Annotated in this window: 48 protein-coding genes (1 of these 48 only partly in view); 25 read left to right on the forward strand and 23 right to left on the reverse strand. The window is 65.3% G+C overall.

Annotated features, from left to right (window positions below; genetic code table 11):
* The 5 genes from R3X27_RS08360 to R3X27_RS08380 all read right to left on the reverse strand — a co-directional run.
* Positions 1-578: the beginning of a glutamate--cysteine ligase gene (locus tag R3X27_RS08360; RefSeq protein WP_317708390.1), read on the reverse strand. Its footprint begins 793 nt before the window's first position; 578 of the gene's 1,371 nt are visible here — the first part of the coding sequence; its start codon is at positions 576-578; its stop codon lies off the left edge, out of view.
* Positions 579-866: 288 nt separating this feature from the next.
* On the reverse strand, positions 867-1,397 hold the full coding sequence (locus R3X27_RS08365) for a hypothetical protein (protein ID WP_317708391.1): 531 nt from the start codon (positions 1,395-1,397) through the stop codon (positions 867-869).
* Complete coding sequence (locus R3X27_RS08370) at positions 1,394-2,176, reverse strand: GNAT family N-acetyltransferase (RefSeq protein WP_317708392.1); 783 nt, start codon at positions 2,174-2,176, stop codon at positions 1,394-1,396. The genes R3X27_RS08365 and R3X27_RS08370 overlap by 4 nt, the downstream gene beginning before the upstream one ends.
* Positions 2,177-2,244: 68 nt before the next feature.
* A complete protein-coding gene (locus tag R3X27_RS08375) occupies positions 2,245-3,105 on the reverse strand; it encodes a GNAT family N-acetyltransferase (protein WP_317708393.1) in 861 nt (286 codons plus the stop codon).
* Positions 3,106-3,819 (reverse strand): 16S rRNA (uracil(1498)-N(3))-methyltransferase, encoded by a 714-nt coding sequence (locus R3X27_RS08380; protein ID WP_317708394.1) that lies wholly within the window; start codon positions 3,817-3,819, stop codon positions 3,106-3,108.
* A gap of 32 nt (positions 3,820-3,851) precedes the next feature.
* Here R3X27_RS08380 and ubiA point away from each other — a divergent pair, with 32 nt between their 5' ends.
* The 3 genes from ubiA to R3X27_RS08395 all read left to right on the forward strand — a co-directional run bounded on the left by ubiA (position 3,852) and on the right by R3X27_RS08395 (position 7,273).
* Positions 3,852-4,838 carry a 4-hydroxybenzoate octaprenyltransferase gene (gene ubiA / locus R3X27_RS08385; RefSeq protein ID WP_317708395.1) on the forward strand — a complete coding sequence of 329 codons (987 nt, stop codon included), beginning with the start codon at positions 3,852-3,854 and terminating at the stop codon, positions 4,836-4,838.
* Between the two features lie 93 nt (positions 4,839-4,931).
* On the forward strand, positions 4,932-6,947 hold the full coding sequence (locus tag R3X27_RS08390; protein WP_317708396.1) for an OmpA family protein: 2,016 nt from the start codon (positions 4,932-4,934) through the stop codon (positions 6,945-6,947).
* Entirely contained in the window at positions 6,944-7,273 is a 330-nt protein-coding gene (locus R3X27_RS08395) for a hypothetical protein (RefSeq protein ID WP_317708397.1), read from the forward strand. The genes R3X27_RS08390 and R3X27_RS08395 overlap by 4 nt, the downstream gene beginning before the upstream one ends.
* Before the next feature lie 138 nt (positions 7,274-7,411).
* Here R3X27_RS08395 and R3X27_RS08400 read toward each other — a convergent pair whose 3' ends face one another.
* The 3 genes from R3X27_RS08400 to R3X27_RS08410 all read right to left on the reverse strand — a co-directional run bounded on the left by R3X27_RS08400 (position 7,412) and on the right by R3X27_RS08410 (position 10,455).
* Positions 7,412-8,668, reverse strand: coding sequence for an MFS transporter (locus R3X27_RS08400; protein ID WP_317708398.1), 1,257 nt, complete (start codon positions 8,666-8,668; stop codon positions 7,412-7,414).
* 156 nt (positions 8,669-8,824) lie between these two features.
* A complete protein-coding gene (gene nanR / locus R3X27_RS08405; protein ID WP_317708399.1) occupies positions 8,825-9,565 on the reverse strand; it encodes a transcriptional regulator NanR in 741 nt (246 codons plus the stop codon).
* A gap of 101 nt (positions 9,566-9,666) precedes the next feature.
* Positions 9,667-10,455 (reverse strand): phosphogluconate dehydrogenase C-terminal domain-containing protein, encoded by a 789-nt coding sequence (locus R3X27_RS08410; protein ID WP_317708400.1) that lies wholly within the window; start codon positions 10,453-10,455, stop codon positions 9,667-9,669.
* A 152-nt stretch (positions 10,456-10,607) separates the two neighbouring features.
* Between R3X27_RS08410 and R3X27_RS08415 the strand changes: the two genes are divergently transcribed.
* Positions 10,608-11,999 carry a four-carbon acid sugar kinase family protein gene (locus R3X27_RS08415; RefSeq protein WP_317708401.1) on the forward strand — a complete coding sequence of 464 codons (1,392 nt, stop codon included), beginning with the start codon at positions 10,608-10,610 and terminating at the stop codon, positions 11,997-11,999.
* Positions 12,000-12,018: 19 nt separating this feature from the next.
* Entirely contained in the window at positions 12,019-13,287 is a 1,269-nt protein-coding gene (oiaX, locus tag R3X27_RS08420; RefSeq protein ID WP_317708402.1) for a 3-oxo-isoapionate-4-phosphate decarboxylase OiaX, read from the forward strand.
* Positions 13,288-13,362: 75 nt separating this feature from the next.
* On the opposite strand, the gene R3X27_RS08425 is transcribed toward oiaX, so the two are convergent.
* Positions 13,363-15,915, reverse strand: a complete 2,553-nt coding sequence (locus R3X27_RS08425) for an ATP-binding protein (protein WP_317708403.1) — start codon at positions 15,913-15,915, stop codon at positions 13,363-13,365.
* A 42-nt stretch (positions 15,916-15,957) separates the two neighbouring features.
* Positions 15,958-16,995 (reverse strand): ABC transporter substrate-binding protein, encoded by a 1,038-nt coding sequence (locus R3X27_RS08430; protein WP_317708404.1) that lies wholly within the window; start codon positions 16,993-16,995, stop codon positions 15,958-15,960.
* A 403-nt stretch (positions 16,996-17,398) separates the two neighbouring features.
* Here R3X27_RS08430 and R3X27_RS08435 point away from each other — a divergent pair, with 403 nt between their 5' ends.
* The 5 genes from R3X27_RS08435 to R3X27_RS08455 all read left to right on the forward strand — a co-directional run bounded on the left by R3X27_RS08435 (position 17,399) and on the right by R3X27_RS08455 (position 23,494).
* Positions 17,399-18,571, forward strand: a complete 1,173-nt coding sequence (locus R3X27_RS08435) for an AraC family transcriptional regulator (RefSeq protein WP_317708405.1) — start codon at positions 17,399-17,401, stop codon at positions 18,569-18,571.
* A 194-nt stretch (positions 18,572-18,765) separates the two neighbouring features.
* Positions 18,766-20,643, forward strand: coding sequence for an FAD-binding protein (locus R3X27_RS08440; RefSeq protein WP_317708406.1), 1,878 nt, complete (start codon positions 18,766-18,768; stop codon positions 20,641-20,643).
* A 12-nt stretch (positions 20,644-20,655) separates the two neighbouring features.
* Positions 20,656-20,871, forward strand: a complete 216-nt coding sequence (locus tag R3X27_RS08445) for a ferredoxin family protein (RefSeq protein ID WP_317708407.1) — start codon at positions 20,656-20,658, stop codon at positions 20,869-20,871.
* A gap of 14 nt (positions 20,872-20,885) precedes the next feature.
* Positions 20,886-22,259 (forward strand): ferredoxin reductase family protein, encoded by a 1,374-nt coding sequence (locus R3X27_RS08450; RefSeq protein ID WP_317708408.1) that lies wholly within the window; start codon positions 20,886-20,888, stop codon positions 22,257-22,259.
* 65 nt (positions 22,260-22,324) lie between these two features.
* Positions 22,325-23,494, forward strand: a complete 1,170-nt coding sequence (locus R3X27_RS08455; RefSeq protein WP_317708409.1) for a multidrug effflux MFS transporter — start codon at positions 22,325-22,327, stop codon at positions 23,492-23,494.
* Between the two features lie 31 nt (positions 23,495-23,525).
* On the opposite strand, the gene R3X27_RS08460 is transcribed toward R3X27_RS08455, so the two are convergent.
* The 4 genes from R3X27_RS08460 to R3X27_RS08475 all read right to left on the reverse strand — a co-directional run bounded on the left by R3X27_RS08460 (position 23,526) and on the right by R3X27_RS08475 (position 28,292).
* Positions 23,526-23,762 (reverse strand): hypothetical protein, encoded by a 237-nt coding sequence (locus R3X27_RS08460; protein ID WP_317708410.1) that lies wholly within the window; start codon positions 23,760-23,762, stop codon positions 23,526-23,528.
* A 255-nt stretch (positions 23,763-24,017) separates the two neighbouring features.
* Positions 24,018-25,799 carry a sodium:solute symporter family transporter gene (locus tag R3X27_RS08465; protein ID WP_317708411.1) on the reverse strand — a complete coding sequence of 594 codons (1,782 nt, stop codon included), beginning with the start codon at positions 25,797-25,799 and terminating at the stop codon, positions 24,018-24,020.
* Positions 25,800-26,280: 481 nt separating this feature from the next.
* Positions 26,281-27,636: an ATP-binding protein gene (locus R3X27_RS08470; RefSeq protein WP_317708412.1), complete on the reverse strand. Its 1,356-nt coding sequence runs from the start codon at positions 27,634-27,636 to the stop codon at positions 26,281-26,283.
* The gene (locus R3X27_RS08475; RefSeq protein ID WP_317708413.1) at positions 27,633-28,292 is read right to left on the reverse strand and encodes a response regulator transcription factor; all 660 of its coding nucleotides are present in this window, start codon (positions 28,290-28,292) and stop codon (positions 27,633-27,635) included. The genes R3X27_RS08470 and R3X27_RS08475 overlap by 4 nt, the downstream gene beginning before the upstream one ends.
* Positions 28,293-28,452: 160 nt before the next feature.
* Here R3X27_RS08475 and R3X27_RS08480 point away from each other — a divergent pair, with 160 nt between their 5' ends.
* From R3X27_RS08480 to R3X27_RS08495, 4 genes are all read left to right on the forward strand, one after another.
* Positions 28,453-29,748 (forward strand): efflux RND transporter periplasmic adaptor subunit, encoded by a 1,296-nt coding sequence (locus tag R3X27_RS08480; RefSeq protein ID WP_317708414.1) that lies wholly within the window; start codon positions 28,453-28,455, stop codon positions 29,746-29,748.
* A 4-nt stretch (positions 29,749-29,752) separates the two neighbouring features.
* On the forward strand, positions 29,753-32,893 hold the full coding sequence (locus R3X27_RS08485) for an efflux RND transporter permease subunit (RefSeq protein ID WP_317708415.1): 3,141 nt from the start codon (positions 29,753-29,755) through the stop codon (positions 32,891-32,893).
* Positions 32,894-33,342: 449 nt separating this feature from the next.
* The gene (locus R3X27_RS08490; protein ID WP_317708416.1) at positions 33,343-36,360 is read left to right on the forward strand and encodes a response regulator; all 3,018 of its coding nucleotides are present in this window, start codon (positions 33,343-33,345) and stop codon (positions 36,358-36,360) included.
* A 311-nt stretch (positions 36,361-36,671) separates the two neighbouring features.
* Positions 36,672-38,453, forward strand: a complete 1,782-nt coding sequence (locus R3X27_RS08495; RefSeq protein WP_317708417.1) for an SLC13 family permease — start codon at positions 36,672-36,674, stop codon at positions 38,451-38,453.
* A 72-nt stretch (positions 38,454-38,525) separates the two neighbouring features.
* Here R3X27_RS08495 and R3X27_RS08500 read toward each other — a convergent pair whose 3' ends face one another.
* Positions 38,526-38,858 carry a DUF2934 domain-containing protein gene (locus R3X27_RS08500; protein WP_317708418.1) on the reverse strand — a complete coding sequence of 111 codons (333 nt, stop codon included), beginning with the start codon at positions 38,856-38,858 and terminating at the stop codon, positions 38,526-38,528.
* Positions 38,859-39,287: 429 nt separating this feature from the next.
* On the opposite strand from R3X27_RS08500, the gene R3X27_RS08505 reads away from it, so the two are divergent.
* Positions 39,288-40,055 (forward strand): hypothetical protein, encoded by a 768-nt coding sequence (locus R3X27_RS08505; RefSeq protein WP_317708419.1) that lies wholly within the window; start codon positions 39,288-39,290, stop codon positions 40,053-40,055.
* Positions 40,056-40,085: 30 nt separating this feature from the next.
* Here R3X27_RS08505 and R3X27_RS08510 read toward each other — a convergent pair whose 3' ends face one another.
* Both R3X27_RS08510 and R3X27_RS08515 read right to left on the reverse strand, forming a co-directional pair.
* Entirely contained in the window at positions 40,086-40,751 is a 666-nt protein-coding gene (locus R3X27_RS08510) for an SOS response-associated peptidase (protein WP_317708420.1), read from the reverse strand.
* Positions 40,752-40,793: 42 nt separating this feature from the next.
* Positions 40,794-41,375: a L,D-transpeptidase gene (locus tag R3X27_RS08515; RefSeq protein WP_317708421.1), complete on the reverse strand. Its 582-nt coding sequence runs from the start codon at positions 41,373-41,375 to the stop codon at positions 40,794-40,796.
* Between the two features lie 437 nt (positions 41,376-41,812).
* Between R3X27_RS08515 and R3X27_RS08520 the strand changes: the two genes are divergently transcribed.
* Positions 41,813-42,649 (forward strand): hypothetical protein, encoded by an 837-nt coding sequence (locus R3X27_RS08520; protein ID WP_317708422.1) that lies wholly within the window; start codon positions 41,813-41,815, stop codon positions 42,647-42,649.
* Positions 42,650-42,736: 87 nt separating this feature from the next.
* Here the strand turns inward: R3X27_RS08520 and R3X27_RS08525 are convergent, their stop codons facing one another.
* The 3 genes from R3X27_RS08525 to R3X27_RS08535 all read right to left on the reverse strand — a co-directional run bounded on the left by R3X27_RS08525 (position 42,737) and on the right by R3X27_RS08535 (position 45,088).
* Positions 42,737-43,423 carry a DUF2161 domain-containing phosphodiesterase gene (locus R3X27_RS08525; RefSeq protein ID WP_317708423.1) on the reverse strand — a complete coding sequence of 229 codons (687 nt, stop codon included), beginning with the start codon at positions 43,421-43,423 and terminating at the stop codon, positions 42,737-42,739.
* 16 nt (positions 43,424-43,439) lie between these two features.
* Positions 43,440-43,877, reverse strand: a complete 438-nt coding sequence (locus R3X27_RS08530; protein ID WP_317708424.1) for a hypothetical protein — start codon at positions 43,875-43,877, stop codon at positions 43,440-43,442.
* 77 nt (positions 43,878-43,954) lie between these two features.
* Positions 43,955-45,088: a carboxylate-amine ligase gene (locus R3X27_RS08535; protein ID WP_317708425.1), complete on the reverse strand. Its 1,134-nt coding sequence runs from the start codon at positions 45,086-45,088 to the stop codon at positions 43,955-43,957.
* Between the two features lie 130 nt (positions 45,089-45,218).
* Here R3X27_RS08535 and R3X27_RS08540 point away from each other — a divergent pair, with 130 nt between their 5' ends.
* Positions 45,219-46,157, forward strand: a complete 939-nt coding sequence (locus R3X27_RS08540; RefSeq protein WP_317708426.1) for a glycosyltransferase family 2 protein — start codon at positions 45,219-45,221, stop codon at positions 46,155-46,157.
* A gap of 10 nt (positions 46,158-46,167) precedes the next feature.
* Here the strand turns inward: R3X27_RS08540 and R3X27_RS08545 are convergent, their stop codons facing one another.
* The 3 genes from R3X27_RS08545 to pcaD form a co-directional block, all read right to left on the reverse strand.
* On the reverse strand, positions 46,168-46,434 hold the full coding sequence (locus tag R3X27_RS08545; protein ID WP_317708427.1) for a hypothetical protein: 267 nt from the start codon (positions 46,432-46,434) through the stop codon (positions 46,168-46,170).
* 217 nt (positions 46,435-46,651) lie between these two features.
* Positions 46,652-47,911: a TCR/Tet family MFS transporter gene (locus tag R3X27_RS08550; RefSeq protein ID WP_317708428.1), complete on the reverse strand. Its 1,260-nt coding sequence runs from the start codon at positions 47,909-47,911 to the stop codon at positions 46,652-46,654.
* Between the two features lie 10 nt (positions 47,912-47,921).
* Complete coding sequence (pcaD, locus tag R3X27_RS08555) at positions 47,922-48,707, reverse strand: 3-oxoadipate enol-lactonase (RefSeq protein ID WP_317708429.1); 786 nt, start codon at positions 48,705-48,707, stop codon at positions 47,922-47,924.
* Positions 48,708-48,812: 105 nt separating this feature from the next.
* Here pcaD and R3X27_RS08560 point away from each other — a divergent pair, with 105 nt between their 5' ends.
* The 8 genes from R3X27_RS08560 (at position 48,813) to R3X27_RS08595 (ending at position 57,547) form a co-directional block, all read left to right on the forward strand.
* Complete coding sequence (locus tag R3X27_RS08560; protein WP_317708430.1) at positions 48,813-49,049, forward strand: hypothetical protein; 237 nt, start codon at positions 48,813-48,815, stop codon at positions 49,047-49,049.
* Positions 49,050-49,234: 185 nt separating this feature from the next.
* Complete coding sequence (locus tag R3X27_RS08565) at positions 49,235-50,125, forward strand: sulfide/dihydroorotate dehydrogenase-like FAD/NAD-binding protein (RefSeq protein WP_317708431.1); 891 nt, start codon at positions 49,235-49,237, stop codon at positions 50,123-50,125.
* A gap of 1 nt (position 50,126) precedes the next feature.
* Complete coding sequence (gltA, locus tag R3X27_RS08570; RefSeq protein WP_317708432.1) at positions 50,127-51,635, forward strand: NADPH-dependent glutamate synthase; 1,509 nt, start codon at positions 50,127-50,129, stop codon at positions 51,633-51,635.
* 15 nt (positions 51,636-51,650) lie between these two features.
* The gene (locus tag R3X27_RS08575; protein WP_317708433.1) at positions 51,651-53,570 is read left to right on the forward strand and encodes a 2-oxoacid:acceptor oxidoreductase subunit alpha; all 1,920 of its coding nucleotides are present in this window, start codon (positions 51,651-51,653) and stop codon (positions 53,568-53,570) included.
* Entirely contained in the window at positions 53,567-54,544 is a 978-nt protein-coding gene (locus tag R3X27_RS08580) for a thiamine pyrophosphate-dependent enzyme (protein WP_317708434.1), read from the forward strand. The genes R3X27_RS08575 and R3X27_RS08580 overlap by 4 nt, the downstream gene beginning before the upstream one ends.
* A gap of 4 nt (positions 54,545-54,548) precedes the next feature.
* Positions 54,549-56,741, forward strand: coding sequence for a ferredoxin (locus tag R3X27_RS08585; RefSeq protein WP_317708435.1), 2,193 nt, complete (start codon positions 54,549-54,551; stop codon positions 56,739-56,741).
* Positions 56,742-56,946: 205 nt separating this feature from the next.
* Complete coding sequence (locus R3X27_RS08590) at positions 56,947-57,174, forward strand: hypothetical protein (RefSeq protein WP_317708436.1); 228 nt, start codon at positions 56,947-56,949, stop codon at positions 57,172-57,174.
* Between the two features lie 166 nt (positions 57,175-57,340).
* Positions 57,341-57,547, forward strand: a complete 207-nt coding sequence (locus R3X27_RS08595) for a cold-shock protein (protein ID WP_317708437.1) — start codon at positions 57,341-57,343, stop codon at positions 57,545-57,547.
* Positions 57,548-57,671 lie beyond the last annotated feature (124 nt).

A 57,671-nucleotide genomic window follows, 5' to 3' on the forward strand; every position in this document is an offset into this window, starting at 1 on the left:
TTTGTCATGTCGGCTTCGCTGGCGAAGTCGAGATTCACCTGCACGGTGCAGGTGCGATACATCATCTGTTTTCCGAGATCGCCGACGCTGTCCATGTAGTCGGTCATCAGCCGGTAACGCCCCTTGGGCATCTGCGGCATGTCCTCATGGAGCCATTGCGGCGCAGCGCCGAGCCCGATGAAGCCGGCACCGATCTCGTCGGCCACGGTCTTGACCTCGCGCAGGTGCTCGTTGACCTCGTCGCAGGTCTCGTGGATCGATTGCAGCGGCGCACCGGACAGCTCGAGCTGCCCGCCCGGTTCCAGCGAGATATTGGCGCCGTTGAGCTCCAGCCCGATGATATTGTCCTGCTCGAGGATCGGCGCCCAGCCATAGCGGTCGCGCAGCCCTTCGAGCATGGCCTTGATCGAGCGCGGGCCGTCATAGGGCAACGGCCGGAGCGTGTCGCGGCAATAGCCGAATTTTTCATGCTCGGTGCCGATGCGCCAATCCGCCTTCGGCTTGCAGCCACTTTCGAGATATTCGACCAGTTGCTCGTAACGCTCGATCGGCCCGCCGCCGGATTGAGGGATGGACATGGGGATTGGTCTCCGGATTGGACGCGCAATCCGGTTTAGGTGCGCTTCCGGATCGCGCAAGTCAAGGGGGCGCCGAGCGAAGCGAAGGCGCCCCCCCGGGTCGTCGCGCGCAGCGCGGCGACAAATGGGTATGAATGGCCTCGCGGGGAACGGATTCGGAAAGCAGAAGGAGCGTCCGTCTGCTGCGGGCAGTGGCACAGCGACCGCGCCCTGATCCGGTGTCCTTCGGCGTGGAGCTTCGATGTCTGCAAACGGCTCGGATCGAACGCCCGGAACACGCCCGGTCACTCAGAGTTCAGCCTCGATCAACTCCGGCTCGAGGTTCCGGTGCCAGATCCGCCGCGCCGGTTTCGCTTCGCCCTCAAGGGCCGACATCAGGGCACGGCTCTCCATGCCCGGCAATGCTGCCAGATGGTCGTAGAGCGCCTCGGCCCCCGCGGCAGCGAGGGGAACGAGCAGCATCTGATTATCCGCCTGGCGCAGGCGCCAGCAGCGGCGGGGCCCGGGCAGGTCGATCACATCGATCTCGACCAGTTCGGCCAGTGCCACCGCCCCCCCGACGATCGGTCCGAGATAGGTGATCCGTCCCTCGTCGATCGAGACGACACCCGGCGCGTCGATCTCGAGCCGGAAACGCTGTCGCCGCCAGGCAAAGACCGCCATCAACAGCCCCATCGCCGTGACCAGTCCGCCCAGGACAAGCATGATCGGCCCCCCGAGCCCGACCAGCCAGAGGCCGAACAACGCAACGGCCAGCGCCACCAATGCTTCACGCCAGCGGGTCAGGGTCCGCGCGAGTTCCGGCCGGATCAGGCTCATGCCGCCTCCACATCCTGGACACCATCGAACATCAGCATGCTGAACGTGCCGATCCGGGTGAATCCGATTGCTTCATAGGCCCGCGCGGCGTGATCGTCGGCCGCCGAAAGGACAGCGCGGCAAACGCCCATGGCGCGCGCCGTCTCAAGGTGCAGAGCCACCGCGCGCCGCGCGTAGCGCCGGCCCCGAAGGTGCGGCGGCGTATAGACATTTCCAACCTGAACGATATCCGGAAGAACCGCGTTGAACGCCGTCATCGAAATCGGCCGTCCGGCGGATTCCAGCACCGCCAGCCGCCCTGCCTCGGTCATCGAAACGACCTGCCGCGCGGCCTGAACCGCCGCCTCCGGTTCCGGCATGTTGAAAACATCACCCAGAAAATCCGCGCGCCAACGGGTCAGGATTTCGGCGTCGGACGACTCCGCAAGGCGCAGATCCGAATTCCCGGGCGGAACGATCAGCGATCCCAGTTCCAACCTGTATTGCGGTTCGGCCACGTCGCGGCGCACCTGCGCGCGGCCCAGCCCCAGCCTCCGACGCGCTGCCATGACACGCTCATGCGGCCCGACGATACCTTCGATCTTTTCGCCCGCGAACAATTGCGCCAAATCCGTCCCGACCTGCCCTGCGTCCAGCGCAACAAAGAGATATCCGGCATTGCTCAGCCCAATCGCACCCACGATCTCGCCCCTTCCCGACTCCTCGATCCAGATCCGCGTTGCCCGGTCGCTCGTGCCGCCACAGGGTCCGTAGAGCCGCAGGTTGTCACGCAGATACATGTTGCCTTCCGGCTGCCGCGACAGAAAGGCGTCGAGTCTCTCGGCATCGTCCGGACATGCGGGTCTCATCAGGCCGCCGCCCCAACCGATTGCGTGTCCGCGAAGAAGAGCAATGTGAAGCGCCCGACCAGTCGGAAGCCGATCGCCTCATAGGCGCGGCTCGCCGCCGGCCCGGAGGCAAAGAGGATCGCCCGTTTCACACCCTCCGCCCGCGCCCGCTCGAGATGCAGCGCCACCGCGCGGCGCGCATGGCCCTGCCCACGCACTTCATCGGGCGTGTAGACATTACCGACCTGCACTGTGTCCGTCAAAATCGCGTTGAAAGAGGTCATGGCGACGGTCTCGCCCGCCGCGTTCTCCAGCAGCATCAGCGTGCCGCGTTCCAGCATCCCCTCGATATCCGCCTCGGCCATGCCCATGGCCTCTTCGGGGGTGAAATGGATTGTCTCGACCAGGTAGGAGGCGCGCCAGTGGAGAAGCAGGTCCGTGTCCGCCTTCGTGGCCGAGCGCAGGGAAACAGACGCCCGCGGCAATACGAGCTCGTCCAGGTCGAGCGCGTAGAGCGGCTCGTCCTCATCAAGCTGGACCGGTGCCCCGTTGAGCCCGAGCGCGCACCGCGCGGCGTGCACCTGCTCCGTCGCTCCGAGTATCGCGTTGATCTCGTCCTCGGCCAGGGTTTCGGCGAACTCTTCGGACGGAAACGTGCCGGGAAGCTGGACCAGCACGAAACCGGCCGTTGTTATTCCGAAGACACCGTCCACCACGCCCGCTGTCTCGCGAAGCCACATCCGCGTTGCGTTTCGATCCTCACCGCCGCAAGGGCCGAACCGCGCAAGGTTGCCCCTCAGGAACATCGATGTGTCGCAATGTCCGACGAGGAAGGCTTCGATCGCCTCCGCGTCGGACACCACCGCCTCTCGAAATCTCATCTACCAATCCCCCAAAACACTCTGCCACAGCGTCAGAGCCGCCACCGCCGCGGTATCGGCCCGCAGGATGCGCGGACCGAGGCTCACGGCCACCGCGGCCTCCATATCACGCAGTCGCCGGCGTTCGGAGTCAGAAAATCCGCCCTCCGGACCAACCAGGATCGCCCACGGGCCCGATGCGCCCGAGAGCGCCTCGCGCGCGCCCACAAGCGCTTCGTCGCAAAACATCAGCCGCCGCTCTGTCGGCCAGTCGGACAGCACCCGGTCAAGCCGCGCCAGCTCGGCCACATCGGGGACATAGGTGCCGCCGCATTGCTCCGCCGCCTCCACCGCATGGGCCTGCAACCGGTCCCGCCGAATGCGCTCGGCATTGGTGAACTCGGTCTGAACCGGACAGATTCGCGCCGCCCCCATCTCGGTCGCCTTCTCGACGATGAAATCGGTCCGCGCCTTCTTGATCGGGGCGAAGAGCAGCCACAGATCGGGCGGCATCTGCAGATCCCGCGTCCGCTCGACGCATTGCAGCACCCCGCCGCGCTTGCCGGCTTCGGCAATCTCGGCCCGGAACTCGCCGGTCTGCCCGTCGAAAACATGCAGATCGTCGCCCATTCCGAGCCGCATCACGCCAAAAAGATAATGCGCCTGCTCCCGCGTCAGTGAAACGCTTTGCCCCTCGGCAAGGCTTTGTTCTACATACAGGCGGACCTTAGACATCGCTTACATTCCCAGTTTCCGGGGCGGACCATATGACCGACACCAGCCAGACGCCAGTCACCACGCAAACCGATACCGTGCCCGGAGCCGTCGCCGATGCGCCCGATGGCAACTGGGTTGACCGGTTTTCACCCGCCCTGATGCGCCCCTATCTGAGGCTCTCGCGGGCCGACCGGCCCATCGGCTTCTACACGCTGATCATCCCCTCCTTCTGGGGCCTCTTCGCCGCCGCGGCCGCCACCGGCTGGCGCGCCTTCGACCTCTGGATCCTGGTCGCCGTCATCCTCGGCTCCATCCTGATGCGCGGCGCCGGCTGCACCTGGAACGACATCACCGACCGCGAAATTGACGCGCTGGTCGAGCGCACCAAGTCGCGCCCACTGCCCTCCGGACAGGTTACGCCGAAGAATGCCATGATCTGGCTCGGCGCGCAGGTCGGCATCGCCTTCCTGATCCTGCTGACCCTCAACTCCACCGCGATCCTGCTCGGTGTGCTCTCGGTCTTCCTCGTCGCGCTCTACCCCTTCGGCAAGCGGTTCACCTGGTGGCCGCAATTCATTCTCGGGCTGAACCTGAACTGGGGCGCCATGCTGGCCTGGGCCGCGCATACCGGCGAGCTCACCCTCGCCCCGGTCTTCTTTTTCTTCGGCGGCGTTGCCTGGACGATCTTCTACGACACGATCTACGCCCATCAGGATATCGAGGACGACACGCTGATCGGGGTGAAATCCACCGCCCGGCTTTTCGGCGACGAGACCCCCGCATGGCTGCGCCTCTTCACCATGGTCACCGTGCTGATGATGACCGTCGGCGTCTTCCTCGCGCTCGGCTCTCTGGGCAGCCCGATGGCACTCATCTTCGGCCTGGCCGGCGCGCTCGGCATGGGCCTGCACATGGCCTGGCTGACCGCGACGGTGGACCTCGACGATCCGATGTCCTGCCTGCGCAGCTTCCAGGCCCTCAAGCTGACAGGCTCGATCCTCGTGATTGGCCTTGTGCTGGCCCTTCTGGTTCTGTGAACTGGCGAAATGGCGCTTGTTGCGCGGCGGGCGATTGATCCCGCCGCCACGCGCCTCTAAGAAACTGCCAACGGGAACAAGAAGAACGAAAACATGCGCCTAGGCCCGAAGATCATCGCAGCCGTCGCCATCCTGCTCGCCGGCCTTGGCAGTTGGCTGACCGCCTCTGTTGCAGCCGGCATCATCGAAGAGCGCTCCGGGCGCGCGGTCAATATCGCGCTGATCGAGGCCGGCCATGAATGGGCCGATGTCTACACGGACGGGCTGCAGGTCCATATCGGCGGCATGGCCCCGACCGAGGCCCGCCGCTTCAACGCCCTGCATATTGCCGGCAAGATGGTCGACGCGACCCGAATCGTCGACGGAACCACCGTCCAGCCGAGCAAGCCGATTGCGCCGCCGCGCTATTCGATCGAGATCCTGCGCAATGACGAGGGCGTGACGCTGATCGGGCTGGTCCCCGACAGTCTCGACCGCCCGACCATGGTCAACGAGATCATGGCGCTGGCGCAGGGCGCCGAGGTGACAGACCTGTTGCAGAACGCGCATTACCCGGCCCCGCCGGGCTGGGAGCCGGCCGTGCATCACGGCATGAACGCGCTGGCGCGCCTGCCGCGGTCGAAAATCTCGATCTCGTCCGGCAAGGTCGACATCACCGCCATCGCCGCCTCGCGTGAGGAGAAGGCCCAGATGGAACAGGCGCTGGAAGGGCTGCTGCGCCGCCGCAGCAACCTGCCCATCGAGGTCAGCTACCGCATCACCGCTCCGCGCCCGGTCATCACGCCCTTCACGCTGCGCTTCCTGATCGACGGCAAGGGACCGCATTTCGACGCCTGTTCCGTCGACACCACCCGCGACCGGGAGCGCATCCAGGCCGCCGCCGAGGCCGCCGGGATGAAGGGGACCGCCGACTGTACGCTGGGGCTCGGGGTGCCAACGACGGAATGGGCCAATGCCGTCATCATGGGGATCGAGGCGCTGGCCGAGATCGGCGGCGGTTCGGTGACTTTCTCGGATGCCGACGTCACCCTCGTCGCACAGGAGACCACACCGCAGGCTGCCTTCGACCGTGTCGTGGGCGAGCTGGAATCGAACCTGCCGGAAGTCTTCTCGCTGCATTCGGTCAAGCCTGAACCCGTCGTGGTCGACGGCACCGGCGAGGGGAACGGACCGCCCGAATTCATCGTCACCCGCAGCCCCGAGGGCCAGGTCCAGCTGCGCGGCCGCCTCAACAACGACATGGTGCGCGACATGGTGGAAAGCTATGCCAAGGCGCGCTTCGGGATCGGCTCTGTCTACACGGCTGCGCGGCTCGACGAGGACCTGCCGAAGGAGTGGCCGGTGCGCGTGCTGGCCGGGCTGCAGGCATTGTCAGAGCTCGAATCCGGGTCGGCCGTCGTTCAGGAGGAATTCATCGCCCTGCGCGGCAAGAGCGGCAATGCCGAGGCCCAGGCGGAGATCGCGCGGCTGCTGGCACAGAAACTTGGCGAGGGTCAGAACTACTCGCTGGACATCGAATATGACGTGAAGCTCGATCCGATCGCCGCGCTGCCGAAACCGTCGGAATGCATTGCCGAGGTCAACGGGCTGCAGTCGGAGACGAAGATCACCTTCGAACCTGGCTCGGCCGATATCTCGGGCGGCGGGATCGAAGTCGTCAACGGGATCGCGGAGGTCCTGAAGGCCTGCCGCGAGGTCGAGATGGAGATCGAGATCGCGGGCTACACCGACAGCCAGGGGCGCGAACAGATGAACCTGGAGCTGTCGCAGGGCCGGGCCGAAGCCGTTCTCGAAGCGCTGACCGCCCGGCGCGTGCTGACATCCTCGATCACCGCGCAAGGCTATGGCGAGGCCGACCCGATCGCCGATAACGAGACAGAGGAAGGCCGTGAGGCCAATCGCCGTATCGAGTTCCGGCTGCTGACCGCCGAGGCAACGGGCACGGAGATCGACACAGCCACGGGCGACGACGCAACCGATGGCGAGGGCACCGCCGCAGACGCCGCCGTAACCGAGGCGGACACGTCGAAACTCGACGCCACGACAGGCGCGGCCGAGGCGCAAACCAGTAGTACAGAATCCGCCGAAGGCGGGGAGGAAAGCCAGTGAACCGCACCGAATTCATCGTCGCCACCGCCGCGGTCCTGTTCGTAGCCTTCCTGCTGGGATGGTTCGCCTCGTGGATCATCCACCGCGTGACGCGGGTGACGCAGTCGGAAATGGGTGAGCTGGACCAGATGGCGCAGTCGCTGCATGAGGCCGAGGAGACCCGCGACCAGGCGATCACCTATCTGCAACAGCGCGAAGCCGAGCTGACCAACCAGCTCAGCCAGACTGAAGCCGAGCTTCAGGCCGCCATGGACGGGCTGCGCGATGCCCGCGAGGAAGCAGAGCAGTTGCGCTCCTATATCGAGCGCGAGATGGCCGAAAGCTGAACCACAGGCCGATCTGGCCCCCGATGGTCGGGAAGACGGCCCAGTGCCGCTATCCCGCCGTCTCTACCGCCCTGCCCGCGATAAAAGCGCCCCGGAGCATGCGAAGGCGCTCTACGCGCTCCCGCAAAATCGGTTCGGTCAGGATCGTTTGCTGTCCGGGGCCATGACGACCGAGGTGGTGGTACTGGGCCGATGCGTTGCATGTTCGGCCTGCGGCACGGCCTTGCGAGACTTCATCCGCAGCAGCGTGAAAACCGCGAAACCGCCCATCAAAAGGCTGACGAACCATATCAGCGAGTCGTCGCCGAGGGTGGCGGAAAGCAAAGCGGTGGCCAGCGGTCCGGCGACCCCTCCGACCGAAAACGCGAAGAGCAATGTCACCGCTGTCGAGCCCACATAGACAGGCACCGTCCGGTCCATGGCATGGGCGGTGAGCAGCGAATAGAGCGGCAGCAGCGTTCCCCCAAGAAAGATGCCCATGACAAGGGCAAAAAACTGCAGCACCGGTCCTTTCTGGCCCAACAGGATCGACCCTTCCGTTTCTGTCAACGCCGCCATGAGAACGAAAATCGCACAGAGCGCCAGTGAAGTCAGGGCGATCACGCGGCGCCGATCCATCCGGTCCGAGGCGCGCCCAAGCGGGTATTGCAGCAGGATCCGGCCGCAATAGATCGCGCCGATCAGGATCGCGATCACTGTCGAACTCACGCCGAGACTGGCGGCCCGGAAGGGCAGGACATTGAGCATGATCGTGACGATGAACCCGTTGAGAAAGGCGCCGACAAAGGCGGTGGGCGACAGCCGGTAGGTCGCCACCAGCCGAACATTGGCCTTCTGTTTCAGTGGCTTCGGATCGTTTCGGGTCGAGGCCAGCACAATGATCGCGATGCAGAACAGCGCGGACACGGGGATGAAGGAGCCGGCAACATCGTCACTGTAGAGGATCACGAAGACCTGGCTGACGACGGAACAGACCCCGAGCACGATGGAATAGATCGAGAGAATCCGGCCGCGGGAGGAGGCCTCGGCCGTGTCGTTGATCCAGGCGTCTCCGATGGCATAGAGGCCGGCCGTGGCGAGCCCGGTCACGAATCGTGTGGCGAGTGTCATCGCCGGGTTGGCCGTTTCCGACAGGATCAGAGTGGCCAGCGCACAGAGCGCCGCTGCCGCTGTGAAGGCCCGGATATGGCCGATCGCCCCGAGCGGTCCGGCGATCCGGAAACACCCCAGCAGGAATCCCAGCGAATAGGCCGAGGCAACCAGCGAGGCGAGCTCCTGCGATCCGCCGGTGGCCGCAATATCGAGCGCAACAAGCGTGCCGAGCGCGGCGGTCGCGATATGGATCGCTCCCAGGGACAGGAAGAGCGCCCGAAGGGATAGCAACTTGTCGTTCATATCATTCCCTTCGGATGGCCGGGCTGGGCGCCAGCCTATCCCGCTTGGGGCATCAGTGCACAGATGTCTTTGACAGGACGGCAGGTACCCGCTCGCGGGTCACGGCGCTGCCCGGAGGGACAAGCTCGAGCCGTTGCGCGCGCCCGCATCGCCGGCTCAGGCGGAGGGACTGTCCGACATGAAAAGCGGACCGGAGCGGCCGAGATGATCCTCGATCATTTGCACAGCACCGGCCCGATCCCCCCGCGCGAGCAACTCGGTCAGGGACGCATGCTCCCGCAGGGTCGTGTTCTCGCGCCCTTCCCAATGAAGTACAGGCCGGTAATAGGCGAGCAGCCAGGTCAGCATTGCCCGCGTGACGCTCTCCAGCAGCGGGTTCCCGGTGATCCGGGCGATGCGGACGTGAAAAGCGATGTCGGCCTCGATGAAGGCCTTGTCATCACCCAGCCGGCTCCGTTGGACCTCGATCAGCGCCTGCAAGTCCCGCGCGTCCTCGGCGGTGCAGCGCTCGGCGGCAAGGCCGACCGTTCCGGCCTCGAGGATCTTGCGGAGCTGTTTGAGGTGATCGACATTCGACGGCTCCGCCGACAGCAGGAGCCTGGCGATCTCGTCGACCTGGCCCAGCGCCGTGCTTGCATCCAGCGCGTTCACACGGCTGCGCTCGCCATGGGAGATCGAGATGAGGCCCTTGTTCGCAAGCATCTGCAGCGCCTCACGCACAGCGGGGCGCCCGACCCCGAACAGCTCCATGAGTGCGCGCTCGGAGGGCATCGCATCTCCTGGCGCAAGCTCCCCCGACTTGATCATGTGCCAAAGCCGGTCGAAGACCTGATCCGACAGCTTCTGCCGCTGGATCGGTTCGACCGGCTGTTTCGCGAAGGGTGTGTCCTCGTCCATCTCTCAACCATGCTGCCTCTTGCCAACGGCGTACCCGAGGGGCTCCCGCACGGCAAGGCGGCGGCCCGGGGACGCGCCCGGACCGCACACCACAATCCGGATCAGGTGATCCGCTCGACGCTGGCCGCGATCTCGTCTTCATCGAAGCACCGCTTCCAGTCATCCTTCATGAGAACCGGAATACCGAATTCGATGGCCTTGTTGGCCGCGTCCGAGAAGACACCTTCATGCTGGTCGAAGGTCACGGCCCCCATGATGTTCATGTGCCCGAGCAGGAAATCCCGCGCGCAGTCATAGCTCACTCCGCGGGCGATGACCTCGTCCATTGCCTGCCGCAGGACCGCCATCAGCGACCCGTTCACGGTCTCGGACAACCCCGGTTCGAGCAGCGCAAATTGCTTGAGCGTCACGCGATGCGATCGGGCGACCGGCGCGTAGATGGTCTTCGCGACAGCCTCGCCAAGCGCGAAATCCTCTTCCGGCCCCTGGACGAGTACGTTGACGATGCCCTGCTTTGCAGCGATCCCGCCGAAATAGTCGCGCCTGGCTTCCAGCTCCGTTTCGTCGTTCCAGATCGGCGGGTGACACGGATGGGAGACGAAATAGGTGATGTCCGCGCGCTCCGGCAGATGCCCGGCAAAAGGCGCCGCACCGTCGAGGCAGAAGACCATGGCTCCGGGTTTCACCTTGTCGATGATGCCGTGCGAGATCTTCCCGATCAGCGTGTCCGGAACGGCCAGCACGATCACGTCGGCGACTTCAAGCGCGGTGTCCGGGTCGACGCAATCGACCCCGAACGCCTCTTTCACACGCTGCTGTCCCTCCGGGGACACTTCCACATGGGAGGTTGCGAATGCGTCGGACCTGACAAGGTTCGCCCCAAGACGCATTCCCATTTTCCCGCCCGCTCCAAACAAGGCCAGATTTGTCACGATAGCTTCTCCTTCTGTCCATTCCCGCCTCGCAGGAATCGGATTGACAACTGGTATGATGACTTAATAACTATACCACTATGCCAAATGTCAACAGAAATGCAGCAACCATGGATGGACCACGTAACGCGGAGAGCCCCCTCGGCGCGGGATGCCTCGTGGCATGGTATGGCGATGACTTCACAGGCGCAGCGGCGGTCATGGAGGTCCTGACCTTCTCCGGCCTTCCCGCAATCCTGTTTCTCGATGTTCCGAGCCCCGAGCAACTCGCGCGCTTTCCGGAGTTGCGCGCCATCGGCGTCGCCTCGACCGCGCGGACCCAACCGCCCGACTGGATGGACCGGACGCTGCCGGATATTTTCAAGCGGCTGAAGGCGCTCGGTCCCGAGTTGATCCACTACAAGGTCTGCTCGACGCTCGATTCCTCGCCAGTCTCCGGTTCCATCGGACGCGCCATGGAAATCGGGGCCGACAGCCTTGCCACGACATGTGTTCCGGTGCTCGTCGCCGCGCCGAAAATGCGGCGCTACCAGTGTTTCGGCCACCTCTTTGCAGGGATGGACGAGGAAGTGGTCCGTCTTGACCGGCACCCGGTCATGTCGCGCCACCCCGTCACGCCCATGGACGAGTCCGATGTCGCGCGCCACATCGCGCGCCAGTCGGACCGGCTGGAGACCTGTCTTCTCTCACTCGAGGATCTCGCCCGTGGGACAGGGTTGGAGAAGGCTCCCCCCCTTGCGCCGGGGCGCCTCTGCGCGGTCTCAATCGACACGATGGACAGCGCCTCCGATGCCGCCGCCGGACGCGCCATTTGGGAAGCCCGGGCGACAAGCCCGTTCGTGATCGGTTCGCAGGGCGTGGAATATGCGCTGGTCGAGCATTGGTGCCAAAGCGGTCTGCTGGACCGGGTCGCGCCGCCGACGGGGCTCGGACGCTCAGCCGGGATGATGTCGGTCTCCGGCTCGGTCTCGCCCACCACGGCCGCGCAGATCGCATGGTCGACGCAGAATGGATTTGAGGCCATCGCCTTCGATGCGTCGCGGGTCTGCCACGGCAAAGAGAGGGTCGAGCGGGAGATCGCACGCGTCGTCGACGCCTCCCTGTCCGCGCTGTCCGACGGGAAGGACCCGCTTGTCCACACAGCCGAGGGGCCGGACGATCCCGCCGTGACACGGTTCCGCGCAGCGCTTGCCGAGACCGGAACAGATCCGCAAACGGCGAACCGGACCGTCGGCGAGGCCCTCGGTACGGTCCTGAAACGGGTGCTGGAGCGCAGCGATATCAGGCGGGCCATCGTCTCCGGCGGCGACAGTTCGGGCTTCGCCACGCAAAAACTCGGCATCTTTGCCCTCTCGGCGCTCGCACCAACCATTCCAGGCGCCTCGATCTTCCGGGCCCATTCGGACGGGCCGATGGACGGGCTGGAACTGGCGCTCAAGGGCGGCCAGATGGGCTCGCCGGACTATTTCGCCTGGGTTCGCGACGGTGGTGGACCGCGGTGAAGCAATACGGGAGCCCCCCATGTCACGCAGCATGATCACTGTAACCTACCGGATCGAAACGCCCGGCGATGTCGAGGCGCTTGCCGCGCGGATCGCAGCGGACCAGTCGACCGGCACCTTCACCGACCTGCCCGGCGAGACGGAGGCCGTCCGCGCCCGATGTGCCGCGCGCGTGACGGCCATCACCCCACTCGCTCCCGTCCCGACGCCGTCCTTCCCGGATCCCGGCGGGCATGGCCCCTATAACCGCGCCGATGTTGCGGTCACCTACCCGCTGGAAGCGGTCGGGACCGATATCGCCGCGCTGGCGACCATAACCATCGGCGGCGTCTTCGCCATTCGGGGCGCCACCGGCATCCGCGTGATGGATATCGACCTGCCGCCGGAATGGGCCTGTCATCCCGGCCCGCAATTCGGCATCGAAGGCTCGCGCCGGCTCATGGGCGTGGCCGAAGGGCCAATGATCGCCTCCATCATCAAGCCCTCCCTCGGTCTGCTGCCGGAGGAGACGGCGCGCGTCGTGGCACAGCTCTGCGAGGCCGGCGTGGACTTCATCAAGGATGACGAGAAGCTGATGAGCCCGGGCTATTCGGCGCTCGAAGACAGGGTCAACGCGATCATGCCGGTCATCCATGACCACGCCCAACGCACGGGCAAGACGGTGATGTATGCGTTCGGCATTTCCTCCGCCGACCCGGACGAGATGATGCGCAACCATGATCTCGTGGCCCAGGCCGGCGGCACGGCGGCGGTGGTCAACATCAACTCCATCGGCCATGGCGGCATGACCTTCCTGCGCAAGCGTTCACGCCTGTGCCTGCATGCCCATCGCAATGGCTGGGACATCCTCACCCGCCATCCCGGCCTCGGCATGGAGTTCCGCGCCTATCAGAAGATCTGGCGCCTGCTCGGGGTCGACCAATTCCAGATCAATGGAATACGGGCCAAATACTGGGAGCCCGACGAGAGCTTCGTCCGCTCCTTCCACGACCTGGCCGAGCCAATCTTCTCCCCCGCCGATAGACCTCTTCCGGTTGTCTGTTCCGGGCAATGGGGCGGACAGGCCGTCGACACCTATCGGCGGACAGGGCGCAGCCTTGACCTGATGTATCTCGCGGGCGGTGGCATCCACGGACACCCTTCAGGGCCGGCCGCCGGCGTGCGCGCGATCCGTCAGGCGTGGCAGGCCGCCGAGCGCGGTGTTGAGCTGTGCGACCACGCGAAGGATCATCCCGAACTGGCAGCCGCGCTCGACAAATGGGGCGAGAACGACCGCCCGAACGCGTGACAGGATCTCGGTGGCTCACCGAAATGCCTTGAAAGCCTGCGCCGCCCGGCAAAAGAGGCTGACCGGTCCGACCGGTCAGCCGAGATATCGCGACAGCAGGTCGGCCAGGTGCTGCCGCCGGAACGGCTTGCTCAGCAACACGACCCCACATTCCGTCAGGTCCTTGTCGAGGCCAGTCTCCACCGGATAGCCTGAGATCAGCGCAACCGGCAGATCGGGGCGCTGGCGCTGGAGGCTCCGAGCGAGATCCAGACCGCTCTCCCCACCGGGAAGCACCACGTCGCTCAGAAGAAGATCCACCGAAGCCCCGCTTTCAAGGCAGTCGCGCGCGCTGGCGACGCTATAGGCCTCGCGCACCTGATAGCCGAGCGCCTCGATCATCCGTCGGCCGAGCTGTCGCACCTCCGGATCGTCCTCGACCAGAAGCACTGTCCCGCACGCCCTCGTCGCGACGACCGGACCGGCGTCGTGCTCGACCGCGTCGGCCGGCCTTGGTGCGGAGGGCAACGTCATCGTGACCACCGTGCCGGCGCCCGGCTCCGAGGCGAGTTCCAACTGCCCGCCGGACTGCATGACGAAACCATAGACCATCGACAGGCCCAGTCCGGATCCCTCGCCCACGCCCTTGGTGGTGAAGAACGGCTCGACCGCCCGCGCCCGTGTCGCTTCGCTCATGCCCGTGCCGGTGTCGCGCACGATGATGCGGGTGCGAGCCGCCGGATCATCGCCACTGGCCGCGCGACAGGCACGGATGTCCAACCTGCCGCCCCGAGGCATGGCATCGCGCGCGTTCAGCGCGAGGTTGAGAAGCGCCGTCTCGAGCTGGCCCGGATCGGCCAGCGCAGGCGGAACATCGTCCTCGGCCTGCACCACCACGTCGATCTGCTCGCCGAGAGTCCTGTCGAGGATCGGGTGCATGTCGTCTAGAAGCCTGGCCAGATCGACCGGGCGGGACCGCAGCGGCTGCTGTCTCGCGAAGGAGAGCAGCCGCCGCGTCAGTTCGGTTCCGCGCGCCGTCGCCCGAAGGATCGGCCCGGTCAGGTCCTCTTGCGCCCCGGCCTCTACCTCGAGCAGTTCCGCATTCCCCTGGATCACCTGCATCAGGTTGTTGAAATCATGCGCAATCCCGCCCGAAAGCTTGCCGATGGCTTCCAGTTTCTGGCTCTCTTGCAGCTTTCGCTCCAGCGACTGGCGCTCGGTCACATCGCGAAAGACCATCACGGCGCCGGTGATCTGCCCGCTGGCTTCCCGGATCGGCGCGGCGGAATCGCTGACGGCATATTCGCTGCCATCCCGGCCAAGCAGGATGGTGCCACGACCCAGTTCGATGATCTTGCCCGACCGGAGACACTGGCTGATCATGTTTTCTGCGGGTGTCCGGCCGTCCTCCTGCACAATCCTGAACACCTCTGACACCGGCGCTCCGGTCGCCTCGGCCAGCGACCAGCCGGTGAGCGTTTCCGCGACCGGGTTGAGATAGGTCACCCGCCCATCGGTATCCGTGGTGATGACCGCATCGCCGATGGATTGCAGCGTCACCTCCGCCCGTTGTCGCTGGGCAAATTCGGACGCTTCAAGCTCGCCGATCGTTCGCCGCAAACGGTCGGTCATCTCGGCCAGGGTTCCGCCAAGGCCCCGGATCTCGCGCGGCCCCGACACCGCCACCGGCGTTTCCAGTTCGCCCTCGGAGATCCTGCGGGCCGACCGTGCCAAACGCTCGACCGGGCCAACCATGGCCTGGATCTGGCTCAGCGCCAGGGCCGACACGATGACAAGCAGGATCGCGGTGCTCAGGAAAGTCATGTTCCGCGTGTCGCGGGCGGGGCGCAGCGCCTCGTCGAGCGAACGGCTCACGATGACAAAGGCCGGGTCCTGAACATAGGAGAGCGGTTCGATCGCGACCAGACCGTCGCTTCCGTCCGGCAACACGTAGGCGCCATTGCCAGATGGCACGGGATAGACCGTCGAGGACAGGGACACGGAGGGCGCCGGATGCGCCAGGACACGCCCGTCCCCATCGACAACGAACGCCACGGTTTCGCCCGGCAGGTCCAGATCGGCGAGCAGGTCCCAGATCTGCTTGAAGCGCACATGGGCAAGCAGGAAACCGGCAATTTCGCCAGTGCGCCGCTGCAGGATCGGGACCGTTATGTCGAGCAGGGGTTCCCGCAGGTCGGTGTCGAAGATCAGCGGCCCGGTATAGACATCGTGGTTGTCCCAGAAGGCCGGGTCCATCGGCAACCGTGCATGCCCGACGACGTTTTCCGCCGGCGCGGGCCGGGTCCGTGAGGCGAAACTGACGATCTCGCCATCCGCCGCGAGAAGAAGCAGGTCCTGGTAGACATTGTCATGAGCGAGCATCCGTCCGAGCGTGGCGTTTTGTTCCGAGACCGACATCTCGATCAGGACATTGGTGCGCTCCAGAAGCCGGAGTTCCCCTTGCCGGGCCGACAGGAAGGCAGCAACCTCGCTCTCGACATGGAGCGCCAGCTGGCTCTGCAGGGCGAGGCTCTGCCGGGACAGTTCCTCGGCACTGCGGTGACCGGCAAGGAGCCCCAGCAGCAATATCGGCAGCGTGGCCACGCCGACCATGACGACATATGTTCTCGCGCGAAGACTATCCAACACCGCAGGCATCGCCCCCTTTGAAAACACCTGTCGCAAAAGCCGTCATCGTTCCGTCGCCTCTCCCCAGCCGTCGTCGTGCAGAATATGGTCGGCCAGTTGCAGGATTTCCTCCGGGAGCTCGAGCCCGATCCGCTCGGCGGCGGCCACGTTGATCAACAGATAGAACTCTGCGCTTTCGACCGGCATCGTCGCCGGGTCCCTGCCGCGGAGGATACGGTCCGCGATGGCCGCTGCCTGCTCGCCCGCCTCGTGGTGAACGATCCCGTAGGCCATCAGCGCCCCGGCCTCGACCTGCGCCGCGCTCGGCGCGGAGACCGGAAGCCCGCGCGTATGCGCCGTGGCCAGGATTGTCTCGACCTCGCGGTTCACCCTGCTGTCAGGCAACAGGAAGATCGCGTCGGTCTCCGGCGGGATCTCGGCCAGGCGGGCCCGCACCCCGGCGCTGTCCTCCGCATGGGCATGCACAAGGGTCAGCCCGAGCGCGGCCGCTGTCGGCGTGATCTGCTCGATGGCGGAGCGCGGTGCGGCGTCGGTTGGATCATAGGGAACCCAGACAGTGCGTATGTCCGGTAGAATATCTTTCAGCAGGTCCAGGCGCCGCGCCTGGTTGTTGCTCAGCATCACGCCGGTCATGTTGCCGCCCGGCCGCGTGAGATCGCTCATGACTCCGGCAACAATCGGGTCCGCAATCACACCGAACACCACCGGAACACCGCTCTCCCACGACGCCTTCCACGCCGCAATGCCGGTCGGCGTGCCAGCGGTGAAGATCAGGTCTGCGCCCTGCCCGATCATGTCCTGAATGCTCTGCTCGAGCGCATGGTTGGGTGTCGGCTGCCCGGAGAACAGGAAGGTGGCTGTTTCCCCCGCGCGATAGCCAAGCGCGCGCAGTCCGGCGCGAAACCCGTCCACATTCCGCATCCCGTTCGGGTTGTTCGTGATCATGCCGATGGAGACACGCGCGTCGCCCGGGCCGTCATCCTCCCGCGACATGAGACGCGGGATCGTCGCTAAGACGAGTAGAACAAGCACCAGTCCGATGCCTGCTCCCAGAAGTCCCGGGGATTTCTGTTGCTTCATGATCCGGATTCTCTTGAGACAGCCCGGGGGCCGTCGCTGCGCGTTCCTTGATGTCAGCGCACTCGGGAATTGCAAGGCGTCCCTTTGCCTCTACCATAGGGAGACAGGTTTCATCGTCCTGCGCCTATTGGACCAACCTGCTTGCAAGTCTCTGTCTGGATTGCGCTGTCTTCTTTAATTCGGGCAACGATTTGCGCGCTTCCGGCCTTCGACGCGACAAAATGCAACGATTTCGAAATGGATCTGGTGCGCGCCATGACTGGTGTCGCGAAACCGCCCCGTCTCCGCAGTCCCATCCCGCCCCTCGCCCCCCGTTTCCCGTGCCCCATATCGATCCTGCGGATTGTGATCGCGGCCGTTCCATGGCAACACCCTCGAAACATGACAGAATGGCTCCAGGGGAATGATGGACGAGCTCATGTTCACCGGCATGGTCCATGCCTGCTTCACCGCCACGTTCCTTGCCGCCAAGCGCGGCCGGACACTAAATGACACGGTGCTCGCGGTCTGGATGATCTTCATGGCCTTGCCACTCTTGTCCGGCGTGGCTGGCCGCTTCTTCGATGGCATCTCGATCCCGGTGCTGAGGTCAAACCTGATCTACCCGCTCACCTACGGCCCCTTCCTCTGGCTTTACGTCCAGACGCTGACCGGCCATATCGGGCAGCTCCGGCCAGCGCATCTTGTCCATTTCGCACCCTTTGCCGCTATCAGCCTCTTCCAGTTGCTGTCCGGCTGGACACCAGCCATGCCCAACCCGACGGATGAAAGCTTCAGCCCGGTCGTGCGCTTGATCGGCGCCGTGAACCTGGCGCTGTTGCTGGCCTATACCGTGGCGGTGATCTGGCGGCTGCGACAGCATGGCCGGGAAGTGGTCGAGCATTTCTCCGAGCTTTCGAGCGGTGTTACGCTGGTCTGGCTCTACTGGGTCACGCTCGGCGTTTTCGGCGTTTTCCTGCTGCTTTTTCTCGGCTCCGCCCTGTCGATCAACACGCTGCTCCCCATCCATATCGCGGCCCTCGTTGCCTTCATCCTCACGCTGAGCTTCTTCGGCCTGCGCCAAGCGCAGGTCTTCGACCGGAAGGCGGCGGGGTCCGAGCCGACAATGTCCGCTCCCCGGGCCGTCGAACACACAGTCCCGGCTATGCCGGAGCCTGCTGGGCCTCAGGATTCCGGTACTGAAACCGAGGGCGACAGCAATTCCCGCTACAGCCGCTCCGGGCTTACCGAAGAGCGCGCCGAGCGGATCTCGCGCAAGCTCGAAGCCTTCATGCGCGAGGACCAGCCTTATCTCGATGCCGAGCTGACGATCGAGAAGCTCGCAAAGCGGATGGCGGTTCCGCGCCACTACCTCACACAGGTCATCAGCGAACGGCATGGGAAGAATTTCTACCTCTTCGTCAACGAGTACCGGATCGAAGCCGTCAAGGCCGCGTTGCGGGACCCGGACGGCGCGGAACGTACCCTGCTCGACATCGCCTATGCCGCCGGATTCAACTCCAAGTCGACCTTCAACACCGCTTTCAAGCGGCTAACGGGAATGACACCGTCGCAATATCGTCGGCAGATGTCCTGATTCAGCGGCGCATATAAAAAACTGAAATAAGTGAACAATACTGAACCGCCGCGCAATTCGGACGCGCTGCGGTCAGCCCCCACCGGGTTCGGGATCAGCGGGGCGAACGACCCGCGCGCCCGGCCACACTACCTGCCTCTTGAGCTTCCAACGAGCCACGACACGAACAGGCCCGGTCGCACAAGGAACAGTAGATGACGAAGAAGACACCGAAGCGCACACCCTTTTCCACCTTGTCGCGACGCAACGTGCTGACCATCGGCGCAATCGGCGCGACGGCGCTTGCCGCCCCGGCTGCGATCCGCAATCTCGGCGCCCGCCCGATGGGCCAATCGGTCAAGGAGAGCTACGACACCGACGTGCTGGTGGTCGGCAGCGGCTTTGCCGGCACCTTCGCCGCCGTCGCGGCGCGCCGGCAGGGACACCGGGTGCTGATGCTCGACAAGGGCTCGGTCGGCTGGTCCGGCCTCTCGCCCTGGGCTTCCGACAGCCGGCCCTTCGATCCGAGCATCTATGACCGCGACGAGTGGATGGAGAACCTTTCCACCAATTGTGAATACGTCAACGACCGCGGCTGGTTCGACATCTTCATGGACGAGTCGCTCGACATTTTCGAGACCCTGGACAGCTGGGGCGTGCACAACTGCAAGCCCTTCGAGCGTTCAAAGGTCTTCCGCCGGGTGCTGCTGCAGGCCGGAGTCGAGATCGTTGAACGGGTGATGGTGAGCAGCCTGCTCAAGGACAGCGCGGACCGGGTCGGCGGCGCGGTGGGCTTCACCTTCGATGACAGCTCCGAGGACTGCCGCGCGGTCACCGTGACCGCGAAAACCACGATCCTGTGCACTGGCGCGGGCGGCTACAAGAGCCCGGGCTTCCCCAACTGGGGCCAGACCTTCGACGGCGACGCCATGGCCTATGAGGCCGGTGCCGCGATCACGGGCAAGGAATTCCACGACACCCACGGCACCTTCTCCAACTACTCCGCCGCCTCCTATCAGAACTGGAGCTGGGCGCAGGAAGTGACCGGGGCCTTCATCATGGTCGGCCCGCCGGGCCGGGCAAATGGCGGATTGACCATCGACAGCGCGTTGCAAGCTGCCCAGAGCGGTGTGTCGAAAAACGGCGGCCCGCTCGCTGACGGTGTCGGCGCCGCAGGGAGCCCGCCACCGGAATTCGCGGCCATGGCCAAAGCCGCCGAGGAAAACCTCGCCTACAAGGGCAAGGGCTTCCTCGCCCGCGAGGACCTGATCCTCGATTTCGGCCTGCCCCCTGAAGGCCCGCCGCCGAGCGCGGGGTTCGACAAGGGCTACCATGTCGGCGGCGCCACGGCCGGCATGGGGGTGCACAAGTCCGAGGGCGTGTTCTGCGCCGATTACAGCTGCAAGGCCGACGGGGTCGAGGGGCTCTATGTGGCAGGCGACGCGCTCGGCTCGATGCTCTGCGGCGCCTCCTATCCGGGGCGCGGCTTCTCCTCTTACGGCTCCGCAATCCAGGGCCGGCGCGCCGGGAAATACGCCAGCGAGGCAGCGGCCGCGATGGATCCCGCCGAGATCGCGCAATCCGAGATCGACGCGAAGATCGCCGCCATGTGGGCACCGCGCGAACGCGAGCAGGGCTATTCGCCCGACTGGGTGACGCAGGTGCTTCAGGCGACAATGACGCCCTTCCACATCCTCTACATCAAGGAGGAACGCCGCCTCGACGGCGCGCTCTCCTCCATCGAATACCTGCGCAAGCATATCGTGCCCAACCTCGTTGCCAGCACCGGCCACGAGCTGCGGCAGGCCCATGAAGCAGCGAACATGCTGCTCAATGCCGAGATGAAGCTGCGCGCGGGGCTCTATCGCACGGAAAGCCGCGGCACCCATTTCCGCGAGGATTACCCGGCGCGCAACGATGACGACTGGCATTGCTGGGTGCTGATGCGCAAAGGCGCGGGCGACGACATGGAGATGTCGAAACACGCGCTGCCCGAGGCGTGGAAGCCCGACGTCTCGGTCAGCTATCGCGACGCCTATCCCCGCTCCTATCCGGGCGAAGACAGCTACCGCGCCACGCAACACGCTGGCTGAAGGAGACCAGACATGGCCATAGACCGAATCCACGGCTGCACCGGTTGCGGCAATTGCGTGCGCGCCTGCCCGACAGACGTGCTCCGGATGGACCCGGAGACCGGGCTCGCCATCATCGCCCACCAGGAGGCCTGCCAGATCTGCCATCTCTGCCGGCTCTCCTGCCCGGTGGACGCCATCACGCTGACACCCGAGAAATCCATCCCGCCGATGGTTTCCTGGGCCTGACGGAGTTGACAGACATGACCGATATCACCCCCGACACGACACCGCGTTCTGGCCCCGGCTCCGGCCCCGTTACCTTCCCGCGCCTGCTCGTCCTGCTCTGCGCGCTGGTGCTGGTGCCCTATGGGCTGGCCCTTTCTCAGGGGCTGGAAATCCGCAACTTCTACACCGAGCTGGTCACGGCGCTGTCCATCGCCGGGCTGGCGGCGATGCTGCTGCAATTCGTCCTCGCCGGCCGGATCGGCTGGTTCCTGCGCCGCGCCGGGCTCGACCAGTCGATGCTGCTGCACCGAAGGGCCGGGCAGTGGATCGCGGCGCTGTTCTTCCTGCACCCCTTCCTCCTCGTGCTGCCCCGTTTCATCGTGGCACCGCAGCTCGCGGCTTCCGATATCTGGCTGACCTTCACCGCCGCCGAAACCGCCACCGGCTTCTACGCCATGGCGCTCATGGCCGTTCTGGTGCTGGCCTCCGTCTTCAAGGACCGGCTGCCGATGCGCTACGAGGCCTGGCGGCTCTCGCACGGGGTCGGCTTTGCCATCGTCGCGATCCTCGCCACCGACCACGCCATCACCAATGGCCGCCACGGTGTCTACAATGCCTGGTTCGACGCGATGTGGATCGCGCTCTGCGCCGCCGCCGTCGCCTCGCTGCTCGACACCTATCTCTGGCAGCCCTGGCGCCGCACGCGCCGCCCCTTTCGCGTCGCCGCCATCGAGCGTGGCAGCGCCCGCGACATGGTCCTGACAATCGAGAAGAACGGTGATTTCCCGCTCGACTTCAAACCCGGTCAGTTCGCCTGGATCAACACCTCCGGCCATGCCGGCAATCTCAGCGAACACCCCTTCTCCATCGCCTCCACGCCGCAGGACCTGCCGCGCCTCTCCTTCGTGATCCGCAACCTGGGCGACTACACCTCCACCCTTGGCGAGATCGAGATCGGGCAGGATGTCTTCCTCGACGGGCCCTATGGCGACTTCACGCTGGACAGCGCGCCCGCGCCGGAGATCGTGCTCATCGCCGGCGGCGCCGGGATTGGCCCGATCCTCGGCCTGCTGCGCCAGCTGCGCGCGGAAGGACGGGACAGGCCAGTCCAGCTGATCTATGGCAGCCGCACTCCTGAGGATGTCGTGGCCCGCGAAGAGATTGCCGCCACAGAAGCAGAGATGGCCGACTTCACTGCCACGCTGGTCTTGGAACACGCGCCCGATGACAGCACCGAGAGCGGGCTCATCGACCGGATGCTGCTCTCGCGCGCACTCTCGGCCGACCAGATCGACAGCGCCGCCTTCTATGTTTGCGGCCCGCCGCTCATGACCCGGCTCGTCACCCGCACCCTGCGATCGCTGGGCGTCGCGCGGCAGCGCATCCGCTATGAGCACCTGTCCTTCTGATGCCAGCGCATGACATCACAGGGACACAAGCCCCCCTCGGCCAATCCGTCCTCGGACGCCGGGGGATGCTGTTCCTGCTGATCATCCTGGCCGCCTTCCCATCGGTCACGATGGATCTCTACCTGCCCGCGCTGCCGCAGATCGTGGACAATCTCCAGACCAGCCGCAGCGCGGTCAACCTGACGCTGGGCGCCTATATGGTCGCCTATGCCTGCGGGATGCTGTTCTGGGGTCCGCTCAGCGAACGGTTCGGGCGCAAACCGATCCTGCTGGCCGGGCTTGTCATCTATATCCTCGCCAGCCTCGGCTGCATGGCTGCGCCCGGTATCGACACGCTGGTCGCCTTCCGGGTTCTGCAGGGCTTCGGCGGGGGCGGCGTTACGGTGGTGCAGACCGCCATCGTCAAGGATCTCCATGAGGGCCGGGAACGGGAGCGCATCATGGCGACCGTCATGTCGCTGGTGATCATCGCGCCAATCGTCGCGCCGGTGCTGGGTGCCTTCCTGCTCAAGATCGGCTCATGGCGGGCGATGTTCCTCGTGTTGACCCTCTTTGGCGCCTTCGCCACGATCCTCGTCACGCTCTACCGCGAGACCCTGCCCGAACGCCAACAGGGGCCACTCCTTGCCTCCTGGCTCCGGCTCGGCACGGTTCTGCGCAACCCGCGCTTCGCGTATCTGCTGCTGATCTTCGGCCTCGCGCCGATGTGCCTGATGTCCTTCATCGGCAGCGCCGCCTTCATCTATGTCGACGGGTTCGGGCTCTCCGAACAGGGATTCAGCCTGATATTCGCTCTGAACGCGGTCGGCGCGCTGGCCGGACCAACGCTCTACATGAGGCTGTCGCGCGTGGTGCCGGTGCAACGCATCATCCTCGGCGGCTTTCTCGTGATCTCTACGGGCGGCGTGTTGATCGCCCTCTTCGGCGCCGTCTCGCCCTGGCTCTTCGCGGCGCTGGTCGCGATCTCGACCATCGCAGTGATCGTGCTGCGCGTGCCCGGCGCGAACCTGCTGCTGGAACAGCAGCGGAGCGATACCGGCTCGGCCGCTGCCCTGATCCATTTCACCACGATGATGCTGGGCGCGGTGGGGGTTCAGATCGTGGTCGCCCATACCGGGGACCTGTCCCGAACGCTCGGGTTGCTTTTCGTGGTCATCGGTGTGAGCTGCGCGATCCTCTGGAGACTGGTCCAGAACCGGCCTTTCGTGGCCGAGAAGGTCACGCGCCCAGGCTGAACCGCGACGTGCGGCCAGCCGATGGGCGCGTTCACTTGTCCTTTTGCCCCCAGGGGCCGGGAACGGTGTCGCGCCCTTCGGAATTCTCCACGCCGGTCATCTCGTCTTCGCCCGTCCGGTCCACGCTATAGGCCTGGTTCGTGTCGTGGTTCTCGCCGTTCACATCGTCCTCGGGTCCGGCCCAGGGATTATTATGCGCCGCCATCGATGCCGTTGCGGTGAAGATCGCCACCAAGGCAATCTGCGTCATGCGCTTCGTCATCTTCATCGCTCGTCTCCTCGCTCAATCCTTTTTTGTCTCTGGACGGTTTCCTGCGCCCGAGCCCGCGCGGACCATAAATTCGCGAAAAGGAATGTACATATTCCAAACGCCGGCAACCTGACCGCCCGGCGGTATCCTGCTTGGCCGTCCGCATCTTTTCGCCAAACCGGCGGTTCGCCGGAAACAGGCCGCTCCAGACGCGCACGAAAAAGACCGCCGCCCGGAATACGGGCGGCGGCCTGAAGCGCGGTTTCGCGCGGTTTATTTCGCCGGGAGCCCCTGCTTGGAGGAGTATTTCAGCAAAGCCCCGATGAGCAGGACGATGCCGCCGGTGATGGAGAAACCGAGCACGGCGATCGCATAGTCGCCATCCGGCTGCGGGATCAGCGGCAGCAGGAAGATCGTGCCACCATAGATCATCGCCAGCGTGCCCAGCTTGTTGCGCTGCTCACGGTCGGTGTCGCTCACGCCCTCTTCGGAGACGACCGGGGTCGCGATATCCTCGAAGAACTCGTCCACCTCTACGTGCCGGCGTTCCGTCAGCCCGTTATAGAAGCGCTTGGTCCAGAAGAAGAAGCCGGTGGTGACGGTCAGGTGCAGGAACATCGAGACGATGAAGACAAGGTCCGTCTTTTCCCGAGAGGTGAACTCCACCCCGAAGATCCCGCCCAGAAGGTCCGGCGTCAGCACGTATTTCGACGCCAGCGATATGCAGATACCGAGCAGCACCGTCGCCCAGGGCGCCCAATCCGGCACCTTCTTGACGAAGACCGCGAGGAAGAGCGGGATCAGGATCGGCATCTGGATCAGGCTGCCCATCTGCAACATGATATCAAAGAGGCTGAGTTCCTTCAGGGAGGCGATGAAGAGTCCGACCAATACGATCACGCAGCCGAAGAGGAAGGTGATGACCTTGCCGACCAGCATCAGTTCCTTGTCGGTCGCGGTGCCGCGCTTGATCACCGGCTGGTAGAAATTCATGCACATGATGCCGGCGGATCGGTTTAGCCCCGAGTCCATCGAAGACATGGTGGCCGAGAAGAGCGCCGCCATCATGATCCCGACCATGCCCACCGGCATGAGGAAGTCGACGAAGGCGAGATAGGCCGCGTCGGCCGCCTTGCCGCCCAGGGTCGGATAGGTCTCGGCGAGGTCGATACCGGCGCCAGCTGCGGCCATCGGCGGCAAGAACCAGATGAAGGTACCGCAGAACATCAGCACCGAGGCCAGCAGGGCGGCCTTCTTGGCGTGGCTGCTGTCTTTCGCCACGAGGTAGCGCGCGGCGTCATAGAGGTTGTTGGTGGAGAATATCTGCTTGGAGATCGACATGAGCGCCCAGACGAAGAACAACCCGACATAGGTGATATCGTTCAGGAACAGGTCGTTGGGGAACTGGGTGATCACGTTGGAAACGCCGACTTCGATGAAGACGAAGATCGTCGCCGTGACCGAGATCGCCATGATCACCAGCATCTGCACATAGTCAGAGGCGACCACGGCCCAGGCCCCGCCCGTCAACGAGACGAACATGACGATGAAGCCGGTGATGATGATCGTCGCTTCGATGGGGATGCCAAAGACTGCCGAGGTGAAGATCGCGAGGCCGTTGAGCCAGATGCCGGCCTGGATAACGCCGAGCGGCACTTGCGCCCAGGTAAAGAATTGTTCGTTTACAGGGCCATAGCGCCGCCGGATTGCATCCACTGGTGTGATACAGCGTGTCTGTCGGAACATCTCGGCGATGAGCAGGAAGGAGATGTAATATCCCACCGCGTTGCCGATGAAGATGACGGCCACCGACAGCCCGTCAGTATAGGCCTTGCCGGCTGCGCCGGTGAAGGTCCAGGCGGAGAACTGCACCATGAAGGCCGAGGCGCCGGTCATCCACCACAGCAGCTTGCCGCCGCCGCGAAAATAGTTGCTCGGATTGTTGGATTTCCCGCTGAAGAGAAAGCCGATCGCAATGATGAAGGCCAGATAGAGGACGACAATCGCCAGATCCACGCGTCGCTCAAACAGCGACATAACCACTTCGTTTTCCATGGACCCCCCGTCCAACAAAAAAGATACATACGGCCATGGGTTAGCATGACGGCGTCGCTCGCGCGAGAGTTGAGTGTCTTTCGCGTCCGCCATTTCTCCGGCCTGCGCCGGACCTACCGCAGGTAGATACAGGGCGGTTCACTTCAAGTCCCGCGAGTGCGTGACAGGCACCGGTCGATGTCTGCCGGCTGAAACGAGATCTGTTCGGGAGTGATCGGCGGGTGTTCCAGACCGCGTGCCCGCCTGCACGGTGTTCCAGCGCACAGGCCTGACCAAAACCGCTGAAGGACGGGTCGCGACGCCGCCGTCCGCGGCCACCGGCAGCTTCGACTTCGACATCGAACGCCGCTCGCACCCGGCCGCGGTCTGGTGAGCGAGGTCGAGCACGACATGTCCCGTACCGGCCCATGCAATCCCCCGACGACGATGGCAGCATCTTTGTCAGGCGCACGCGATATTGCCCCACCCGTCATCGAAGCTGTCATCCAGCGCGGTTGCGCGCCGGAAGCGCCACGCGCACCTCGATCCCCTCCGCACGGCCGGGGGCCGGTGAGCGCAGCTCCAGCACCGCGTCGGCCCGCTCCGCGATTGTACGGACAATCGCAAGGCCGAGCCCTGTTCCCGCTCGCGCGCCGCCGGCGCGGGCAAAGCGCGCCGTGAGCCGATCCAGGTCCGCCTGCGGGATGACCGGTCCGGCACTCGAGACCGTCAGCACTGCCGGTTCGACCAGCCCGATGCGGATCGGCGCCCCGGTCGTTCCGTGCTTCAACGCATTCTCGATCAGGTTGCGCAGCAGGATACCGAACGCATCAGGGTCCAGATCGGACAGGATCGGCGCCTCGGCGAGAGTCAGATGCAACCGCCCCTCGACGTCAAGCCGCTCGAAATCCCCGACAATCATCTCGAGGATCGGGCGCAGGTCCGTCTCGGTTCCGGTCCGCAACTGCGCGCCCTCTGCCCGCGCCATCTGCAACAGCTTCTCCGAGAGCCCGTTGAGGCGCTTCAGCGTGGTCTCGATCTCCTGCGCGCGGGACGCGGCCTTGGGGTCGCCGGTCTCCACCTGCAGCCGTTGCGCCTGTGCGATGGCCCCCGCCACTGGCGTGCGCAACTCATGGGCTGCATTGGCGGCGAAGCTGCGTTCAGCCTCGAAAGCAGCGGCGAGGCGGGCGAGCAACCCGTCGATGCTGCCGACGATCGGGGTAAGCTCGCTGGGCAGGTCACGATCGCCCAGCGGGGCAAGATTGCGGGATGACCGGGCCTCGAGGTCCCGGCGCAATTGCCGCATCGGCGCAAGGCTGCGGCCAACCACGAGGAAGATCACGACAAGGCTCGGCGGGATGACCAGCAGCAGCGGCAGGCTCAGGCGGATCGCGATCTCGCGGGTCTGGGCCTCGCGTCGCGACAATGGCTCTGCCACTACGATGGTCAGCCGTTCCTCGCCCCGCGGCGCGCTGTCAAAGAAGAGCGCATGCTCCTCGGTCTGGCCAAAGCCGCGCCTCTCGAAGGCTGGAAACTGCGCAGGGTCTGCGCCCTCCGATTGCAGGATCACATCGCCCTCCGACCCCAGGATGACGAAGGCGAAACGGTCCACATCCGCCGTTTCCGCGACAACCCGCGCCCCGTCGTTCTTCCCCGATTGCGGTGGCCGCCGCTCGGGACCGGCACCAACGAGGCGCAGGAGCCGGCGCGCGCTGTCGCGCAGGGCGCTGTCATAGACCCCGTCCAGTTCCACGCGCAGCTTCTGCGTCGTATAGGCCACCGAACCCAGCCACATCACGCTCACCGCGAGCCCGACCGTGAGCGCAAGGCGCAACTGGAGGGAGCGCGGCCTCCTCATGCGCTGGCCAGCCGGTAGCCCAGCCCTCTCTCGGTTTCGATCACCGCGCGGCCGAGTTTCTTGCGCAGGCGGCTCACATGGACCTCGATGGTGTTGCTCTCGATATTCGCATCGAAACTGTAGAGATGCTCCTCCAGCTGGCTCTTGGAGAACACACGTCCGGGCGCCTGTACGAAGGCTTCGAAAAGCGCCCATTCCCGGGCGGTCAGCAGGACGGGCCTGCCGTCGCTCCGGATAGTGCGGGCAGCGAGGTCAATCTGTAGCGCCCCGACCTCCACCAGCGGGTTGGGATTGCCAGCATAGCGCCGCGCAACCGAGCCGATCCGCGCCGACAGTTCCGAAAGATCGAAGGGCTTGACCATGTAGTCATCGGCGCCGGCATTGAGCCCCGCGATCCGGTCCGAGACCTGATCGAGCGCGGTCAGGATGATGACCGGCGTGACGTCGCCGCGCGCCCGCAGTGCCCGCAGGAAGGGAACGCCCTGCCCGTCCGGCAGCATGAGATCGAGCAGCACCAGCTCGAACGCACCGACCTTTAGTGCCTCGCCCGCATGGTCGAGGCGCTGGACCCAATCGGTCGAGTGGCTGTCGGCCAGCAGCTGGTCCCGCACCGCCTCCCCCAACACATGGTCGTCTTCGATCAGTAGGATGCGCATCGCTTTCCCCGCAGTGTCGTTCGCACCCTATTGCGCCACGAAGCTTACGGGAAGCTGAAGCCATTTCGTCCAACGCGTCAGGACGCCGTCAGACTGGGCGGGCATTCAGACGCAGGCAGGGGCCCGCGCCCCGCCCGCCCCGAAACAGGTTCCAGACCGTATGACACGTCTCGCTCGCCCCCTTCTCCTCGCGGCCGCCCTCCTCGCGGCGGGCGGATTTGCCACCTGGCAGGGAAGCCGCCTCGATGCCGCGATCTCCGGCGAAGACCGACGCCCGCCACGCCCCCGAAAGGAAGCCAGCGCGCGCACGGAAGTCTCTGTTGTGACCCCGGCGCCCAGCGCGATCACCCCGGTTTCGACGGTCTATGGACAGATCAGCGCGCCGAACCGGGTCACGCTGATTCCATCTGCCTCCGGGCGGATCGTCGAGGTTCTCGACGGGCTGCGCGACGGCGCGCGGGTGACTACGGGCGACTTGCTCCTGCGGCTCGACGATACGGAGGCCGCGCTCTCCCTGCGCGAAGCCGAGGCAGCGCTGGCTTCCGCCGAGACAACACGGAAGGAGCGGCGCCGCAATATCACCGAGGCCCAGGAGACGCTGGCATTGCTGGGCGAGTTGCTGGCGCTGAAGGAGGCCGAGCTCGACCGGACCAACGCGCTCATCGAGAAGGGCACCTATTCGCCGAACCTGCTGGAAACCAGCCGCGCCGCGCTGCTGGCCGCTCGCCAATCCGTGTCGCAGGGCGAGGCGGCGCTGGCGGCGTCCCGGGATCTCGCCCGGCAGGCGGAGATCGCCGTGGATCAGGCTACGCTTGCGGTGGAGAGCGCCGAGACCACGCTGGCCGACCACGCCCTCATCGCCCCGATCTCGGGCATCTTCTCCGGCGAACGGCCGATCGCGGGACAACACCTCTCCGACAGCTCGATCGGCACCCTTGTCGACATGGACAGCCTCGAGATCCGGCTCGACCTCACCCAGGCGGTCCTGTCGCGGATCACCGGGCCGGAGGGCGGGCTGCTGGCGCTGCCGATCACGGCGACCCGACCCGGCTCCGAGGTAAGCGCTCCCGGCCGGCTCGACCGGCTGACCATCGCGGACGCCTCGGATGACAGCGACCAGAGCATCGCCATCGCCCGGTTGACCTCGACCAGAACCGCCGGTCTGCGACCGGGCGACTTCGTCGAAGTGCAGATCACCGAGCCGACCCTGGACGACCTGCTGTCGGTGCCTGCCTCTTCCGTGCTGCCCGATGACAGCGTGCTCGCGGTGACGGAGGGGGTGCTGGAACGACTCCCGGCATTGGTTCTTCGGCGACAGGGAGAGCGGGTGATCCTGGCGACACAGGCTCTGGCAGGGCGCGAGATCCTCCTGCTGCCGGGCGGCGAGCTACAGGCCGGCATGCGGGTCACGACCTCCCCTGCCTCCCCGCTCGCGCTGGCCGAAAGCGCGGAGTGACACCATGCGCATCGTGTCCTTCTTCGCCCGCCACGCCACGGCGGCCAATCTGCTGATGTTGCTGGTGGTCGGCTTCGGCCTCTATGCCGCCACCCAGATCCGCGCCCAGTTCATGCCGGATGTGGTAACCGAGGAAATCAACGTCAGGATCGACTGGGACGACGCCTCTGCCGAGGATGTCTCCCGCGATATTGTCGAGGTGGTCAGCCCGTCGCTGCTCGGCGTCGAGGGCGTGACCTCGCTCTCCGGCAAGGCGCGGGACGGAGATGCCCGGATCACGCTCGAATTCGAGCCGGGATGGGATCTCGATCTCGCGGTGGAGGAGGTCGAAGCGGCCCTGCCGTCGAGCCGCTCGCTTCCCGATGATGCCGATGACCCGGTGATCGAGCGTGGCCATTGGCGCGACCGGGTGTTCGACCTGGTGCTTTCCGGCGCGCCGGGGACCAGCGTCAGCCGAATGGAGGCGCTTGGCGCGGATCTCGAACATGCGCTGCTGAAATCCGGGCTGACCAAGGCCGAGCTGCGCGGCCAGACCACGCCGGAGATCACCGTCGAGATCACCGCCGCGAGGCTGGCCGAACATGGCACAACCCTGACCGATCTGGCCAAGGCCATCGAACAGGGCACGCGCGATCAGGCCGCGGGCGAGGCTGGCGACAATGCGACCCCGGTGCGCGTGGGCCAGGATCGGCTTTCCGTGGAGGGGCTGGCGGAGCTGCCGCGGCGCACGGATCGGGGCGTCGTGCCGTTGGGCGAGATCGCCCGCTTCACCGAGGCCGAACCCGGTTCGGAGCGGGCCTATTTCCTCGAAGGTCGCCCGGCGGTCTCGATCAGCGTCGAGCGCGGCACGGGCGGGGATGCGCTCGACATCCACGCCACAGCCCTCCAGGTCGCCGACGCCTTCCTCGCGCAGCATCCCGATGATCTCCAGGTCGACCTCGTGCGCAACAACGCGGCCGAGATCGAAGAACGGCTTGCCCTGCTGATCGACAACGCAGCCTTCGGGTTGCTCCTCGTTCTGCTCCTGCTTTTCCTCTTTCTCTCTCCCTCGGCCGCGCTCTGGGTGGCGGCCGGCATCCCGGTAGCGATGTGCGCCAGCCTCGGCCTGATGTGGCTGACAGGGCAGTCGATCAACATGATCTCGCTCTTCGCGCTGCTGATCTGCCTTGGCATCATCGTCGACGACGCCATTGTCATCGCCGAGAATGCCGAGGCCCGCAGACGCCGCTTCAACGAGCGGCCCGCCCAGGCCGCCGAACGCGCGGCGCGGCGGATGCTGGCGCCCGTGCTCGCCTCGTCCGTTACGACCGTTGTCGCCTTCCTTTCGTTGCGCGCAATCGAGGGCGATTTCGGCGCCTTCATCGCCACGATCCCGCTGGTGGTGGCCACGGTGCTGATCGCCTCGCTCGGCGAGTGCTTCCTCGTGCTGCCCCATCACCTCGCCCATGCCGGTGGCCGGCTCGACCGCTCGCCGCTGGCCTGGCCGTCGCGCTGGCTCAATCGCGGCTTCGACCGTCTGCGGAAGACAGCCTTCGTCCCTCTGATCCGCGCGGTCATTTCGGCTCGTTACGCCGTGCTGCTGCTGGCCGTCGGCGCGCTTGCGCAGGCCGTGCTTTTGGTCGCGGAGCGCGACGTGAAGTGGCGTTTCTTCGACGCGCCGCAGCAGCCGACCATTTCGGCCAATATCGCCATGCGCGATGACGCCTCCCGCGCCGATACCGAAGCCATGCTCGCGGAGGTCCTGCGCGCAACCAATGCCGTGCGCGCCCGGTTCGAGGCGGAGTATGGCGCCGACCCGGTCAAGATCGTGCTGACCGAGATCGGCGGCACCGCCGGTCGCGGGTTGCAGATTGCCGAAGACAAGGACGCGGACCAGTTGGGCGCGCTTACCATCGAGCTAATCGCAGCCGATCTGCGCCCCTACGAGACCGACGCATTCGTGCTGGCTCTCGAGCAGGAGCTGCGGCGCCCGGAGACACTGGAAGTGTTCAGCTTCCGCGCCCGCCGCTCCGGCCCCGGCGGCCAGGGGCTCGACGTCGCTCTCTTCGGTCCCGGCCCCGAGGTTGTCGACCAGGCGGCCGAAGCGCTCAAGGACGCGTTGACCGGCTATCCCGAGATCACCGGGCTGGAAGATGACCTGACGCTGTCGAGCACCGGGCAGGCTCTGAGGCTGACGGGCTTCGGCGCCGCTCTCGGCTTCGACGAGGCGGACCTGGCCGAGGAGGTGCAGGCCCGGCTCGGTGGCGTGGAGGCCACGACATTCCAGATCGGCAAACAGACCGCCACCATTGAGGTCAGCCTGCCAGAGGAGGCGCTCAGCGCCGCATATCTCGAAGAGGTCCTGCTGCAATCTGCCACCGGCCGCTGGGCCGAGCTGGGCGAGATCGTCGATGTCGCGGCCGACCCGACGGTCAAGGCGATCCACAGCTATCTCGGCGAGGCCACGGTGCGGGTGAGCGGCGAGATCTCGACCGAGGACGCGCTGGCCTCCGAGGAGATCCTGCAGGCCATCGAGAGCGTGGAGCTGCCCGCCATCGCCCGGGAATTTGGCGTGACCTGGAGCCTCGAAGGACTCGCCGCGCAGGAGAAGGACTTCCTCTCGGAGGCCGTCATCGGCTACGGAATCTGCCTTCTTCTCATTTACATGACCCTCGCGCTGGTGCTCGGCCACTGGGTCTGGCCGCTGGCGATCATGTGCGTGATCCCGGTCGGGCTGACCGGCGTGATCTGGGGCCATTACTGGTGGGAGATGAACCTCTCGATTTTCTCCATTGTCGGGCTGATCGGGCTGAGCGGCATTATCGTCAACGATTCCATCGTCCTCGTTTCGGCCATCTCGGAGAGGATGAAACAGCTCCCCGAGCGCGAGGCCGTCGTACAGGCCACCTCGGAGCGGCTGCGTCCGGTGCTGTTGACCACCCTGACAACCGTGCTCGGCCTCGCGCCGCTTCTGTTCGAAGCCAGCACGCAGGCGGAATTTCTCAAGCCGACCGCCGTCACCCTGTGTTTCGGCCTCGCCTTCGGCCTCTTCATCGTCCTGCTCATGGTGCCGTCGCTGATTGTCGTGCAGGCAGATTTCCGCAACCTGCTCTCCCGTGTCTGGCGCGCGCAGGCCGAACGCCCTGCCCCGAACGCGCCGACCTGATCCGATCCGATTTGACCCAAACGAACGCCGAACGCAGCCAATCTGCGATCCATGAGAAACGTGTGCACGCCCCTATCAAAGCCGACATCCAAGCTCGGCAGCGCGAAAACCTGCTCCGCACCGGCTCGACAACCGCCCGAGGTCGAAACGCACGCCGAGACCCTGACCGCATTGCGGAAACCGGAGGTGTACGTCGTCCAGGCTTTCTGGGGCGAGGGTCAGGCCACTCGGACCGTGATCCATCACGCGCTTGCGACATGAAAGTCGGCACAACCATCACTGGGCCGACAGGATTGGACGCAGCCCGAACAGAGAAATTTATTGCACCCCCACGGCATGCGGCCCATCCTTGACGAACGAAGCTGAGCGCCTTGTTCGTCCAAAAAAAAATCGGGCGTATCTTTGTGGGTATTTGTAGCGTGGTTCACATGGTGCGTGACGAGAGACGTTTGTCGAAGAGCCTTGCAGCCGTTGCGAACCGGCTCAGATTGCAGCTGCGCCTGCTTTTGTTCTTCCTCGCACTCCCCTGCATCGCGCTGATCGCGTGGCTCGCATTTCAGGAACGGCAGGCGGTAATCGAGACCTATCTCGTCCGGAGCGAGGCTGTCGCCGACGCTCTCGTCAAGACCCAGCGGGAGCTGGTCAACGACACCGGGTCATTCCTCCAGGAAATCGCCCTCTCGGCAGCAGCGCAGGCCCCGTCGACCCCAGCCTGCGGCGAGTATCTGGCCTCGCTTCTCGCGCTGCACCCGGAATTCGCCAATCTCGGCGTGCCGCGTGCGGATGGAGAGGTGCTGTGCAGCGCCGTCCCGCTTCCGGGACCGGTCAATGTCGCCGATCGGTCCTATTTCCAAAGCGCCCTCGAGACGCGGAGCATCAGCGTCGGCACCTACCCGGGTGACGAGTCCACCCGGACCGCCGGTCTCAGTTTTGCCTATCCGGTCTTTGATCCTTCGCGACCCGCAACACCTGTCGGCGCGGTCGTGGCGGTGATTTCGCTCGACTGGTGGAACAATGCCCTGCGCGCCGCCGGACTGCCAGATGGCAGCCGCGCAGAGATCACGGATCCCGACGGCACGGTCATCGCGCGCTTTCCGGCCTCGACCGAGCCGGAGGCCCTCGGACAAACCCCGTTGGCGCGGACCGGAACCAGCGCATCGCTGCCCTCGGACCGGGACGGCCAGCAGCCGGTGGCGCTACAGCGGGTCCTGATCGAAACCGCCACTGGAGACAGAATCCGGATGCGGCTCGAAATGCCCTTCGATGATGGCCTCACGGCCGCACTTGACCGGGCGCGGCTGCGATTGTTCCTGTTGCTCGCGGCGATCGCCGGGCTGTGGTGGCTGGCAAAGTCGCGTTTCGAGCGCATGGTGCTGGCGCCGCTGGGGGCCACTGAAACAGAAATCCAGCGGCTCGAACGGGCCGCGCCCTTGGTCGACAACAGCGCAACTGGCGCAACCTATGACGGCGGCAGGATAGAGGGTCCGGATCTGGATCCGTTGACAGAGGACCTGCGGGACCTGTGGATCCAGAAGCGCTTGGCCGAGGATGCGGAGAAGGCCACGTCCCTGCGCCTGATGGCACTTGTCAGCACCCTGCCCGATCTCTTTTTTCGGCTGAACGAAACTGGCCGGATTATCGACTACCAGGCCGGGAAAGAATCCGATCTCTACCTTCCGCCGGACGCCTTTCTTGGGCGAAAGATGGCGGAACTCCTTCCCGAAACGACCGCAGCACAGTTCAACCGGAACCTGCAACGCCTGGCGCAGGAGGGCGTTCTGCAGAGCTGGGAGTATCAGCTGGAGGTCCAGGGGCGGCTCAAGGATTTCGACGCCCGCGCCTGTCCCATCGATGACAGCACCGAGACCCTCATCGTCATCCGCGACATCACGCGACGCAAGGAGGCGGAGCGGGATCGCGCGACCGCCGAGTTCAGGTTGCAGGAGATCCTCGCGGATCTTCCGGGCGCGGTCATCTCGCTCGACCTGACGGCGCCGGACGCGCTCGAGATCGTCTATGTGAGCCCCGGCTGCCAGATGATCTGGGGCTATGACAGCTCCGAACTGATGGCCGATCTCGACCTGATCCACAAGGCGCATGACCCCGACGATGCGCCGCTGATGCGCGCGGCCCTCCTGAACACCGCGCACACTCTGGAGCCCGAGACCCGCCGCTACTGGCTCCGCGGGCGGGACGGTGCGCGCAAATGGGTCGAGGTCCATATTGGCGCCACGCGGCTTGCCGACGGCACCCACCGGGTGACGACATTCGTCGTCGACATATCCCGCGAAGTCGAGGCCGAGCAGCAGCTCGACGAACAGCGGGAGCTGACTTTCCGGGCGATGAAACATGAGAGCATCGGCCAGCTGACCGGCGGCGTCGCGCATGATTTCAACAACCTGCTTGCGGTGATCATGGGCAATCTCGAATTGCTGCGCGACGGTCTGTGCGATCCCGAGCAGATCACACTGATCGACCGCGGTATCAACGCCGCACAGCGCGGGTCCGAGCTGACCCGCTCCATGCTCGCCTTCGCGCGCCAGGCGCGCCTGGATCCGGTCGAGATCGACCTCAACCAGCTGGTCCGGGACGTGCACACCTGGACCGACCGTACCCTGCCGGACAATATCCGGGTCGAGACAGATCTGGCCGAGGCGCTCGGGTCGGTCGTGGCGGATCCTGCCTCCAGCGAGGCGGCGCTTCTCAACCTGATCCTGAACGCGCGGGATGCCATGCCGGAGGGCGGAACGCTGACCCTGCGGACGCGCAAGCTCCGCATTGAGGCCGAAGCGCCGCAGGACACACCGGATGGGCTGCGCCCCGGGCGCTACGTGGTGCTGGCGGTCTCGGATACCGGCCACGGCGTCAGCCCGGAGGCGCAGTCGCAGATCTTCGATCCGTATTTCACGACCAAGCCGCCCGGCGCTGGCTCCGGTCTCGGATTGCCGATGGTCCAGGGGTTCATGATCCAGTCCGGAGGGGCGGTAAAGGTTCGCTCGGAGCCGGGCAAGGGCGCGGTCTTCGAGCTCTGGTTCCCGGCTGGGGAGCGTGGGGCGTCACTTGCGCAGGACAGCGAGACCAACGGGCCGGAGATCCGCGCGGGCAAGCATGTGTTGCTGGCAGAGGACCAGGACGAGGTTCGGCAGGTGGTCAAGACGATCCTGACGCGGGCGGGCTACCAGGTCACGGCTGCGGAAAACGGAGACGCGGCGCGGACGCTTTTCGAGACCGCGCCCTCCTGTGACCTTCTTCTTACCGACATCCAGATGCCCGGCACATTGCAGGGCCCGGACCTGGCCCGCGCGCTCCGCGCGATCCGGCCTGACCTGCCCGTGGTCTTCATGACGGGCAATGCCCCGGATCAGGAGGTCGCAGAGGATGGGACCGCCGATACCGATATCCGGCTGATGAAGCCGGTCCGGCGTAATGAGCTCCTGACTGCCTTGAACCACGCCTTCACCCCCTGAGCGGTCTTGCAGCAGGCGCGCTCTACCCCCGCAATGGTCACCCAAGCGGCGCTGGAGGCATGGCGGCAACCGCCGCAACCAAGCCCCCGAAGGGCAGAGCGGGCTGGTTTCATCGGACCTCGCGGGGAGGGATGACGGAGGCTTCTCTCCGACTGTCTCCGGGACCATATCGCAGATCCGGGTTCCGAATGGCGATGGATCACGGACAGGGCATGCTCTAGCATTCGAGCCGGCGCACTTGAGCATCCGGATCACCGGGCACGGCGCCGGACGGGTCGCCAGATTTCGGCGGCAAGCCATGCGAGGGAATGATGACTTCGGACCAGACGATCCTTTTCGCGCTGTTTGGCGCTGTATTCGCGATGCTGCTCTGGGGCCGCGTCCGCTACGACCTCGTTGCCTTCGCGGCATTGCTCGCTGCGGTGGTGTTGAAGGTCATCCCGCCCGAAGACGCCTTTGCCGGGTTCGGGCATCCCGCGACGGTTGTTGTGGCGCTCGTTCTGGTCGTGTCGGCGGGGCTGGTCCGGTCCGGCGCGGTCTTCCTGATCACTCGCACATTGGTCGATTCCTCGCGCAGCCTGGGCGCTCATATCGCCTTCATGGGCGGAATCGGCGGCGTGCTCTCGGCCTTCATGAACAATGTCGCAGCCCTTGCCCTGCTGATGCCGGTCGATATCCAGACCGCCCGCAAGGCCGGGCGGCCGGCGCGGCTGTCGCTGATGCCGCTCTCCTTCTGCACCATCCTCGGCGGCATGGTGACGCTGATCGGCACGCCACCCAATATCATCATCGCCGGCATCCGGCGCGACCAGCTCGGCGAGAGTTTCGGCATGTTCGACTTCGCCCCCGTGGGCGGGGTTGTTGCCATCGCCGGGCTCGCTTTCGTGGCGCTGATCGGCTGGCGGCTGGTGCCGAAGGCCGAAGGAGATGGCGCGCTGTCGGAGGCGCGCGAACATGCCAAGGATTACGTGGCCGAACTGAAGATCCCGGAGGGGTCGGACCTGGCTGGTACCCGGCTCTTCGAAATCTATGACGTGGCCGAGAAGAACGATGTCGCCATCATCGGCCTGACGCGGGACGACAAGCGCCGCTTCGGGCTGCAGCGCAACACGCTGTTGCGGGAGGGCGACTCGATCGTCCTGGAGGCCCGGCCGGAAGCGCTGGACGAGTTCCGCGCCGCGCTGTCACTGGATTTCACCGACGCGGACGAGAAAGAGCGCATCGGCCTTGCCGGCGAGGGGCTGGCCATTATCGAGGCCGTGGTCCCGGAGAGCGCCCGCATTGCCGGGAAGACGGCCCGGGCGCTCGGGCTTGCCTGGCGGCGGCGGACGGTGCTGCTGGGGATCTCGCGCGAGGGGCGCCGGATCACCAAGGAGGTCCGCAAGACCGAGGTCCGTCCGGGCGATATCCTCCTGCTGCTGACGCCGGAAGGCGATGAAGCCATGGTGACTGACTGGCTCGGCGTGCTGCCGCTGGCCGATCGCGGCCTTGTCGTCACCGATTTCGCCAAGGTCTGGCTGGCCATCGGGATTTTCGCCGCCGCGGTCGCTGCCTCGGCACTCGGGCTGATCTACCTGCCGGTGGCGCTTGGCATGGTCGTGCTCGCCTATGTGCTGACCGGGGTGTTGCCGCTCTCCGAACTCTATCGGCATATCGAGTGGCCGGTGGTGGTCCTGCTCGGCTCGATGATCCCGCTCGGCGCGGCGCTGGACGCGTCCGGCGGCACGGCGCTGATCGCAGGCGCGTTGCTGGGGCTCGGCGAGGGCTGGCCGGCCTGGGCGCTGCTCACACTTCTGATGGTCGTCACCATGACCCTGTCCGACGTGCTCAACAATGCCGCCACGGCCGTGGTCGCAGCCCCGGTTGGCATCCAGATGGCGACGAGCCTCGGGGTCAACCCCGATCCCTTCCTGATGGCCGTCGCGGTGGCCGCCTCCTGCGCCTTCCTGACGCCCATCGGGCACAAGAACAACACGCTCATCCTCGGCCCGGGCGGGTATTCCTTTGGCGATTACTGGCGTATGGGTCTGCCGCTGGAATTGCTTGTCGTCGTGCTGGCAGTGCCGATGATACTGCTGGTCTGGCCGCTCTAGACCCGCCATCCGCTCCCTGAAACGCAACGGGGCTCCCGAAGGAGCCCCTAAGACGGAAATCTGTGCTGTGTCCTACGCGGAGGGCGTCTTCTTCGCGCGCGGCTTCCGGGCGGTCTTGGCCGGTGCCTTGGCCTTTGTTTCGGACTTGGTCTCGGGCGTTGCAGCCACCTTCGGCGAAGCGGCTTTCGCAGTCGCGGCCTTGGACGAGGCCGGTTTCGAAGCGCTTTTCGAGGCACGCGGTTTGGCCGGCGCCTTGCGCGCCTTCTTCTTCGGCTGGGGAGCGGACAGGGCATCAATGGCTTTCAGCCAGTGCGCCTCGTCGCGCCCATGCGGCTGGCCTTCTTCAAGCCAGAAGAGATAGGCGGCTTCGCGGATCTGATCGTCGGTCAGGTTGGGTTGAGTCATCGCGGTATCCAAATATGTCACGGCATCCGATAGGATCGGTAGCGCTAAACTATGGGTTGCGCACGAGAGTTCCAAGACGTCGAGTCCCTGAAACGCAAAGAAAAGCGTTGTGGCGGAACAGACCGGCGGTCTTTCTCCGAATTGCATGGGTTTTCGGCGGGAGCATGCCGAGGAACCTCACCGGGACGTCTACGCCCGGCCATGTCCGCGTCGCCCCATGGTTGCACCTTCGCAACCGTCGACGTCCAGCATGCGACCTGATGCGTTCGGACAGACACGCTTGCTTGCCAACCGTCCGCTCAACTGTCAGCGTGGTGTCGAGACCAGACGCCGCCAAGGCACGGAGGGCGACGGTCTTGTCGTAACCATTGTCGACTGACGGCATCCAGCCGGACGTCCCGTTCAGGAAACGAAATGGAAAGGCAAGCAATGAAGCATCTCACGACACTCACGCTCGCAACGCTCGCGCTCTTCACACAAGCCGCGACGGCGCAGGACGCGGCGCCCGCTCCGGTAGCGACCGACAGCTGGTCCTATGAGCTGAAAATCTATGGCTGGGGCACCGAGGTCTCAGGCGAGGCCCTGGGGGCCGAATTCGAGATCGGCTTTGACCAACTGCTCGAAAATCTGAACTTCGCATTGATGGGCGGTGTCGTGGCCCGGCGGGGCGACTGGGGCTGGTATGTCGAAGGCAACTACGCCCATATCAGCGCCGATAACGCGATCTCCTTCGAAGTGCTGCCGGGCGCACCGGCGGGCGGCATTGATGTCGATGTCGAAATGACCGTCGAACAATCGGTGCTCAATTTCGGCGCCTCCTATCGGCTTGTCGAGACAGACAGCTATCGGCTCTACGGCACGCTTGGCGGGCGCTACCTGGGGCTCGACACCGAGTTGAAGGCGGACGGCCCTCGTCAGAAACGGCGCGCGAGCGGGTATCAGGACAGCTGGGATCTTACGATCGGTGTGAACGGGCGAGCGGATATCAACGAGGACTGGTTCGTGCCCTTCGCCTTTGATATCGGCACCGGCCAGTCGAACCTTACCTGGCAGGCCTGGGCCGGCATCGGCTACGAGTTCAACCGCAGCGATCTCGTCTTCGGCTACCGGCATATGGAATGGGATCTCGGCGGTGATGATCTCATTACGGAATACAAATTGAGCGGCCCGGCGATCCTCTGGAACTACCGGTTCTGACGGCGGGTCGGCTCCGCTGATCGTCTCGCTTCAGGCCGGCAGCGGCTCCAGCAGCCCTGCTCCGGAGGCCCGGTTGGAATTGACCTCCGTGCCAACCCGGTTCCAGGTCAGACACCCGGCCGGGGCGGGTTTCATCAACACGGCCGCGCCATGCCCCGCCTCGCCCAGCCAGAGCGGCCAATCCGGCTCCGACAGGATCACCGGCATGCGGTGATGCAGCTCTTCCATGCCACCGCCGGCCGCGCAGGTGACAAGGGCGACACAGCTCAGCCGCTCGCCGCCCGCCTCCCAATCCTGCCAGATCCCGGCCAGCACCATCGGCGCACCGTCGGCCGGCCGGATATACCAGGGCAACCGCGCCCCATCCGTGCCCTTCGTCCATTCATAGAACCCTGTCGCGGCGACAAGACAGCGCCGCTGCCGGACGGCGTCGCGGAAGGCGGGTTTTTCGGCGATGGTTTCGGCGCGGGCGTTGATCAGAAGCGGGCCGTCATTGGGTGCCGTGTACCAATGCGGCAGGAAGCCCCAGCGCATCGGTCGCAAGCGCCGTTGACCTTCCGCCGAGACCGCAACGGCGATCTGGTTGGTCGGGCAGATATTGTAGCGCTCGCCCACGGGCAGGTCATTCGAGGGCGCCGCATCGAAAAGCCGCGCCATCGCCTCGTTGGGCAGGAGATTGACCAGTCGTCCACACATGGGCCCAGACTAGCGCGCGCCCTGCCCCGCCTGCAACGCCGCTCAGATCACCCGGACCTGGGTGCCGATGGCCACCAGCGGGAAGAGCTGGGCGACCTGCTCGTTGTAGAGGCCGAAACAGCCCGAGGAGGACGGGCGACCGATCTTGCGCGTGTCATGCGTGCCGTGGATCAGGTAGGCCGGCCAGTCGAGATACATGGCATGGGTACCCAGCGGATTGTCCGGCCCGGGCTCCACGGATTGCGGCAGGTCCGGATCGGCCTCGCGCATCGAGGCGGTGGGCGTCCAGGTCGGTCCGACCTTCTTGCGCACGATCTCGGAATAGCCGCGCCGTGTCAGGTCCTCGGTCTTGGGCACCGAGGTCGGGTAGACCCGGAAATTGCCATCCGGCCCCCAATAGGTCAGCGCCCGGCTGTCGACGTCGCAGACGATGGCGCCAAGGCCGAGTGTTTCGAAGTGATCGTTCCAGTTGCGTGTGGTGAAGCTGGAAATATTGCGGGTCGCGCCGGTCTCTGGCCGATCCAGCGCTCCGAGCCCTTGCGCGCGCAGAAGCGACGGGGCGGCGAGTACGGGAAGGGTAGCCAGTCCGGCCAGGGCGCGGCGGCGGGAGATATCCTGGGTCATGAAATCAGCTCGATTGCTTGCCTGTTCGCAGCCGATTTGGCAGAGACCGGCCGCGCGGTCCAGAGGATCAGGGGCGGCACACGCGAAATTGAGCCGGTCTTTGCCAATGCATGTTGGGGACCCGACGCACCGGGTTGCCGGCGGCTGCCGGCAAGGCATTGCTCCCATCCACCTTCAGGGATCTGGCACGGCACTGATACTCCAACGAAGAACTGGCCAGATCAGCGGATGCCCAGGACCGGGATATCGACACGGACACGCCGTCGGATCGGCTCTTTGGCGTCATCACAGAGCTTGCCGCCAGTCGTCACCTGACTTCGTTGCCCTTGTCGAGGCCGTGGCGTTTGAACAGTTTCACGCCATTCGAGACCCAGACGGTGTCGGCTCGGGCCATTTTGTGTTACGTAGGGTAAGTTATTTCTTTGAGGAGTATTTCAATGTCTACCGCTTTTAGACTGATCGTGTTTGTTTGCGTGACAGCCCTTTTTTTGTCCCTGACCTCCGAAGCCCGCGCCCAGCAGGAGGCCCCTGTCATTGACGTTTTTTCCTATGAGAAAGTCCGGAAAGATGGTCGGGACTGGATCTACCTGAGTTGGCGGGTCCAAAATACCGACCGTGTCTACCTGTTCTCGAACGGTCAACCGGTGGACTCCCGCAGCCAGTTGCCCGACGGAACTTTCGGCTGGCCGCCCGTGCTGAATGGGAGTTTCGGCAGCGGTGCATCCACGGGCGATTTCACGTTGGTCGCGCAGAACCCGTTCGGCAGGGTCGAGGCCCGAGGGAAGATCGGCGCCGATGGGTGCCTTGCCTGGCTGACACCGCCGGACAAGAACTGGACCCGCTGCCGTGCGGGCGGGATCATCGCCGCAAACCTCGGCACAGGCGGGCAGGCTTCAGGCACCGGCAAGGTGGTCGTGACCAATGGGCGGTGCGAGGCCGTCGGAGTGGTCCACGCGGCTCGAGGCTTCGCCGCCAAAGTACCCCGCAACCCCTTGAATCCAAAGGGCTCTATTGACACATTTGTTCTGGACCATGTGGTCCTGCGCAACGAGAGCCGCAACGAGATCAGGCAATTCGCCCTGCGGTCCAAAGGCACCGGAAAGACACGAAGCTACCACGCCACGGGCCTGCGGCCGGGCAACAGCTATGTTCTGGGCCTCCCCGGCGGTTGGCGCGCGGACCCGCAGTTCATCCGGTTCAACTGTCCACGGCGCGAAGGCACCGTCAGGCGACATCTGACCGAGATGACCGCGCTTGGTTTCAGCTCCGACTGACTGCAACGGTGCGGGCGAAAGGCCGGATGGCCGGCAGTCTTGCCATTCCTGCGACCTGAGGCATCTCGACGGTTGGGCGACGGGCGGTCACGAGCCGCCACGACTGCGCGCGAACGCATCAAGTGCCTTGACGCCATTGGGCGTCAGACCGTAGATCCCACGCTCCACCCGTTCGAACCAGCCATAGTGATCGTCGGCCATCATCCGCGTCGCCGTCTCGACACCGGTCGCCCGGGCCACCGCCGCGCCCCGGCTCGGCCCGTTCTGCGCAAGATGGGCGGCGATGCGCATCGCGTCCTGCCGATAGGCCGTCACCAGCCCGCGCCGCATCGACCCGCCGACATTCGGATCGCCCTCGCGGCGGGCGAATTCGCGCAGCAGCCGCCCCTTGCGCGCCTTGACCTGTCGCGGCGCGTAGGGCGCAGGGTCCAGATGCACTTCGACATGCCCGTCCTTGAGCCGCACCGTGATAAGCCCGATCCCCAGCCGTCGACAGAGGCTGCGGTTCTCTTTCAACGCCTTCATGAAGCGCCGCCCCGGCCCGCGCGGCACGGCAATATAGACGAAATCGCTGATCGACTGGCGCGCGATTGCCTGGTGAAACAGGACCAGAGAGAAACCTGTCTTCAGCTCGACGATCACCGGATCGGCCTCGCCCACACGACAGGCGACCACATCGGCCGCGCCGACCTCTGCCTTCACCTCGTAGCCCTGGGCTTCGAGGAAGGCCTTCACCGGCAAATAGAGATCGGATTCCTTGGGGCGGGACGTCATGCGCTCCCCTGTACCGTCAAGCGGCGAAGGTGACCAGAAGCAGCGCCAGCGCGCCCCATCCGGCGATAACCGGCAGGACCCTCCAGTAATCGCGTTCCTTGGGCAGCGACCAGCCCGGCGCGCCACGGGCATCCGCCACCGTCGCGAGGCTGGCAATCGGCCAATAGACCGTTACGCCGAGGGCTGCGGCCAGCAGCGCTGGCGCCCAGGGCGCGCCAAGAGCCTGGCCCAGCAGGGCGAGGCCGAGCAGCGGCGTGTAGAAGACGAGATCCGCGACGGCGAGCCCCCACCAGAAAGCCCGACCGACCCGGGTGATGCGTTCCTCGGGTTCCTGCGACCCCATGCGGACCCCGATCTCGTATCGGATCGCCGCCGGGCATTGGGCGATGGCAAGATAGCCAAACAGCGCCCAGCCGGGCACCTGGACGAACCAGAAGGTGACACTCTCCAACATCGCGATCGCTCCGGGCAGCATCCCGGAGATCATGGCGCGTCAGGTCGAAACTGTCGTTGCTGCAGGTCAAACCGGGCTCACAATCCGTCGTGAAACGCCTCGATCAGGTCCTTCACCACGGCTCGTGTGGCCGCTTCCGCACCCGCGCCGGCCGCAAGCCCCTCGTTATAGACCGCGCGTTGCCGGTCCGCCGAGTTGCCATCAGCCACGAGTTGCTGCACGGCCTCGACTTCCGAAAGGCAGCCGAGCGCCTCGGCATCCTCGGCCAGGACCTCCACCATCTCTTCGGCCAGCAGCGTGAAAGGCACAATCTCCCGCTGCCCGAAATCGATCATCCCCTCATTCAGCCCGTAGCGTTGCGCGCGCCAGCGGTTCTCCCCGATCAGCACGTTGTCATAGAGCCGCCAGCGCTGGTTGCGCGCCGCCAGCCGCCAGAGCATCCGCGTGAAACACTGCGTCAGCGCGGCAATGGTCAACGTGTGTTCCAGCCGCGTGGGCACGTCGCAGACCCGCGTTTCAATGGTCGGGAAGCGCGAGGAGGGGCGCAGGTCCCACCAGATTTTCGAGCTGTCCTCGATGATTCCGAGATCGACCAGCGCGCCGGTCATCCGTTCGAACTCGGCCCAGGAGTTGAGCTGCGGCGGCAGGCCGGTGCGGGGCAGGTTGTCGAAAACGGTCAGCCGGTAGCTCGCGAGCCCGGTATCCTGCCCCATCCAGAAGGGCGAACTGGCCGAGAGCGCCAGCAGGTGCGGCAGGAAATAGGTGAGCTGGTTCATCAGGTCGATGCGCTGTGCCGGGCTTTCGACACCGACATGGATATGCATACCGCAGATCAGCAGACGCCGCGCGACACCGGCCAGTGCCTGTTCCAGCTCGTTATACCGGCTCTTGTCGGTATGCATCTGCTGCTTCCAGTCGGCGAAGGGATGGCAGGAGGCGGCGATCGGCGCCAACCCGTGGCGCCCCGCGCAGCGCGCCACGGTCGAACGCAGCCGCTTCAGCTCGTCACGGGCGGTGGAGATGTCATGGCAGACCTTGGTGCCGACCTCGATTTGACATTGCAGGAATTCCGGGCTGACCTGCCCCTGCATGGCGCCTTGGCATTCCTCGATCAGCGCCTTGGGCGCATTGGCCAGTTCCAGACTCTCCCGGTCGACGAGCAGGTATTCTTCCTCGATCCCCAGCGACAATGCGGGCGCGATACGCGACATGGCTTCCCTCCCTCGTCTGGCCTCAGCGTGGCAGAGCGGCAAGGGCCGCGCAAGCGCCGGCTGTGCAACGGCTTGACATCGGCGCGTGGAGCCGGACAGGGTCCGGCACGACAAGGGGAGAGCGGACAGGATGGGTGACAGGATCGTCGTGGCCACGGTGACACGCAATCGCCCCGTCATGCTCGGCCGGTTGCTGGACTCGCTGGCGCGGATCACCCCGCCCGAGGATACGGAGCTCGATTTCATCGTCGTCGAGAACGCCGAGACGCTGAGCCTCGCCCCGCCCGCCGCCACCTTGCCCGGACCGCTGCACCTGCTGAACGAGCCGGAGCTCGGCATCCCCTTCGCCCGCAACCGCGCACTCGACAGCGCACTGGAAATGGGCGCGGACTGGCTGGTCTTTGTCGATGACGACGAGACCGTGCGCCCGGACTGGCTCGCCGAACTCCATGCTGGCGCCGTCAGGGCCGGGGCCGATCTTGCGGCGGGGCCGGTTGTCCCGGTTGCGCCGGACGGGGCACTGACGCGCAGCGAGCAAGCGATGATGGATTACTATACGCGCATGGCGGAGGAACGGCAGACGCGTATGGCCGCGCAGATGGCTCCCCGCGACCTGCCGACAAATAACTGGATCTGTCGCCTCGCCGCCGCCCGAGAGGTCGGGCTGCGCTTCGACGAGGCGCTGCGGATGACCGGCGGCTCGGACACGCGCTTGTCGCGGCAGGCCGTGGAGGCCGGGCTGAGAACGGGCTGGATCGCGGCGGCTGTGGTCGAGGAAGAGATGCCGCGCGCCCGGCTGACGGCGGGCTATCTCTTCCGCCGGGCCAAGTCACAGACGCTTGCCAAGATCGAGTTCGAATACCGCGCGAAGGGCAAGCCGATCCTCGGCAAGGCCCTGTTCCACATCCTCGCCAAAGGGGGCGGCGGCGCGCTGCGCTGGCTCGCGGGGCTGGTGACCGGGAGCGACACCCGCCTGCGCGGGGTCCGCTCGCTCGGTGTCGCGGCCGGCTGGGCGCAGGCCGCGCTTGGCGGCCGGAGCCGCCTCTATGACCGGGTCATCGGATCCTGAACGCGGCGCGTCAGGAGGCGATATCGACCTGCTCGACTGCACCGCTTGCATCCAGGATACAGTTCCAGTTGGTGCCGGTGGCGCTGTCTTGAAGCGTGACCAGGCGACCATCGATCAGGCTCTCATTCGAGACCAGGGCCGGAGTGCCGCCGGTGCCCGCCGCGGCGGAGACGGCGGCCTTGCAGGTGGCGACCTCGGGCGGATCGATCACAACGTCGGTACAGGCTGCCAGCGCGGCAAGGAAAACGGCCGGAACGGCAAGGCGGAAAAACGGCATGGAGACATCCTCTAATCTGTCACTTGCGACCGAATGCGCGGGCCGCACGTTCAGGTTACGCCTTATTCCCGATCTGGCAAGGTGGACATGCAATGCAGCGGGAAAGAAGCGCCCCTGCCCCCCGCAGACCGGCCCGCGCGACCACTGAGTGGTGCTTTCCGCATGCTCCGAACCGCTTGGATGGATGCCGGAGCCTGCCCGTCCTCATCCATCCGTTTCAACGCGCCGTGTCAGATCTTCTGTCCGAACCCGCAATATACAGCAGAACGCACCCGACCATGAGCGCCGCGGCGAGCAGAAATGCGAGACCGGGCATGTGAAAACTCGCCTCTTCTCGTGTCGAGAAGTAGAAGACCTGGGTCATGACCAGCGGTGCGAGCACGGTGGCCAGCGAGATGGTCGAGGTTATGACGCCTTGCAACTCGCCCTGCGCATCGTCGGGGACCTGTTGGGACATGACGCCCTGCAACGCGGGAACGGCGAGCGAGCCGAGCGCGGAGATCGGGGTGAGGATGAGCGCAAGCGTGCCGGAGGTGATCAGTCCGAGCGCGGTCAACAGCCCGACCTCGAAAGTGAGGCCGAAGAGGATCGTGCCATTCTCGCCGAAAGTGCGCAGGAAGGGGCGGACCAGCCCCGCCTGCACGATCGTGTAGCCAATGCCGAACAGCGCCAGCGACGCCCCCACCATCGTCGTGTCCCACCCGAAGCGGACCGGCGTGAAATAGGCCCAGATGGCCGGGTAGACGTAGAGTGCGAACTCGTAGATCGCGAGCACGGCGAGGAGGCGGCCGAGGCCGGGCAGCTTGCCGACATGCAGGATCGCGCCGAACGGATTGGCGCGGCGCCAGGTGAAGGGGCGGCGGATGCGGTCCGTCACGGTTTCGGGCAGCACAAACCAGCCCAGCACCATGTTGAGCGCGGCGAGGATGGCGGCGGCGATGAAGGGCGCGCGCGGGCCGAAGGCGCCGAGCAACCCGCCGATCGCCGGGCCGATAACGAAACCGACGCCATAGGCGGCATGGGTCAGCGCAAAGCGGGGCGCCTTGTCCTCGGGGCGCGAGATATCGGCGACGAAAGCCATGGCGGTGGAATGGGTCGCCGCGAGGATGCCGCCGACAATGCGCGCGGCCAGCAGCATCCAGATCGATCCGGTCACCGCCATCACGAGGTAGTCGGCGGACATCACCGCAAGCGAGATCAGCAGAACGGGGCGGCGCCCGAAAGCGTCCGAGAGCGAGCCGAGCACCGGGCCGAAGAGAAATTGCATCACTGCGAACCCGGTGGCCAGAATCCCGCCCCAGACCGCCGCCTCTCCCAGCGAGCCGCCATTCACGTCGCGGATCAGCTCCGGCATGACCGGCAGAATCAGCCCGATCCCCATCGCGTCGATGACCAGCGTCATCAGGATGAAGGCGAGTGGGAGCCGGTGGCCGCCGGGTGCCGGGCCGGGTTTCGAATGGTCGGCGGTGTCGTTCAAGACGGGCCTCTCAATGGCCGATTGCGGTCAGGAACTGCTGGAGCCGGTCGGAATAGGCATCGGGCTGCTCAACGCAGGGAATATGACCGGCGGCGCGCAGCAGGTGGAACTCGGAGCCCCTGATCAACTCCGCCGTCTCCCGAACGAGATCGGGCGGGGTCGAGCCGTCCTCGGAACAGGCGAAGGCAAGCGTCGGCAAGGTGAGCGCAGCGGTCGAGCTGTAGAAGTCGGTCCCCGCGATGGCGTGGCAGGTGCCGACATAGCCCTCCTGCGGCGAGCGTGTGACCATGTTGCGCCAGAGCTTCAGCTCGGCGGTCTCGCGGAAGGCGCGGGTGAACCATTTCTCCATGATCCCGTCCGCCATGGCCTCGATGCCGCCAGCTTCGATGCCGGCGATGCGGTCGGCCCAGGTTTCACGGGTGCCGATCTTGGCAGCGGTGTTGGAGAGCACCATGGCACGCACCAGATCCAGCCGCTTGGCCGCGAGCCCTTGTGCGACCATGCCGCCGACCGAGAGTCCGATGAAGACGCAGTCCTTGACCGCTAGCAGGTCCAGCAGCCGTTCCGCGTCCCGAACCAGCGCGCCCATCGAATAGGGCGCGGGCGGGCAGTCGGAGAGGCCGTGACCGCGCATGTCATAGCGGATGACGCGGTATTTCTGCGGCAGCCGGGCAACAACAGCGTCCCAGATGCGCAGATCTGTGCCCAGCGAGTTGGCGAAGACCACCGGCGGCCCTGACGGGGTCCCATCTTCGCGCCAATGCAGCGCCACGTCTCCGAGATCCGCCATTTGCATATCTGTTCTCCCGCTGATGCTTCGGTCTCTGCGTATCCAAGCGCGCGCCTCGGGGGAAGGGCGGAAGTGGGCGGAGGGCGTGGCGGAGGACGTCGGGCCGGACCGATGCGCCTTCCCCATGATCGCTCCTTCGAGCGGGAAATCGAGCCGATTGAGCGCAGTGAAACCGGGCGCATGCGACACGGCATCACGTTCTTCGACACGGACTTCTGGCCTTTGAACGCGACCCACCTGCAAGAGGAACGCGCCTGCAAACGCCCGGTTGCAACCAGTTGCAACCCTGACATTCCAACGCCGCCTGCGACCAATTCGGCACAGCCGCGAAAACGTTTGCTTAATTGATCCGTATCAAGGTACCTCCGCGCGGGGTGCGTAGCTTCACCTCAGTCGAGTCCGGGTCTGGGCCGCACGCCGCAAGGCGCCCGACGACCCCGGCCTGGGCCTATGCGATGCGAAGGAGGAGCGCGCGCATGTCCAGTAGCGACAGCCAAGGGAGCGCCCCGGCCGACCAGCCAGGGCAGAAAATCATGCACAGTGACGAAATGAGCAACGCGACGGGGTTCCCCATCGTGACCCGGACCGATTTTTCGGACACGACCTTCCTGCTCGAGGTCGAACATCCCCAGATGGCGCGTGCGGCGCGTCCGGGTCAGTTTGTCATCGTCATGCTCGACGATCACGGCGAGCGCATCCCGCTCACAATCGCCGATTTCGATCGCGACAAGGGTACGGTCACGCTGGTGATCCAGGCCGTCGGCAAGTCGAGCCGCGAGATGCAGACGCGCTGCCAGGTCGGCAAGACGCTCTTCGGCCTCGCCGGCCCGATGGGCATCCCGAGCGAAGTTTCGCACGCGAAGAAGGTCGTCTGTGTCGGCGGCGGTCTCGGCGTGGCGCCGATCTTCCCGCAGGCGCGCGCATTCAAGGAGGCCGGTGCCTATGTGATCGGCGTCGTGGGCTTCCGCTCCGCCAGCCTCGTCTTCTGGGAAGAGAAATTCCGGTCCGTTTGCGACGAATTCGTGATCTGCACCGATGATGGCACGGCCGGCATCAAGGGCTTGGTAACCCAAGGCATCGAAACTGCGATAACGACTCATGGCGATATCGATGAGGTTGTTGCCATCGGGCCGCCGATAATGATGCGGGCCTGCGCGGAGACGACGCGGCCCCATGGGGTCAAGACGATGGTGAGCCTCAACCCGATCATGGTGGACGGCACAGGGATGTGCGGCGGCTGCCGTGTGCGGGTGGACAACAAGATCAAGTTCGCCTGTGTCGACGGACCGGATTTCGACGGCCACGCGGTGGATTTCGACGACCTGATGGCGCGCCTGCAGCGCTATCGGCCGCAGGAGGCGGCAGCAATGGAAAGCTGGTCGGACAGCTGCAAGCGGTTGCAGCCCCAAGAGGAGGGCCGCTGAGATGGCACGCAAGACGATCCGCTCGATCCCGCAGGAACGCGCGCCCATGCCGGTGCTCGACGCCGAGATCCGGGCGACGAGTTTCGACGAGGTCTCGCTGGGCTTCGACCAGCAGAACGCGCTGGTCGAGTGCGAGCGCTGCCTGATCTGCCCGGAGCCGGCCTGCGTTGCCGGCTGCCCGGTGGAGATCGACATTCCCGGCTTCATCCAGAAGATGCTGAAATCCGACTACCAGGGCGCCTGGGACGTGTTGACGGACTCGACCTTCCTGCCGGCTGTCTGCGGACGGGTCTGTCCGCAGGAAGACCAGTGCGAGGGCGTCTGCGCGGTCGCGGTGAGCGGCGGGCTGGAACCGGTTGCCATCGGGCGGCTGGAGCGTTGGCTTGGCGACAAGGCAATCGAGCAAGGCTGGCGCAAGAAAAGCCATGTCGCACCGAACCGCTTCAAGGTCGGCATTGTCGGCTCGGGCCCCGCAAGCATGGCCTGCGCGGCGGACCTGGCCAAGGCTGGCTGCAAGGTCACGGTGTTCGAGGCGCTGCATGCGCCCGGCGGCGTGCTGCGCTACGGCATCCCGGAGTTCCGGCTGCCCAATTCGGTGGTCGATGCCGAGATCGCAAATCTTGAGGCGCTTGGCGTCGAAATCCGCTGCAACACGCTGGTTGGGCGGCTCTTCACCGTCGAGCAGATGCTGGAAGAGATGGGCTTTGACGCCGTCTTTATCGGCACCGGCGCGGGCACCCCGAAATTCATGGACATCCCCGGCGAGAACTTCAACGGCGTGCTCTCGGCCAACGAGTTGCTGACGCGCTGCAACCTGATGCATGCCGGCGATTTCCCGAAGTTCGACACGCCGCTCGAGGTCGGCAAGAAAATCGCCGTAATCGGCTCGGGCAATACCGCGATGGACGCGATGCGGGTCTCGAAACGACTCGGCGCCGAAGAGGTACATTGCGTCTACCGGCGCACCGAAGCCGAATGCCCGGCGCGACTGGAGGAACTGCACCACGCGCAGGAAGAAGGCATCGAGTTCCACTGGCTGACGGCGCCCGTCGAGCTGCTGGGCGACGCCAACAACAATGTGCGCGCGATGCGCTGCCTGCGCATGGAGCTTGGTGAGCCGGACGACTCGGGTCGGCGGCGGCCGGTGCCCGTACCGGGCAGCGAGTTCGAGTTCGAGGCCGACACAGTGGTCTATGCCATCGGCACCTCGCCCAACCCGATTCTTGGACAGACCTCGAATGTCCAGCTCAACAAATGGGGCTATATCGACACGGATGACGAGCTCGCGACCTCGCTGGCCGGCGTCTATGCCGGGGGCGATATCGTCACGGGCGCGGCGACGGTGATCCTGGCAATGGGGGCGGGCCGTCGCGCGGCGGCGAGCATCCGGCGCTATCTCGGCATCCGCGATTCAATGAGCGTCTACGAGCCGGAAAATACCGGCTTCGAGAACACGCTTTTCGGCATCGACATGTCCGAGAAGAACTTCGTCCATCTGCGGCAGATCTAAGGGAAGAGCAGTAAAATGACATCGGAGAGCACGCAGGTTCTGGAGAAACCTTCGGAGGAGCGTCCGGTACGAGGCCGGCCCGCGGAGGTGATCCCGGAACACATCGTCGAGATTGTCTCGGATTCGGGCGAAGGGGCGCAGCGTTGCGGCCAGTCGCTGGCCTCGATCGCGGCGCGCAGCGGCATGGGGATCTGGACGGTGGAGATCATTCCCGCCGAGATCCAGCCGCCACAACGCTCCATTGCCGGAGCTTCTGGCAACCGGGTGCGCATGGCGGCCGAACCGGTGACCAATATCGGGGATCAGGCCGATCTCGTCGTCGCTTTCAACGAGCAGGTCCTGCTGAGCCGGCTGCGCGCCGGCGAGGTCAAGCCGGGAGCGACCATCCTGATCGAGAGTGCCTGGGAAAAAGACCGGGATGCTTCTGTCGCGACCGCCTATCTCAAAGTCTGTGCCGAGGTGCGCGAGCAGGGCTACAAGCTCATCGAAGTGCCGATGGGGGCAGAGTGCCAGAAATACGTACCCGATCCGCGCAAGGGCAAGAACATGTTCGTGCTCGGCATGCTCTGCGCGATCTACTCTCTGGATCATGACAAAGCGCAAGCGCAGGTTCGCTATATCTTCGCCAAGAAGGATCAGCGGATCATCAATGCCAATATCGAGCTGCTGGACGCGGGCCGTGCATGGGCCGAGACCAACCTTGACCTCGCCTACAGCATCCCCGCCCCGCCTGTGGCCGAGAAACAGGTGGTGATGAACGGAAATGCCGCGCTGGCTCTCGGGACGGTCGCCTCTGGCATGGAAGTCTGCGCGATGTATCCGATCACGCCGGCAACCTCGGCCTCGCATTACCTCTCCTCGATTTTCGAGAAAGTCGGCTGCGTCGTGCATCAGGCCGAGGACGAGATCTCTGCCTGCGCCTTCGCCATCGGCTCTTCCTATGCCGGCAAATGCGCCGTGACGATCACCTCCGGGCCGGGCCTCTCGCTCAAGCAGGAAGCCATCGGCCTCGCCGTGATGTCCGAAATCCCGCTCGTGATCATCAACGTGCAGCGGGGCGGACCGTCGACCGGCCTGCCGACCAAGGTCGAGCAAGGGGACCTGATGTCCGCCATGTTCGGCTCCCATGGCGACGCGCCGAAGGTGGTCATGGCAGTCTCTTCCATCGAGGACTGCTTCCACTCGGTCATCACCGCGCGCAAGATCGCGGAGACCTTCAACATGGTGGTGGTAATCCTTTCGGACGCCGCGCTGGCGACCGCGCAGCAGCCCTTCAAACGACCGGATTTCCGCGCCGACTGGCTGGCACCGCCGGTCAACCAGAGCGCCGTGCCGGACCATGCACGCCCCTATGACTGGGACGAGCGGACCGGCATCGCCACGCGGTTCATCCCCGGCCAGCCGAACGGCATGCATTGCCTGACGGGCCTCGCCCATGACCGCGACAGCCATGTCGCCTATGATCCGCAGATCAACGAAGAGGGCTTGCTCAACCGCTCCCGCAAGCTCGCGGCCTTCCAGAAGACGCTGCGCCTCGAGCCGGTCTTCGGCGGCGACGAGGGCGAGCTTCTGCTGCTCGGCTGGGGCTCGACCCGTGGCGCGATGCAGGAAGCCGTCAGCCGGCTGCGCGCCGAGGGCCACAAGGTCTCCTCGCTGCATCTCAAGTTCCTGCAGCCCATGGCCTCGGGGATCGACGAGGTGATGAAGCGCTTCGACCGCGTCATGACCATCGAGAACAACTGGAACGACCCGGTTTCGGACCCGCTGATCGACAGCAACAACCGCCGCTACTCGCACCTGGCGATGCTGCTCAGGTCGCGCTGGTTGGTGGATGTCGATTGCTGGGGCAATGCCCGCGGACAGCCGCTCAAACCCGGCGAGATCCACGATGCCGCCCTTGCGAAACTCAACCAGGCCCGGGGAGAAACCCAATGACCGCCTCCATGAGCCAGAGCCTGGCCCAGATGGTCCAGACCGATTACGAGATCGGCGATTACCAGAGCTCGATCGCGCCGCGCTGGTGCACCGGCTGCGGCGACACCGCGATCCTGACCGCGATGCAGCGCCTATGCCGCGACGAGCAGCTGCCGCCGGAGAAGACGGTCTGCGTCTCCGGCATCGGCTGCGCCTCGCGCCTTCCGCATTACATGAATGCCTATGGCTTCCACGGCATCCATGGCCGCGCCCTGCCGATTGCCGAGGGGATCAAGATCCGCCGGCCGGATCTGAGCGTGTTCATCACCACCGGGGACGGCGATTGCTGCTCCATCGGGGCTGCGCATTGGCTACATGCGGTGCGCTACAACATGAACATGACGATGCTGCTGCATGACAACAACGTCTACGGGCTGACCAAGAAACAGGCCTCGCCGACCTCGCCGAAGGGGCTTTCGACCAACACCACACCGACCGGCGCATCGCTGAACCCGCTCAACCCGCTGACCGTGACGCTGGGGATCGCGAATGTCTCCTTCGTTGCCCAGGTGGTCGACTGGATTCCGGAGCTGCTCTACGAGGTGCTGCAAAAGGCCTATCATCACAAGGGCTTCTCCTTCATCCGCATCCTGCAGCGCTGTCCGAATTTCATGGACCACCATTTCGACGCCTGGATGCAGGACCCCGCGCGCACACGCATCCTGACCCATGGCGACGGCTTGCGGCTGCGCCCGGAGATGAGCCGGGTTTACAAGAACCAGGAGACGCATGACCCGCGCGACATGGCCCGCGCGCTCGCGCTGGCGGCGATGCCGGACGAGGTGCCCGTGGGCATCCTCTACCAGAACCCGGAGGTGCCCTGCTACGACGAGCTGCGCGCGGGCGAACGCCCGAACACGCCGGCGCTGGTCGAGACGGTGCTGAACGAAGAATTCGACAAGGTCGGGATCTGGCCTGCCGAAGGCGAGGCGTAAGATCATGGAACACGGACGAATTTCTCCTAATCCCGCCGCGCGCGAACCGGTTTCCGTGCCGTTGCGCCCGGCGCTCTATGCCCGCTTCGGCGATCTGGCCGAACTGCGTCATGACTACCCGTTGGTGTTGATCGACCGGGCCGAGGGCGCACCGCTCTTGCGTCCGCTCAGCCGCATCATCGACGACACGTTGCAGAAGGTCGCCCCGGCGGATCTGACCGGCGAAGCGTTGCGCCAACAGGTGCTTCGTCTCGAGGAGGATATCCGCCGCAAGGTGATGGCGAACGAGGAGGGCCGGCTGTCGGATCTCTGGCGCGAAGCGGCGGCAGAGATGGTCGAACGCGAGGGCCAGGCGCCCTTCGGCGAGATCGACAACAACCTCGAGACCGCGCGCAAGAAGCTTCCTCTGGACGGGATGGTCATCGGCTGCGACGCCGCCACCCCCGGCAAGGTGCTGGGCCACGCCTGGAGCGCCAAGCAGGCAGCCAAGGCACGGCGCTTCCGCAAGATCGTCGATGGGCTGATCCTGCGGCTGAGCGACATCCTCAAGTCGGACCACATGAAATCCGACGAGGCGCATGACGCCGGCGCGCTGGCTTCAGCCATGGGGGCCACCGCCGATGGCGAGATCGATTTCGGCGTACTCTCGGATGTGCTGCACCGCGCACGCCCCGAGGATCGTTTGCCAGCGGACCGGGTCGCCCGGATCGAACACGCGCTTCGTGTGCTCAAGGAGCAACCTTTCTTCGCGCCTGGACGGGCCTCGGATCGCGGACCGGAACGGCGCGACCCCTATAGCTACAGCTTCGACAATTGCTCGGATGCGCTGGACGCCTATCGGGACCGGCTGCCAGATGTGCTCGAATTCACCAAGGCGGTGACAGTTGCCGAGTTGGAGGTGGAGAACAAGTATCGCCCGGAGCTTCATGACCCGATCTTCGAGCGCTTCGAGACCAGCGACCTCTCGGCAGAACAGATCGGCCTGCTGCCTTCCGCGCTGGTATGCCTGCGCGACGGCGAAACGCTCTCGGCGGAGATCGCGCGCAGCTACGAGGCGCTGGCCTGCGGGCTTCCGATCACGGTGCTGATCCAGGTCGACGACCTGCTTGGTCCGACCTCACCCGAGCCGCCGCAGAACAGTTTCGGCGCCGGCACGGCGCGGTTAGCGGCGATGGCGATGGGGCTGAACAACGCCTTCGTGCTGCAGACAACGGCGGCGCATATCCACAAGATGAACGACGCGCTGGAGCGCGGCATGCGCTACGAGGGGCCGGCCTTGTTCTGCCTCTATTCGGGTGCCACGCCGAGCATGCCCGAAGTCGCGCCCTATATCCTCTCGGCCGCGGCCACCGAATCCCGCGCCTTCCCAAGCTTCACCTACGATCCGTCGGCAGGCGATGACTGGGCGGCACGCTTCGATCTCGCGGGCAACCCGCAGACGGACATGGACTGGCCGTTGCATGGCTTCGACTACGAAGACGCGGAGGGACAGAGAGTTCAGGAGGATCAGGCCTTCACCTTTGTCGACTTCGCGGTCTGCGACCGACGCTATGCCCGGTTCTGCCACGCGATCGAACATTCCGAATGGTCCGATGAGATGTTGCCGGTCAATGTATGGCTGAAGCTCGACGCTACGCAGCAGCGGCTCCATACGCCCTACGTTTCGGTTGTGAATCCCAAGGGCGGGCTGTTCCGTGTCGGTATCGACGGCAAGATCACGGAAGCAGCGCGGCGTTGTCTCGACGGCTGGAAACGCCTTCTCGAGACGGGCGGGATCAACAACTCCCACGCCATCCGTGCGCTGGCCGATGACCGGCTGCGGCGGGAGGACGAGGCACGCAAGACCACCCCGGTCGAGCACGCCGAGCCCCCTGCCCCGGCCAATGCCGAGCTTGCCACGGCAGCGGTCGAAGCCGAGGTCGAGGCGCCGGCGGTTGACCCGGTCAGCGATGGATCGCCCTGGATCGAGACGCCCCGCTGCACGACCTGCAATGAATGCGTTCAGACCAACAGCGCGCTCTTCGCCTATAATGGCGACATGCAGGCCTATATCGCCGATCCAGATGCCGGCACCTACCGCCAGATCGTCGAGGCGGCGGAAGGCTGCCAGGTTTCGATTATCCATCCCGGCCTGCCGCGCAACCCCGACGAGCCGGATCTCGAAGAGCTGATCGAACGCGCGGCCGCCTTCAACTGAGACCGCACCTGACAGCAAAAACGGCACCGCCCTCCTTCTGGGCGGTGCCATTGTTCGTCTGGTCTGTGCGCATGATTCTGAGACGCACGGAGCGGCTGCCGCGACGGAGATGCAGGTTTCCTGTGGCGTTGCCGCGCCGCTTGTGATCTTGGGCAGTTGGCTTGCCCTGATTCCCCGGGCCGGTTTCAATCCCGGGAGTTTCGACATGACCCGCCTCAATCAGATCAGCATCGTGAAGACGGCGCAGATGGCCAACACTTTGAAACTCGTTCAGAACGGGAAGGTGGTTGCCTCCGTGGTCGTACTCGACGACAAGACCGCCGAGCTGCGGGACCACCGGGATCGCCCCATGGGACGCTTCGATGACGCGACCGCGGCCATTTCCGAGTTTGAAAAAATGAGTGATTTCGAAGAGATAGAGCTCGATTTGTGATCTTATTGCAAAGCGGCCTTGTCTTTGCGACCCGCGCCCCCCATGTTAGGCGGGCAACGTTATCTCTCTGACCACTGTCTCCCTTACCCGGCTTCAGTATCGACATTGATCTGACCGAGCCGGGCTGCCGCATGTACGCGGGCAGCAAACATACAGGAGACATCACATGGCCAATGGCACCGTGAAATGGTTCAACGCCACCAAAGGTTTCGGCTTCATCGAGCCCGAAGGCGGGAAACGCGACGTATTCGTCCATATCAGCGCACTCGAGCGCGCGGGCATCTCGGCCCTTGACGACGGTCAGAAAGTGACCTTCGACATCGAGGCTGGCCGTGACGGTCGCGAGTCCGCGACGAACCTGGCACTGGCCTGACTTTCCGGGGCGCTCTCTGAGCGCCCCGATCCACACGACTTTTCCCGCGCTTTAGGTTCCGGGAAAAGAAAACAGTGTTTCACCACCACGCAGATCTGACGCTACAGATCTTTCCAGCGCTTCT

The organism is Tropicimonas sp. TH_r6 (assembly GCF_033101155.1).
GTDB lineage: Bacteria > Pseudomonadota > Alphaproteobacteria > Rhodobacterales > Rhodobacteraceae > Tropicimonas.

What these genes read in the sequence shown, in the direction of transcription:
- R3X27_RS08525 (WP_317708423.1), bottom strand. Translation starts at nt 43,423, where the DNA reads ATGACGTCCCGCCCCAAGGAATCCGATCTCTATTTGCCGGTGAAGGCC.
- pcaD (WP_317708429.1), bottom strand. Translation starts at nt 48,707, where the DNA reads ATGCAAATGGCGGATCTCGGAGACGTGGCGCTGCATTGGCGCGAAGAT.
- R3X27_RS08375 (WP_317708393.1), bottom strand. Translation starts at nt 3,105, where the DNA reads ATGAGATTTCGAGAGGCGGTGGTGTCCGACGCGGAGGCGATCGAAGCC.
- R3X27_RS08435 (WP_317708405.1), top strand. Translation starts at nt 17,399, where the DNA reads ATGATGGACGAGCTCATGTTCACCGGCATGGTCCATGCCTGCTTCACC.
- R3X27_RS08400 (WP_317708398.1), bottom strand. Translation starts at nt 8,668, where the DNA reads ATGAACGACAAGTTGCTATCCCTTCGGGCGCTCTTCCTGTCCCTGGGA.
- R3X27_RS08410 (WP_317708400.1), bottom strand. Translation starts at nt 10,455, where the DNA reads ATGCGTCTTGGGGCGAACCTTGTCAGGTCCGACGCATTCGCAACCTCC.
- R3X27_RS08370 (WP_317708392.1), bottom strand. Translation starts at nt 2,176, where the DNA reads ATGTATCTGCGTGACAACCTGCGGCTCTACGGACCCTGTGGCGGCACG.
- R3X27_RS08545 (WP_317708427.1), bottom strand. Translation starts at nt 46,434, where the DNA reads ATGCCGTTTTTCCGCCTTGCCGTTCCGGCCGTTTTCCTTGCCGCGCTG.
- nanR (WP_317708399.1), bottom strand. Translation starts at nt 9,565, where the DNA reads ATGGACGAGGACACACCCTTCGCGAAACAGCCGGTCGAACCGATCCAG.
- R3X27_RS08520 (WP_317708422.1), top strand. Translation starts at nt 41,813, where the DNA reads ATGTCTACCGCTTTTAGACTGATCGTGTTTGTTTGCGTGACAGCCCTT.
- R3X27_RS08565 (WP_317708431.1), top strand. Translation starts at nt 49,235, where the DNA reads ATGCACAGTGACGAAATGAGCAACGCGACGGGGTTCCCCATCGTGACC.
- R3X27_RS08455 (WP_317708409.1), top strand. Translation starts at nt 22,325, where the DNA reads ATGCTGTTCCTGCTGATCATCCTGGCCGCCTTCCCATCGGTCACGATG.
- R3X27_RS08590 (WP_317708436.1), top strand. Translation starts at nt 56,947, where the DNA reads ATGACCCGCCTCAATCAGATCAGCATCGTGAAGACGGCGCAGATGGCC.
- R3X27_RS08470 (WP_317708412.1), bottom strand. Translation starts at nt 27,636, where the DNA reads ATGAGGAGGCCGCGCTCCCTCCAGTTGCGCCTTGCGCTCACGGTCGGG.
- R3X27_RS08365 (WP_317708391.1), bottom strand. Translation starts at nt 1,397, where the DNA reads ATGAGCCTGATCCGGCCGGAACTCGCGCGGACCCTGACCCGCTGGCGT.
- R3X27_RS08540 (WP_317708426.1), top strand. Translation starts at nt 45,219, where the DNA reads ATGGGTGACAGGATCGTCGTGGCCACGGTGACACGCAATCGCCCCGTC.
- R3X27_RS08380 (WP_317708394.1), bottom strand. Translation starts at nt 3,819, where the DNA reads ATGTCTAAGGTCCGCCTGTATGTAGAACAAAGCCTTGCCGAGGGGCAA.
- R3X27_RS08515 (WP_317708421.1), bottom strand. Translation starts at nt 41,375, where the DNA reads ATGACCCAGGATATCTCCCGCCGCCGCGCCCTGGCCGGACTGGCTACC.
- R3X27_RS08500 (WP_317708418.1), bottom strand. Translation starts at nt 38,858, where the DNA reads ATGACTCAACCCAACCTGACCGACGATCAGATCCGCGAAGCCGCCTAT.
- R3X27_RS08530 (WP_317708424.1), bottom strand. Translation starts at nt 43,877, where the DNA reads ATGTTGGAGAGTGTCACCTTCTGGTTCGTCCAGGTGCCCGGCTGGGCG.
- ubiA (WP_317708395.1), top strand. Translation starts at nt 3,852, where the DNA reads ATGACCGACACCAGCCAGACGCCAGTCACCACGCAAACCGATACCGTG.
- gltA (WP_317708432.1), top strand. Translation starts at nt 50,127, where the DNA reads ATGGCACGCAAGACGATCCGCTCGATCCCGCAGGAACGCGCGCCCATG.
- R3X27_RS08475 (WP_317708413.1), bottom strand. Translation starts at nt 28,292, where the DNA reads ATGCGCATCCTACTGATCGAAGACGACCATGTGTTGGGGGAGGCGGTG.
- R3X27_RS08505 (WP_317708419.1), top strand. Translation starts at nt 39,288, where the DNA reads ATGAAGCATCTCACGACACTCACGCTCGCAACGCTCGCGCTCTTCACA.
- R3X27_RS08450 (WP_317708408.1), top strand. Translation starts at nt 20,886, where the DNA reads ATGACCGATATCACCCCCGACACGACACCGCGTTCTGGCCCCGGCTCC.
- oiaX (WP_317708402.1), top strand. Translation starts at nt 12,019, where the DNA reads ATGTCACGCAGCATGATCACTGTAACCTACCGGATCGAAACGCCCGGC.
- R3X27_RS08535 (WP_317708425.1), bottom strand. Translation starts at nt 45,088, where the DNA reads ATGTCGCGTATCGCGCCCGCATTGTCGCTGGGGATCGAGGAAGAATAC.
- R3X27_RS08510 (WP_317708420.1), bottom strand. Translation starts at nt 40,751, where the DNA reads ATGTGTGGACGACTGGTCAATCTCCTGCCCAACGAGGCGATGGCGCGG.
- R3X27_RS08595 (WP_317708437.1), top strand. Translation starts at nt 57,341, where the DNA reads ATGGCCAATGGCACCGTGAAATGGTTCAACGCCACCAAAGGTTTCGGC.
- R3X27_RS08390 (WP_317708396.1), top strand. Translation starts at nt 4,932, where the DNA reads ATGCGCCTAGGCCCGAAGATCATCGCAGCCGTCGCCATCCTGCTCGCC.
- R3X27_RS08430 (WP_317708404.1), bottom strand. Translation starts at nt 16,995, where the DNA reads ATGAAGCAACAGAAATCCCCGGGACTTCTGGGAGCAGGCATCGGACTG.
- R3X27_RS08495 (WP_317708417.1), top strand. Translation starts at nt 36,672, where the DNA reads ATGACTTCGGACCAGACGATCCTTTTCGCGCTGTTTGGCGCTGTATTC.
- R3X27_RS08575 (WP_317708433.1), top strand. Translation starts at nt 51,651, where the DNA reads ATGACATCGGAGAGCACGCAGGTTCTGGAGAAACCTTCGGAGGAGCGT.
- R3X27_RS08480 (WP_317708414.1), top strand. Translation starts at nt 28,453, where the DNA reads ATGACACGTCTCGCTCGCCCCCTTCTCCTCGCGGCCGCCCTCCTCGCG.
- R3X27_RS08440 (WP_317708406.1), top strand. Translation starts at nt 18,766, where the DNA reads ATGACGAAGAAGACACCGAAGCGCACACCCTTTTCCACCTTGTCGCGA.
- R3X27_RS08445 (WP_317708407.1), top strand. Translation starts at nt 20,656, where the DNA reads ATGGCCATAGACCGAATCCACGGCTGCACCGGTTGCGGCAATTGCGTG.
- R3X27_RS08580 (WP_317708434.1), top strand. Translation starts at nt 53,567, where the DNA reads ATGACCGCCTCCATGAGCCAGAGCCTGGCCCAGATGGTCCAGACCGAT.
- R3X27_RS08415 (WP_317708401.1), top strand. Translation starts at nt 10,608, where the DNA reads ATGGATGGACCACGTAACGCGGAGAGCCCCCTCGGCGCGGGATGCCTC.
- R3X27_RS08585 (WP_317708435.1), top strand. Translation starts at nt 54,549, where the DNA reads ATGGAACACGGACGAATTTCTCCTAATCCCGCCGCGCGCGAACCGGTT.
- R3X27_RS08485 (WP_317708415.1), top strand. Translation starts at nt 29,753, where the DNA reads ATGCGCATCGTGTCCTTCTTCGCCCGCCACGCCACGGCGGCCAATCTG.
- R3X27_RS08560 (WP_317708430.1), top strand. Translation starts at nt 48,813, where the DNA reads ATGCGCCTTCCCCATGATCGCTCCTTCGAGCGGGAAATCGAGCCGATT.
- R3X27_RS08465 (WP_317708411.1), bottom strand. Translation starts at nt 25,799, where the DNA reads ATGGAAAACGAAGTGGTTATGTCGCTGTTTGAGCGACGCGTGGATCTG.
- R3X27_RS08460 (WP_317708410.1), bottom strand. Translation starts at nt 23,762, where the DNA reads ATGAAGATGACGAAGCGCATGACGCAGATTGCCTTGGTGGCGATCTTC.